Consider the following 56,978-nt stretch of genomic DNA (forward strand, 5'->3'; position numbering starts at 1 on the left):
GTCTCCAGCCCGTACCGGACGAGCAGGTAGAGAGCGGAGCTCTTCTCCAGGGCCGTGACAGCTCCCGAGGGGCCCACGAGGCGCGCCGCCACCTGCGCGTCGGCGGCCAGGCCCAGCGTGCAGTCCAGGACGCGCTCTCCCTCGCGGAGCCCGCTGACACGCAGGAGCATGTCCTCGTGCACTCCGGCATCCAGCTGCTTCACCCGCAGGTGCGCCAGCCCAGGAGAGAACCGCAGCGAGCCCTCCGCATCCACCAGGGAGACCGCTTCGGCCTCCATGACGATGAGCGCATCGGCCGTGTCCGCCAGCATGGACGCAAGCGGCCGTTTGTGGGTGCGCTCCACATAGGGCGCCCCCACCTCGGAAGCAGCCTGCTGGGCGCGCAGCACGAGCTCCGGCGCATGACGGTCGGAGGTTGTCACGGCCAGGGGCCATCGGAGGCCGGGGGGCTGCCCCGCTGGGGGAAGTGGCTGCGCCATCGCGGGGCGGACCTCAGTCTTCCGACTGGACGTCCTGAGCGGTGACACCCCAGTCCTGCAGCACCTGGGCCTCGTCCTGCTCGCTCCGCGTCTTCTTGAACCGGGCTCCTGGCACGCCCTTCACCCTGCGCTCGCACGCGGCCCAGGTGGCGTGGCGCTTCACGGAACGCCCTACCTGGCTCAGGTAGGAATAGGCCTTGCTCGAGCCCTCGCGCTGCCTTGGCTTCTCCTCGGGGAGGGACATGTCCTCGGGCACCTCGAGCACGTTGACGCCGTACCCCTGCAAGGGCCCCACGTAGAGCTGCACGTGCCGGCCCTTGGAGAAGCCGACGGCGATGACGTCCACCCGCTCATTGCCCGGAACGCCCGCATGCCCGCGGACGTAGCGCCACTCCACGGTGGAGGACTCGGCCGGGAACGCCTGCTTGCGCTGGGCCAGGAGCGCCATCAGCCGCTTCCAGTACGCGGCGTTGGCTACCTCCCCACCCTCGGCGGTCTTCCAGCCGCGTCGGCTCCATCCGAAGGCCCAGCGGGTGATGCCCTGGATGACGTAGGTGGAGTCCGTGTGGATGTGCACAGGCCCGGGGGTCTGCTCCAGATGGCGCAGCGCCTTGCCCACGGCGGTCATCTCCATCCGGTTGTTGGTGGTCTCCGACTCGTGGCCCCCCAGCTCCGTCACCTGACCGTCGGGTGTGACGATGATGACGCCCCAGCCTCCCGGACCGGGATTGCCGGAGCATGCACCGTCAGTGAAGACCAGGATGGGGGGGTTCTCCATGGCCCCACGCTATGCGGCCACGGCCTCTCTCGCCATGGGGACGGGAGGGCCTACCTCCCGTGCACCGCGAGCTGAGCTCCATCCTTCTCGCCGCGCTGGCGGCGGAGCCCTACCGGACGCTCGCGCGCGCCAGGTCGCACTCCTCGCAGCCCCTGGACGGAGGGCAGAGGAAGATGAGCGGGTCCGCCGCCAGCTGCTCCACCGCGACGGTGACGACGTCACGCGCGTTGAACAGCCGCGCGTCGGCGTTTCCCACCTTCCCCATCCGCTGAAGGCCACGCGCGCCGAGCCACTCGTCCGCGATGCGGAAGCCAGTGCAGCAATGGTCCGTCTCCGCGATCAGCTCGGTACGAACGATCCCGTCGATCTCGACCACTGTCGGGTGTGAGACCGAGTACGGCACCCCCGCGATCGCCTCCGCCAGGTGCAGCGTCGTATCCTCGCTGTGGGTCACGCCCAGCAGCAGCACCTGACCATTGAGCTCATGCACCCGGCCCACCGGGCTATCGGGCCCGTGCGGAGGAGACAGCGGCTGAGGACGGCAGATCTCCTCGGCGAGTGGGCCTTCGGCGGCGAACGAGCCTCCTGGATGGCTACTCCTCACGACGCCCGGCTGTCGCCAGAAGAGCTCGGCTGTGATCCCCATGCCTTCGGTCGGTGTGGACCTGGGATCGAACACGCTCTCGCCATCGGTCATCGTGGGCATCACCAGCGTGCCCTGGGGGCCGATCGCCTTCCGCAGCGCGTCAATCAGCCCCAGGGGACCTCCAGCGACGGGGCGCACGGCCTTGAACGAGGTGTGGACGAGGAGGACTCCCCCCTGACGCACACCGAGCTCGTGCAACTGCTCCACCAACTGCGCCGTCGTCTTCTCAGCCATGGCCCGCTCCGTTGAGGGCGGTCAGGCTAAGTCATTCCGCAGAGGTTCTTGAAACCTTGGGGAGGCAGCCCCCCTGTGCTCGAACCGGCTGCCAACTGGTATGACAAGCAGACCAGTACGGAAAGACCGCGCCCGCCCCCCTCATCCCCTTTCAAGCGGCGCAGCATTTTACGAAAACCGTGAAACGGCTTCTTCGGACCGACCTGGTCGATCTACCTGCCCTGGGGGCCCAGGAACCGTCCCTCCAGCCGCTTCACCTCTCCGGAGGCCGGATCGCCAACCTCCACGGTGAACTCGAACGGAAGCACCAGGGCCCCCTGCTCCACCGTCATGAAGAGGGGAACCCGGAAGCTCTCCAGCGAACCGAGCCGCACCTCCCGCTGGGGCAGCACCACGCGCACCGCCTCGGGAGCCTTCACCTCGAGGCGGAAGGTGGCCTCGCCCGGGTTCTTGTTCACCAGGTGCAGCTCGAACTGATTGCGGACGCTGCCCTCCTCCAGGAGATACGGCGCGCCCTGCATCCGCAGCAGGTTCGCCTCGAAGGGCGTGCGCCGAGCCAGGCTCACCCCGAGCGCCGTCACGGAGGCCAGCAGCAGGACGCCGTACGCCACCAGCCGAGGCCGGAGGACGCGCCGCGCCTTGCCCGCGAAGCCATTGAGCGAGTCGTACCGGATGAGGCCCCGTGGCCGATCGATCTTCTCCATCACCTCGTCGCACGCGTCCACGCACTGCGCGCAGGCGAGACACTCCATCTGGAGCCCGTTGCGGATGTCGATGCCCGTGGGGCACACGGCGATGCACCGGCGGCAGTCCACGCAGTCCCCACGCGGAGCCGGCGCGGCCGCCTTGCCCTTCAGGAGCGGCCCCCGAGGCTCACCCCGGCCCATGTCATAGCCGATGATGAGCGAGTCCCGATCGTGCATCGCGGACTGGAGCCGCCCGTAGGGGCAGAGCACGATGCAGAGCTGCTCGCGGAACCACGCGTAGTTGAAGTACAGCGCCCCGGTCACCACCATGGACCACGAGAAGGCGGTGCCGTGGCCCACGGGTCCCTCGCGCACCATGGCGGCCAGCTCGCGCGCGGAGACGAAGAGGCTGAGCGCCACGTGCGACAGCGCCAGCGACACGGCCAGGTACGCGCCATGCTTCGCCACCGCGCGAGCCACCCTCGCCGCCGTCCACGGCTCCGAGGCCACCCTCAAGCGCCGCTCGCGCGGGCCATCGATCCAGCGCTCGATGGGCCGGTACACGCCCTCGAGGAACACCGTCTGCGGACAGGCCCACCCGCACCACGCCCGCCCGAGCGCCGCCGTGGCGAACAGCAGCGAGAACCCCATCGTGGTGAGCACGAAGAGGACGAGCCAGAAGTCCTGCGCGTTGAAGGTGTTGCCGAACAGGTAGAAGCGGCGCGCCGCCACATCCAGGTGGACCGCCGGGTGTCCCCCCACCTGCACGAGCGGCAACGCCACATAGATGGCGATCAGCACCGCGAAGACGATCCGCCGCCGCGTGATGAAGCGTCCCCTCACGTCCGCCGGGTGGATGGCCAGCCGTGAGCCATCCGCCTTCATGGACGAGAGCTGATCGACCCGAGGTCCCTCGGTGCGCGCCATGGCCATCTTCTCCTACTGCTCGGGCTCGCCCTGCGGCGGCTTGCCGGGCACGTTCCGGCCCTTGATTGTCAGCACGTACGCGGTGACGGCGCGCACGCGCTCCGCGCCCAGGGTCCGCTCCCAGGCGGGCATTCCCTTGGCGACCGAGCCCTGGGAGATCGTCTTGTGGATGTCCACGGGCTTGCCGCCACGGAGCCAGGCGTTGTCCGTCAGGTTGGGGCCGATGAGCCCCTGGCCCTCGGCGCCGTGACAGGCCGCGCAGTTCTGCAGGTACAGCTGCTTGCCGCTGCCTGTCGCCTGCCCGTCCTTCGTCAGCGCCAGCAGCGTCTCGTCCGAGAGCGGCCCATTGGCCGCGGCCCGCCGGGCGAGCTCGGCCGCCTCCTGCTGATACTCGCCAATCAGCCCCGGCTCGATCTCCGCCACGTGGTAGTAGAACCAGTAGCCGAAGCCGAAGACGATGGTCGCCCAGAGGATGCCCAGCCACCAGTTGGGCAGCCGGTTGTCGTGCTCCTCGATGCCGTCATACACGTGATGGACGGCTGACTTGTCACTCATGATTGGTGCCTCCGGTGGCCTGCCGCGACTCGCCCTGCTCGGCCAGCGGGAGCAGCGCGAGCGTCTCGAAGTCCTGGCTCCGCCGCGCGATGAAGAGGTGCGCGACGACCCCCAGGAACACGCCCAGGAAGAGCAGGAGCGAGAAGAGCGGCAGGTGGGTGAGATTCATCCCCGAGTAGAATTGCTGGTACATCAGCGCGCTCCTTCCGTGATGGCGGCGGTCTTCGGCTCACCGGGAATGGCCGCGGGCAGATCCTGGGGCCCTCGTCCCAGCCGCTGCAGGTAGGAGATGAGGGCCACCAGCTCCGAGTCCCACGCCACCTGCACCCCCTGAGAGGCCAGATCCGCGGTGATGCCCTCGGCCTGCGCCTTCTGCCGCGCCAGGGCCCCCTCCACGTCCGCGTTGGTGTAGGGCACGCCCAGCTTCTGCATCAGCGCCAGCTTCTTCGGCGCCGCCTTGACGTCGATGCGGCCCTCGGCCAGCCACGCGTAGGACGGCATGTTGGAGCCTGGGCTGGTGGCCCGAGGATCCAGCATGTGCGTGTAGTGCCAGAGGTTCGGGTACTTGCCGCCCAGGCGGTGCAGGTCCGGCCCGGTGCGCTTGCTGCCCCACTGGAACGGGTGGTCGTAGATGAACTCCTCGGCGCGGGAGAGCTCGCCGTAGCGCTGCGTCTCCGACACCAGGGAGCGGATCATCTGCGAGTGGCACGTGTAGCAGCCCTCGCGCACGTAGAGATCCCTCCCCTGGAGCTCCAGCGGCGAATACGGGAGCTGGGCCTCGCCGTGCGCGGGCACGGCCTGCTTGATCATGATCGTCGGCAGCAGCTCCGCCACCCCGCCGATGAGGATGGCCATCAGCGTGAGGACGGTGAAGGCCAGCGGGCGGCCCTCGATGAGGGCGAACCACGAGGGCTTGCCCGCCTCGCGATCCCTCCGGGTGACGATCCAGGCGAACTCGCCCAGCGTCACGATGGCGCCGATGAGCACCAGCGCGCGCACCGGCTTCGCCCAGCCCAGGAAGAGGGAGACTCCGAGGATGGCCACCGCGAACACCAGCGGCCGGCCGGTGACGACCTGCACCCAGCTGGGCGCCGGAACACCCACGGGAGCGGGCTTCGGCTCCTCCACCACCACCAGCGCCTCGCCATCCACCGCCTTGCCGGCGCGAGCCGTCTTCCACAGGTTCCACGCCATGACGATGAAGCCAGCCAGGTAGAGCGAGCCGCCCAGGAAGCGGACGATGTACATGGGCCGGATGGCGATCAGCGTCTCCACGAAGCTCGGGTAGAGCAGCGTCCCGTCCGGCTGGGTGGCGCGCCACATGAGGCCCTGGCCAATGCCGGAGATCCACATGGAGACGACGTAGAGGAGGATGCCCACCGTGCCGACCCAGAAGTGCAGATCCGCCGCCTTGGTGGAGTGCAGCTTCGTGCCGAACAGCCTGGGCACCAGCCAGTAGAACATGCCGGCGGCCATGAAGCCGTTCCAGCCCAGGGCGCCGCTGTGCACGTGGCCGACGATCCAGTCGGTGTAGTGCCCCAGGGCGCTCACGGACTTGATGGAGAGCAGCGGCCCCTCGAAGGTGGCCATGCCGTAGAAGGTGACGCCGGCGATGAGGAACTTGAGGACGGGATCCTCGCGCAGCTTGTGCCAGGCGCCCTTGAGCGTGAGCAGGCCGTTGAGCATGCCGCCCCAGGAGGGCGCCCACAGCATGACGCTGAACACCATGCCGAGCGACTGCGCCCAGTCCGGCAGCGCCGTGTAGAGCAGGTGGTGCGGGCCGGCCCAGATGTAGATGAAGACCAGCGCCCAGAAGTGCACGATGGACAGCCGGTACGAGTACACCGGCCGCTCCGCCGCCTTGGGCAGGAAGTAGTACATGATGCCCAGGATGGGCGTGGTGAGGAAGAAGGCGACGGCGTTGTGGCCGTACCACCACTGCACCAGCGCGTCCTGCACGCCCGCGAAGACGGAGTAGCTCTTCAGCGGGGTGAGCGGCAGCGCCAGGCTGTTGACGATGTGGAGCACCGCCACCGTGACGATGGTGGCGATGTAGAACCACAGCGCCACGTAGAGGTTCTTCTCGTTGCGCCGGGCCAGCGTCCAGAAGAAGTTGATCGCGAAGGCCACCCACACCACGGCGATGGCCACGTCGATGGGCCACTCCAGCTCCGCGTACTCCTTGGAGGTGGTGTACCCCAGCGGCAGGCTGACGGCGGCCGCGACGATGATGGCCTGCCAGCCCCAGAAGTGGAACTTCGACAGGAAGTCGGACGCCATGCGCGCCTTCACCAGGCGCTGGGTGGAGTAGTAGATGCCCGCGAACATCATGTTGCCCACGAAGGCGAAGATGACCGCGTTCGTGTGCAGCGGGCGCAGGCGCGAGAACGTGGTGTAGGGCAGCCCCAGGTTCGCCTGCCACCACGCGAGCTGGGCGGCGACGAGCGCCCCCACCCCCATGCCGACGATCCCGAAGAGCACCGCGGCGAAGATGAAGCGCCTTACCGTGGTGTCGTCATAGATGATTCGCTGCTGTTGCACGGCATTCACCTCGCGGAGTCGTGCTGCGGTTCGGAGTCCGTCCGCGCCGGGCGGGCGCTGTCGTCCTCGAGTGGGAAGAGCGAGAGCCGGTCTGCGTGCTCGTGATCGCCGAAGCGGATGCTGACCAGGAAGAGCAGCACCGAACCGGCCACGAGCATCAGGCTCACGAAGACCTGGAGAAGGATGACGTTCATGTAGGGACCTCCCGGAGCGCCCGGGCCCGGGCCCGCGCCGGGCGGCGCGGGGGCGACAGGCTGTAGATGGAGAAGAGCAGCAGCGACAGCGAGCTGAGCGGCATGACCACCGTGGCGCGCAGCGGCGTCATCCAGCCCGCGAGGCACGCGGCCACCGCCACCACGTTGTAGGCCAGGGCGATGGCCAGCACGCGGTGGACCACCTGGCGGAGCTGGCGCGACAGCTGGAGCGCCTCGCGGATGGGGCCAATCCCCTCCCCCAGCAGGAAGAAGTCCGACTTGCCGGGCAGGACGGGCCGGTCGATGGCGGGAGTCCCCGCGCACAGCGCGCGCTCGAAGGCGAGGCTGTCGTTCACCCCGTCGCCCAGGTACAGCGTGTCCGCCTGGTCCAGCGACGCCACCACCGCCGACTTGTCCTGGGGCCGCATGCCACCGAGCGCGTGCAGCCGCGGAATGCCGAGCCGGTGCGCCATCTCCTGGACGCGGCTGGGGGCGTCTCCGGAGATGAGCCACACGTCGGTGCCCTCCTCGCGCAGCGCCGCGATCTCCCGCTGCGCGTCCGGGCGGACGCAGTCCCGCATGGGGAAGCTCGCCACGAGCTGGCCGTCTCGCGCCAGCACCGTGCCCTGCGCCTCGGTGGCTGCCGGAGCGGCCCACGACGCCGCGCCCAGCCGCCAGCGCGAGCCGTCGCGCCTCAGCTCCAACCCCTGTCCGGGGGACTCCACCACCTGGAGGCCAGCAGTGAAGCGCGCGCCAGCGCGGGAGAGCTCGGCGGCCAGGCACCGGCTCACCGGGTGGTTGCTGCGCGAGGCCATGTCGAAGGTGATGTCCCGGAGCCCGGGCTCCAGCGCGGCCACGGCCTGACGGTCCACCAGCTCCAGCCGCCCGAGCGTGAGCGTCCCCGTCTTGTCGAAGAGCACCTTGCGCACGCGCGGCAGCCGATCCAGCAGATCCGTGGCGCGGATGAAGAAGCCGCCGCGGCGCAGCCGGGCCTGGGCCAGCTCGTAGGCCATGGGCACGGCGATGCCGATGGCGCACGGGCACGTCACCACCAGCAGGGCCACCGCCACCTGCAGCGCCTTGTCCGGCCCCGCCGGCCACCACAGCGCCAGCCCCACGGCGGAGACGACCAGCACCGACAGCACCCACCGGCGCGACACCCGGCTCCAGAAGCGGGCATGCGTGGGCAGCCGCTCCTGCGTGGCGGGCGCCTGGCGCAGCAGCGACACCAGCGGCGAGTCCTGGAAGTCCGTCCGGGCCCGCACGTGCGCGGCGGTGCGCGAGGCGTTGAACGCGCCGGCCGGAACCTCTCCGCCCTGCCGCAGGGAGCGCTGCTCCGCCTCACCGGTGATCCAGTCGGTGGAGAAGGAGGCCTGGGCGTCCAGGAGCACCGCGTCCACGGGGACGAGATCGCCCGGCGCGATCACCAGCACGTCCCCCGCGCGCAGCTCGGGGGCGCGGACGGTGTCGAGCCGCTCCCCCTCCTGGCGGCGCACGAGGATTCCATCCGCGCCATCGTCCTCGAGGAGGAACCGGCGGTTGCGGTCCAGCACGCGCTGCTGGAGCCAGCGGCCCACCAGCATCAGCGTCATGAAGGTGTTGAGCGACTCGAAGTAGGCCAGGTCGCCCCGGCCGCTCCGGGCCTGCACCAGCGAGGTGCCATACACGAGGAGGATGCCCAAGGCGATGGGCAGATCCAGGTGGAGCACCCCGCTGCGCAGCCCCTGCCACGCCGAGCGGAAGAAGGGCCAGCCACCCACCAGCACCGCCACGGTGGACAGCGCCAGGCTCAGCCGGGTGAAGAGCGTGAAGATCTCCCCCTCCGCCGGAGCGAGCCCCACGTAGAAGCTCCACGAGAAGATCATCACGTTCATCGTGATGGAGGCGCAGATGCCCAGGCGGACCGGCAGATCCCGCGAGGCCTCCTCGGGGCGCTTGCGGCTGGGCCCGAAGAGGTACCCGAAGGACTCCACCTGGCGCAGGAAGCCGGCCACATCGAAGAGGCCGCGCTTCCACCGCAGGAGCACCTTGCCCAGGGCCGGGTTGATGGTGATGCCCGCGCCGCCCGGCTGGCGGCGGAACAGCTCGTTCATCAGCCAGACGCATGCGGCGCAGTGGATTCCCTGCACGTCCAGCTCGAGCGAGCACAGCTCTCCACCCGCCGCCTCGCCGCGAGCCACCAGCGGCTCGAGCCAGGCATGGCTCCGGTCCGCCTTCGGCTCGGGAGCCGGCGTCACCTGGCCCTGCGCCAGCGCGTAGTACCGCGTGAGCCCCTGCCCCACGAGGAGCTCATGCACGGCCTCGCACCCCGCGCAACAGAACTGCCCGGAGGAACCTGATGGAACGGGGCTCCCACAGTGGAGGCAGGAGGCCGAGCGCTCTTTTTGCGCGATGTCAGACATGCACAGGGGCTCATTGCGAACGGCATGCCCGTTGCGAGAAGCCGGGGCATGACCCTCCTCGAAGCCCCAGCGCTGCTGCTCGGACAGATGCCCCCCCCTTCACCGGCAGTGCTTGCCGGCTCGCTCGGGGCGTTCACCGTGGGCCTCACCGGCAGCGTCCACTGCCTGCTGATGTGCGGCCCCCTGGCGTGCGCGGGCCTCCCCCTGGCGCCAGGCCCCGAGAGGCGCCGGGCGGTGCTCGCGTACCAGGGCGGGCGCGTGGCGGCCTATATGGTGGTGGGAGGTACGCTGGGGGCGCTCGGCAGTGGCGTCGCGCGGACGCTGGACGTCTCCCTGCGCCCCGCGTTGCCCTGGCTGATGGCCGCGGCGCTCACCGCCTCCGCGCTGGAGGTGGGCAAGCGGCTCCGGCCCCTGCCCGGGTTGTCCCGGCTCGTGGGTGCCGTCTCCCGGCTCGGCGCAAAACTTTCGTTCGTGGGGAGAGCCGGCGCAATGGGTGCGGTGACGCCGCTGCTGCCCTGTGGCCTGCTGTATGGAGTCTTCGCGGCGGCGCTGGCGAGCGGCTCCTTCTCGGGGGGGGCGCTGGTGCTCGGCGCCTTCGCCCTGGGGGGCCTGCCCGCGTTGTTGGGGGCCCAGCTCCAGACGGGGCTGTGGCGGCACCGGCCGCGCATCGCCACGTTCCTGCTCCAGCGGGCGCTGCCCCTGGCCGCGGCGGCGGTGCTCGTCTACCGGGCGCTGGGAACTCCTGAAAAGCCGAGCTGCCACTGACCAGGCGGCTCGAAGGGGCCGTCTGATCGGGCAGCTCGAGGGCTACGGTCTCGGGGAGCTCACGTGTGGTGGTGCACGCTCTCCACGAGGTACGGGTCTCCCTGCGGAACCAGGGGCGCCGACTGCACCGCGCGCGTCACCGCCAGCACGAACAGCCCGCCCAGGCCCACGAAGCCGGCCAGCTCGTACAGGCCCACCCCGAGGCGCTCGGGCATGTTGGCCGGAGCCACCATCAGGTACACGTCCAGCCAACGGCCCAGCAGGAGGATCCCCGCCACGCGCAGCAGGTGCGACTCGCTGCGCTTGGCCGTGCGCGGCAGCAGCAGCAGGAACGGCAGCGCCCAGTTGATCACCAGGTTCGCGTAGAAGGGCACCGTCCACCCGCCGTGCGTCCGGGCCACGAAGTAGACGGTCTCCTCCGGCAGGTTCGAGTACCAGATGAGCAGGAACTGCGAGAACCAGAGGTAGGCCCACAGCGTGGCGAACCCGAACATCAGCTTGCCCAGGTCATGCAGGTGGCTGGTGTTGACCGACGGCATCGCCCCGGAGCGGCGCAGCAGGATGACCGCCACCGTCAGCGCGCACACGCTCGAGGAGAGCAGCCCGGCGATGTTGTAGAGCCCGTAGATGGTGCTGAACCAGTGCGGCTCCAGGCTCATCAGCCAGTCGAACGCCGCCAGGCAGAACGTGATGCCGAACAGGACCAGGAAGAGCGCCGAGACCGTGACGTTGCGCCGCGTCCCCTCCTCCGTCCGCTCCGTGTCCTGCCGCAGCGAGTTGCGCCGCAGCGCCCACGCGAACACGCACCACAGCCCGAGGATGACCACCATCCGCACCGCGAAGAACGGCACGTTGAGGAACGCCGCCTTCGTGTGGAGCAGATGGTCCTGCTCCATCACTCCCGGGCGGGCCCAGAGGTAGAGCGCGGAGGCGCCCGGCACCACCGCCAGCATCGTCACGGCGCCCACGGGGACGTAGGAGGCGAACGCCTCGGGGACGCGCTTGAACACCGTGGCCCAGCCAGCGTTCGCCACGTACATCAAGGCGAGGAACACCAGCCCGCCCAGCCCCAGGCACAGGAAGTAGAACCCGCTGGTGAGCAGGCTGGTGAGCGCGCGCGTGGGCTCCAGCGCGAGGCCCGCGCCCAGGCCCGCGAGCCCCAGCGCGGCGGCACCCCACGCGCCTTTGCGAACCATCGGACTGACGACGAATCCCGGGGAGCTCATGGCGCCTCCTGCCGTGCGGTCTGCTGCGGGTTCTGGAGCGAGCGGATGAAGTGGACGATCTTCCACCGATCCTCCGGCATCACCTGCGAGCCGTGGGCGGGCATCAGCCCCTGGCCATGGGTGACGATGTGGAAGAGCTGCCCATCCGGCAGCCCTCGGGCGTGATCCGCCAGGAGCGACGGAGGGCTGGGGAAGCGCGCCGTGACGAGCCCGTCGCCCAGCCCCCCGCTGCCATGGCACGGCGAGCAGTAGCGCGCGAAGGCCATCTTCCCGCGCGCCAGCACCTCGGGAGAGGCCGGGTAGGGATTCTTCAGCTCGCGTCCGGCGCGGGCGGCCTCCTCGGGCCCGGCCTTGAAGTGGTGGGGCATCTGGCTGCGCGCCAGGCTTCCCGGAGCGGGCAGCATCAGCGTCCGCCCGTCCTTCGTGACGGGGTTGGGAGAGAAGCTCTCGTAGGCCACGGCACCCACCATGTCCGGCGAGTACTCGTAGTTGGGCTTCGACACGTCCTGCTCGCAGCTGGTGGCCAGCAGCGCCACCGCGGCGCATCCCAGGGCCCGCTTCATGACGGCATCTCCTTCCAGGACAGCTCCACCGCCCCATGCCTGCGCAACATGTCCTCCACGGCATGGTGCGCCTGCTCCCCCTGACGGGCGCCGAGCACCAGCGCGAAGCGGTCATCCGTCACTCGGGGCAGCGTCAGCCGGCGGCTGCCGGGGAACAGCCGGCTGCGCGCCAGGAAGGCCGCCACGGTGATGAGGCCCGCGAACAGCACCGTCAGCTCGAACGTCACGGGGATGAACGCGGGCAGCGAGTTGAAGGGCTTGCCACCCACGTTGAGCGGCCAGCTCACCACGGACGTGTAGAGCTGCAGCGCCAGCGCCAGCGAGCCGCCCAGCAGCCCCGCCGCGAAGCACACGTAGGTGAGTCGCGAGGGCCGCAGGCCCATGGCCTCGTCCATGCCGTGCACCGCGTAGGGCGTGTACACGTCATGCACCGGGTAGCCCGCCTGGTGCGCCGCCCGGGTCGCGTCGAGGATCTTGTCCTCGTTGTCGAAGTAGCCGATGAGAACGGAGGAGCTCATACCGCCACATCCTTTCGAGTCGCCAGCCCCACGAGCACCGGCGAGGGCACCTCCGCCGCAATGGGCTCGGGCGTGTCGTGCCGCCGCGGCTCACCGTGGGTGGAGGGCTCATGCGCGGGGCTGTGGCCTCGGGCGAAGCCGAGCACGCTCTTCACCTCGCCGATGGAGATGATGGGCAGCACCCGCGTGAAGAGCAGGAACAGGGTGAAGAACAGGCCGAAGGTGCCGATGAAGGTGCCCACCTCGATGACCGTGGGCGTGTACATGGACCAGCTCGACGGCAGGAAGTCGCGGTGCAGCGACGTGACGATGATGACGAAGCGCTCGAACCACATGCCCACGTTGATCACCAGCGACAGGACGAAGATGGCGGCGGGCGAGGTGCGCACCTTCTTGAACCAGAACAGGTGCGGCGACACCACGTTGCACGTCACCATCGTCCAGTAGGCCCACGCGTACGGGCCGAAGGCGCGGTTGAGGAAGGTGAAGCGCTCGTACTCGTTGCCCGAGTACCAGGCGATGAACACCTCCGTGCCGTAGGCCAGGGACACGATGCCGCCGGTGACGATGATGACCTTCGTCATGTTCTCCAGGTGGCGCACGGTGATGAGGTGCTCGTAGCCCAGCACCTTGCGGGTGATGATCATCAGCGTCAGCACCATGGCGAAGCCGGAGAACACCGCGCCCGCCACGAAGTACGGCGGGAAGATGGTGGTGTGCCACCCGGGGATGATGGAGGTGGCGAAGTCCATGGACACGATGGTGTGCACCGACAGCACCAGCGGCGTGGCCAGGCCCGCCAGCAGCAGGTACACCGTCTCGTAGCGGGACCACGTCCGGTGCGAGCCCGTCCACCCCAGCGAGAGCACCCGGAAGAGCTTCTGCCGCAGCCCCTTGGCCCGATCCCTCACCGTGGCCAGGTCCGGGATGAGGCCCACGTACCAGAACACCAGCGAGATGGTGAAGTACGTGCTGATGGCGAACACGTCCCACAGCAGCGGCGAGCGGAAGTTCACCCACAGGCTGCCGCGCTCGTTCGGGTACGGGAACACCCAGAAGAAGAGCCAGGGCCGGCCCATGTGGATGACGGGGAAGACGGCGGCGCACATGACGGCGAACAGCGTCATCGCCTCGGCGGCGCGGTTGATGCTCGTGCGCCACTTCTGCCGGAAGAGGAAGAGGATGGCGGAGATGAGCGTGCCCGCGTGGCCGATGCCCACCCAGAACACGAAGTTGGTGATGTCGAACGCCCAGCCCACCGTCTTGTTCAGGCCCCAGACACCGATGCCGGTGGAGACCTCGTAGGCCACCATGCCCACGCCGATGGCGAGCAGCGCGAAGGCGATGGCGAAGGCCACCCACCACGCCCGGGTGGGACGACGCTCCATGGGAGCGCAGATCTCCTCCGTGAGCTGCCCGAGGCTGCGCTCCTCGGAGACGAGCGGGACGCGGAGGGGAGAGAGGTGCGAGTTGCTCATGAGCCGCTCCCGGATCCGGTGTTCCGGATCTTCGTGAGGTAGGTGACGACAGGACCGATGTTCAGCTCCTCCAGGAGCCGGAAGGCACGCCCATCCCTGGCGAGCCGCGCCACCTCGCTCTCCGGGTCATTCAGGTCCCCGAAGTGGATGGCCTGCGCGGGGCAGCTCTGCTGGCACGCGGTGCGGATCTCTCCGTCCCGAGGCTCGCGGCCCTCGCGCCGGGCGGTGGCCTTGCCCTCCTGGATGCGCTGCACGCACAGGGAGCACTTCTCCATCACGCCGCGGCTGCGCACGACGACGTCCGGGTTGAGCACCATGCGCTCGAGCGGCTCGTCATGCTTGTAGTCGAACCAGTTGAAGCGGCGGACCTTGGTGGGGCAGTTGTTGGCGCAGTACCGCGTGCCGACGCAGCGGTTGTAGACCTGCTGGTTGAGCCCCTCGCTGGAGTGCACCGTGGCGAGCACCGGGCACACCGTCTCGCACGGCGCGTTCTCGCAGTGCTGGCACATCATCGGCTGGTGCACCACCTGGGGGTTGTCCGGCTCGCCGGCGTAGTACCGGTCGATGCGCATCCAGTGCATCTCGCGGCGGCGCAGCGCCTCGTCCTGGCCCACGATGGGGATGTTGTTCTCCGCCTGGCAGGACACCACGCACGCCGAGCAGCCCGTGCACGCGCTCAGGTCCACCGCCAGGCCCCAGCGGTGGCCCTTGTACTCGTGGCCGGACCACAGCGAGAGCGAGTGCTTGCCGCCGTGTCCCCCGTGCGCCTCGTTGCCCGCGCGCGGGTTGGCGAGGAAGGCCGCCAGCTCCGCCTCGCGCACGTGCGAGCGCCCCTCGAGCGTGTGGTGCGTCTGCGTGAGCGCCAGCGGCCGCCGGTCCGTGGTCACCGTGAGCTTCGCCCCACCCACCGTGCGCCGCACCCGCCCATCCACCACCGCCGCGAGGGTGAAGGCGTTGGAGCCCACCCCGTCCGCCACCTTGCCGGCCTTCGTGCGGCCATACCCCACCGCGATCCCCAGCACATCCGGGTGCGTGCCGGCCTGGACGAGCGCTGGCGCCTCCAGCATCCGCTCCCCCACCCTCACCTGCACCACCATCCCGTCCTGGATGCCGAGCTTCTCCGCGCGGGACGGCGCGATGCAGACGTAGTTGCCCCAGGTGACCTTGCTGATGGGATCCGGCATCTCCTGGAGCCAGCCGTTGTTGGCCAGCGTGCCGTCGCGCAGCGCCACCTTCGGGTAGAGCACCAGCTCCAGCTCCCCACCCGGCGGGGAGACGCGGGCCAGGGCCTGCGCCAGCCCTTCCGTCCGGAAGCCGGGCGAGAGGGCCTGTGCCTTCGCGGCGTACGTCACCACGCCCCGGCGCACTGCATCGTCCCAGAAGGCCTGGAAGGACTGCCCCGCGGAAGCGGCGCTCGGGAAGACCTCGGCCTCCCAGCGGGCCCGCAGCAGCTCGTAGTACCCCTGCGGCGTCCCCGCCCACGCGAGCAGCGACTCCACCGCGCTGCGCGTCTCGAACAGCGGAGCCACCACCGGCTGGCGCAGGCTCAGCACGCCCCGCCGGGGCTCGGCATCGCCCCAGGACTCCAGCGGATCGTGGTCCGGCGCGTGGTGGCTCGCCAGCGAGGCCGTCTCGTCGAGCCGGTCGCCCATCGCCACCGTCACCGCCACGCCCTTGAGCAGCTCCGCCAGCTCCTTTCCTCGCGGATGGCTGTAGGCCGGGTTGACGCGGTGGAAGAGCACCGCGCCCACCGTGCCTGCCTTCAGCTCGTCCAGCAGCGCGCCAAAGCCCTGCGTCCCCTCCTCCAGCGCCACGCTCTCCGCCAGGGAGACGGTGGAGCCCTCGTTGCCGAGCAGCGCGTTGGCCACGCTGGCGAGCACCTGCGCGGCGACGTCATCTCCTCCGCAGACCACCAGGCCCCGCTCGCGAGCCGTCCAGAGCGCCTCGGCGAGCTCGTCCAGCTTCGCCGCGTCGATCTTCGGCGCGGGCAGTCCGTCAATCCCCGGGAGCGTCTGTCCGGCCTTCGCGGCCAGCCTCCGCACCAGCCCTCCGAGGGCCGGGACGAACTCCGACGGGGCCAGCGGCACGCGCCGGTCCGCGCTGGCGCCGGTGAGCGACATCAGCGGCTCGAATTGCCAGTGCCGCGCCATCTCGCGCCGGCCCGCCGCATCCCGGGCCTCCGTGTACTGGCGCGTGAAGGCCACCGGAGACACCCACGTCCCCAGGAAGTCCGCGCCGAAGCTGGCGATGACGGTTGCCCGGTCGAAGCGGAAGTCGGGCACGGCGCGGACGCCGTGGGTGATCTCCTGGGCCTCCGCGAGGGCCTCCAGCTCCCCGAGCGCCTCGTAGCGCACCACGCGCGCCGTGGGGTACGCGGCCAGGAAGCGCTTCACCGCGGCCTCCTCGGTGGGCCCCAGCCTCCAGGGCAGCACCAGCCGGATGGCCTTGCCCTCCTCGGCCACCTTCCGAAGCGCGCCCGTCACGGCGGTGTCCAGGGCCTTCCAGCTCGTCCCCGCGCCGCCCGTCGACGGCCCCCGGGCGCGGCTGGCGTCGTAGAGCGACAGTACCGAGGCCTGGCCGGTGGCGCAGACGCCCCCGCGCGAGAGCGGGTGCTCCTCGTTGCCCTCGATCTTGATGGGGCGACCGTCGCGGGCCTTGACCAGCACTCCGCAGCCAGCGCTGCACCCGGCGCACGTGGACGCGTACCAGAGCGAGAGCCCCGGGCTCTGCTCCTCCGGCGGCGCGACGAAGGGGATGACCTTCTGCACCGGAGCGCGCTGGCACGCCGTCATCGCGGCCGCGGCGCTCAGGCCCATCACCTTGAAGAAATCCCGGCGGCTGCTCTTGTCGGGAGGCACGGCGGCCACTCCCACGGGCAGCGTCTCGGGGAACTCATCGCGAGCCTTCTCGAGGACGGCGGCCTCACCGGCGCGCTGCTCGAGGCTCAGCCAGTACTGCTTGCTCTCGTCGGACATGGTGGGTGTTCCTCAGCGGTGGCAGGCGGAGCAGTCGGTCGGCGGCTGGAGGATGCGGGTCGGCGTCGCGGGCGCGGGGTGCGCGTCCGGCGCGGGCGGCGCCCTGCTCACGGCGAGCAACTCCCCCGAGCGAGGGGCCAGGGCGGGCGCCACGGACACCTGCGACTCGAGCGTCTTCCGGTGGCAGTCGAGGCACCAGCCCATCGTCATCGGCTCCGCCTGCTCCACGCGGACCATCTGCTCCACGGGGCCGTGACAGGTCTGACACTTCAGGCCAGCGGTGACGTGGTTGGCGTGACTGAACCAGGCGTGGTCCGGCAGCCGGTGCACGCGCACCCACTCGATGGGCCGCCCTTCCTTCACGGCGGTGGCCACCTTCTGGATCTCCGGCGAGTCCGTCTTCACGTGCGTGTGGCAGTTCATGCACACGGTGCTCGGCGGAACGCCGGCGTGCCGGCTGCGCTCCGCTCCCGCGTGGCAGTACTGGCAGTCCACCTCGTAGTGCCCGGCGTGGACGGCGTGGGAGAAGGCCACCGGCTGCTCGGGCATGTAGCCCTGCTGGTTGTTCACCGGCCCGCTGCACCCGGCGCACAGCGCGAGCGCGGACAGCGGGAGGAGAGTGCGAAGATCGATCATGGTCATGACTCCGCTCGAGTGGCGGTCTCCTGCTTGCGGGAAGCAAGGAGCGGCTCCTCGGGGGTGGTCGCCGCCACCGGCTCGGAGGCGCGCCGCGCCTGGATGAAGGGGGCCACGGCGAGCAGCGCGAAGCCCAGCAGGAGGTGCAGGCGCAGCACCGCGGGCGCCTGGAGGATGAGCGTCGCATCCGGCTTCAGGAACAGCAGGGAGCGCAGGTACGGCGTCACCACATCCAGCGACCACAGCGCGCCCCACCGCACGCCCACGGCCATCACCAGGCCGCACACGCACTGCAGGAGCAGCAGCGCATACACCGTCCGCAGGCCCCACGAGGCCTGCCCCTCGCGCATCCGCCGCACGAGCACCTGCACCAGGCCCCACGTCAGCAGCATGCCGCCGATGAGGCTCACCGCCTCGAAGGCGAAGAGGCGCGGGGGCGAGGAGTGGAACGCCCGCATCGCTCCCGGCAGCACCCAGCCCGCCACGTGGTTCAGGGCGACGATGCCCGCGCCCACCACCAGGGCCAGCGTGCCCGGCGCCCAGGGCCGAGGCTCGGCCTTCCGCGCGCGCGCTCCCGCCGTCTGGAGCCGACGCGTCACTCCCACCGCGCACGCGAGCAGCGCCGCGTAGGGGAGATAGACATAGAGGAAGGTCGCGCTCACGTGTCACCTCGAGGTTTGCCGGCGGCGGGAGGCGCGTCTGCATGCCCACCCCGGACGATCCCGATGAAGCCCAGCGCGGCGAGCAGCCCCACCACGCCCAGGTAGAAGAAGTCGCGGTCCGCGCGCGGCGGCGTCCCATCGCGCGAGACGTGGGCCAGGAAGGCCTTGAGCTCGTACTGCTCCTGCTCGGTGAGGGGCGCCTGCGCGTACAGCCCCTGCATCACGCCTTGCTCCAGCTTCTCGAGCACGGGGCTCATGCCCCGATCGCCCAGGCGCGCGAAGGAGAACGTCAGGTCCCTGGCCAGCGTCCCGCCGCCCGCCACCCCGAGGCCGCGCACGTCGTGGCAGCCGATGCATGCGGCTCCGCCCCTGGCCAGCGGCTCACCTCCCTCGAAGAGACGCCGGCCCCGGTCGATCTCCTCGGGCGTCGCGTCGCTGGCCATCCGCTCCGCGGCGGAGGGCTTGCAGCCCCCCTTCTTCGTGCATTCCCGGAAGTACGCGAAGAGCTGCTGGCGCTGCTCGTCGGACAGCTGCATGTCCGGCATCCGCACGCCGTTGAACTTCTGGAGCAGCGACACGGCCGTGGCATCGCCGCTGTCGATCATCGCCCCCGGGCTCGCCAGGAAGCGCGTGAGCCACGCCTCCTCCCGGCGCTCCATCACGCCCAGGAGCTCGGGACCGACCTTGTCTCCCTCACCCAGCGTGTGACAGCTCCGACAACGCTGGGTGAAGAGCGCCGCGGCCGGAGAGGGCCCCTCCGCGAGCGCGGGAGGCGCCAGCAACAGCACCCCGCCCAGCACCCCGGTCATGAGGCGGGCAACACCTGGCCACCACTCGCCTGGAACTCTTGTGTGCATCGCAGCGTGCCCCTCCTCGGCGGGGAGCCCGGGTAGAGCACCCGGTGCACGTGCTCCTGCTGCAACCAAAGGGCCATTGCTTCATCGCCTGGGAAACAGACGTGCGCGCCGCCGTTTCCGGGGGCCGAGCGCGCACGATTTGCGCTCTCCCGCCCGAAAACCGCAGCCTTTGCCGCGCTGCGAAAGCCCTCCTCTACTCTGTCTAATGAGAGCTCTCTGCGCGCCTTCAGGACTGCAACGCCCGTGACAGCGCGTGGCGCACCGCCGCGCGGACCGGGGCGGGCACCTCATCGCCCGGGATGGCCCGGCACAGGGACACCGTGCGCTTGAGCGACTCGCACGCCTGAGCGCAGCGGGGGCAGCGCGACAGATGGTCCTCGAGGCGCACACAGGTGGCCTGATCCACCTCCTGCGCGGCGAACGCCGAGAGCTCCTGCGCCAGCTCCGGGCACCCCTGGGCCTGATCCTCGGATTTCTCTCCCAGGAGGGTGGAGAGATGCTCGCGCAGTTGGAGGCGCGCGCGGTGCAGTCGGCTCTTGAGCGCCGCGACCTCGATCCCAAGGACCTGGGCGGCCTCCTCCGCCGTGAGCCCCTCCACGTCCCGGAGGAGGAGCACCTCGCGCTGAGCCTCCGGCAGCGCGAGGATGGCCGCCTGCAGCACCTCGCCCACCTGCCGCGCGTGGGAGACCATGTCGGGAGGCTCTTGCTCGGCGGCGACGCGGGCGGCCGAGGCGGAATCAAGCGGCTGGAACTCCTCGGGTGCTCCGACGTGGCGGCGGCGCAGGCGGATGCAGTGCGTGCGGGCCACCTGATACAGCCAGGTGGACAGCGCCGCTTCGCCCCGGAACGTGTGGAGGCCCCGGAACGCCGCGAGCAGCGTCTCCTGGAGGACCTCCTTGGCATCCTCCTCGGAGCCGCACATGCGCAGGCCAAAGCGATAGACCTGCTTCTCGTGGCGAGCGAGGAGCTCCTCCACGGCCTTGTCGTCACCCGAGCGAGCGGCCTCCAGCAACTGCCCATCGGTTCGCTTCGACATCACCGCCTCCTCGCGTGCCTGCCACGTCCCCATCAGATCGATAGGGAAGTTAACCTCTTTCAGGGAAGTCCGGTCGGACGCAAGCCTGGGTGGGGCTGCGGCACGCGTTGTCAGAGACCTCTGCTTGGATGGAGGAGGCGTGCGACGAGGAGGGCGGCGAGGATGGAGCACAAAGGGCTGGTGTCGAGAGTGGCGGAGCAGCTGGAGCGAACGATTGCCCTGGGGCAGTGGCCCAAGGGCAGGCTCCCTTCCGAGCGGCAGATGGCCCAGCGCTATGGGGTGTCGCGCACCACCATCCGAGGAGCCCTCCAGGGGCTGGCCGCCAGAGGACTCATCGTCCAACACCCCGGGCGACAGAGTCGCACGGTGCCACTGGGCGAAGCTCTGTCGCTGGAGAGCCTGAAGCTGCTGCTGCCCGAAGGCCGTAAAGACATGGACCGCCGGCCGCTGCTGGAAGGGTACTTCGCTCTCAAGCGCGAGGTGACAGTGGAGTTGCTGGCCGCCTGCTGCGAGCACGCCAGCCAGCAAGACGTGGAGCTGCTGCTCAATGCCAGCTTCGCGTTGAGAGATGAGGCCCGCTGGCAGGAGAAGCGCATCCGGTGGGTGGAGCGAGAGTTCGACCTGCTGAGGCTGGCGGCCCAAGGCGCGGACCGTCCCGGCCACCTGCTGCTCCTGATGTCGTTGGAGAAGGCCTTCCGAGGCTTGGCGGACGCGCTGCTCCCCGCGCTGCAACCCGCGGCCCTCCAGCAGTGGGCCCAGTGCGTGTTCAACGCCCTGGCCGACCGTGACGCCCAGGCCCTGCGCCAACAGCTGCCGGCGCTGTTGAAGGCCGCTGACGAGCCGTTGCTCGACCGTCTGGCCCCGGTGCGCGACACACACACCGCGCCCAAGGCCCCACCGCCTGCCGGGGAGGTGCCCGTGTCGGGCGAAAACGCCAGCAACTGGTCTGCTTGTCATACCAGTTCGCAACAAGTCCGGCCGACAGGCAGGGGCCCGGCCCACGAGGAGGGGGGCACCAACGCGTGTCCCCCTTCGAACCGGAACTCTCCCCCTCCCCCGCCCGCTCCGCTCTCCGCTGGCGAGTTCCAGGCGGCCTCCTGCAGCCCTGCATCCATTCCAGCCCCACCCACCCCTCGCTCCTCCAGCAGGAATGTCCGAGACAGCCTCTGTTCCGCGCCCACCCTGCTTCTTGCATGGGCGCCTCCGTTCTCCTCGGAAGCCCCGGCAGCAGACGAAGCAGGCCCACCTCCCCCCTCCCTTGAAGCCTCAGCGGCCGGGGACAGGGAGCCTGTCCTCAGTGAGAGCCAGACCGCTCTGCCAATGGACGCGCGGGAGGCCGGCGCCTCGGAGCCCGACGGCGCGGGAGGAGTGGAACGCACAGGCGGGGGTCTCTGGGCCGAGGCGACGGACCCCTCCTGTCCACGACAACACCGGCATGCCCGCTGGCTCACACCCTCTTTGGAGTCTGCCTTCGCTGCCCACTCGCTGACCAACTTCCCTGAAAAGGGCTAGCGAACTCCGTCTCTCGGCGCCGCGCGGGCCTGGCCGACTGGGCTACGGATGAGGCGTCACCCCCAGGCTCGCAGACCGGGCGCTCGCGCCCGACCGAGCCTGCACCACCTGGGCCACGTACATGCCGGCGAACATGGCGGGCACGAAGACGAGCAGCTGCGAGGCGCCGGTGGCGAGCGACGTGAGCGCGGGCCCGGGGCAGTAGCCACCGAGCCCCCACCCCACCCCGAAGAGGGCCGAACCCACGAGGAGCTTCGAGTCCACCGCGGTGACGGAGAAGGTGGGGAACTTCGGGGCGTACAGGGGCCGCTCGCGCCTGTGGATGAGGGGCCGCAGCGCCGCATGCACGGCGATGGCGCCGACCATCACGAAGGCGAGGCGGAAGTCCCAGTCGCCAGCGATGTCGAGAAACCCGAGGACGTTGGCCGGGTCCGTCATGCCGCTGAGCCCCAGGCCCAGGGCGAAGAGGAGACCGCTGAGAAAAGCGCTGATCAAGGGACGCATGGGGAACTCCGTCTAGAAGACGTGGCGGGCCAGGAAGACGGTGAGGGCTCCCGTGGCCATGAACGTGAGAGTGGCGACGATGGAGCGGACGGATCCCCGGCTGATGCCGCAGATGCCATGCCCACTGGTGCAGCCGTTGCCCAACCGCGAGCCGAAGCCCACCAGCAGCCCGGCCGCCGCCAGCAGCGCGATCCCGCTCGAGCCCAGAGACGCCGGGGCACCGAAGGCTCCGGGGCGCAGCCACACCAGCAGCAGGCCGCCGGTGAGCAGTCCTCCGAAGAAGACCAGGCGCCAGGCGACGTCGCCGCGGATGGGCGCCAGCACCGAGCCCACGATGCCGCTGATGCCGGCCACCCGGCCGTTGGCCCACAGCAGGAGGGAAGCGCTCAGGCCGATGAGCGCCCCGCCCAGGAGAGGAAGGAGGATGGAATTCGTCATGCTTTCTGAGAGCCAGAATCCCCCAAAAAGGATTCACGGTCCTCTCCCGCGGGATGGCCACGGTGCCGGAGCCACCCCGCGACGGGCGGCCGGCTGCCTGCTCCCCCAACTGCGAAAGGAGAAGCCTGAACCCTTTTTCCCGCCCCTGGCTCTCACGAACAGGAGGCATCGAACATGATTTTCCGACAGCTCTTTGATTCCGAGTCTTCGACCTCTTGAGGAGACCTGACCATGACCGCTCATTGCTATCAGGACATCACTCCGTCGCAGCTGGACACGCTCGGCCCCGAGGTGCGGCGCATCGACGTGCGCGAACCGGACGAGTACACCGGTCCCCTGGGCCACCTGCCTGAAGCGGAGCTCGTCCCGCTGGGGACGCTGGAGGCCGCTTCCGCCTCCTGGCCACGGGAGCAGCCGCTGCTGCTGATCTGCCGCTCTGGCGGACGCTCCGCGAAGGCGGCGCGAGCGCTCGCCCAGCGTGGCTTCACCCACCTCTACAACCTGGCGGGCGGGATGCTCGCGGTGCGCGAGGCGCCCGCCGCTCGCCCCCAGGGCTGAGCGCGCACCCGCTCGAGGACGAACGCCATGCCACTGCTCGGACTCTCCCTCGCGGCACTCATTGGTCTGTCACTCGGCCTCCTCGGTGGTGGGGGCTCCATCCTCACCGTGCCCATCCTGGTGTACGTCCTGGGCTTCGGGGCCAAGGAGTCCATCGCCATGGGACTGGCGGTGGTGGGCGTCACCAGCCTCTTCGGTGCCATGGGGCACTGGCGCAAGGGGAACCTCCAGCTCCGAGCCGCCCTGACGTTCGGGGCCGTGGCGATGGCGGGCACGTACGCCGGGGCGCGCCTGTCCGTCTGGGTCTCCGGCGCCGCGCAGCTCCTGCTCTTCGCCGCGGTGATGCTGGTGGCTGCCTTCTTCATGTACCGCAACGGCCGCAAGGAGGCGGCCCTGGCGGCGTGCAAGGCATGCCCACCTCCTCCCGAGCCCCACCAGTCCCCCTTCCCGGTGATGGCGGCGGCCGCGCTGGGTGTGGGTGGCCTCACGGGACTGGTCGGAGTGGGAGGAGGCTTTCTCATCGTCCCAGCGTTGGTGCTCCTCGTGGGCCTGCCCATGAAGCAGGCGGTGGGCACCAGCCTGCTCGTCATCGCCCTCAACTCCTTCGTGGGCTTCGCCGGCTACCTCGGCCACGTCGTGGTGCCCTGGGGCTACCTCGCGCTCTTCACGGCCATCGCGGTGGTCGGGATTCTGGCGGGCACCTGGGTGTCCCGCTTCGTGTCGCAGGCGGCCCTCAAGAGGGCCTTCTCCGCCTTCCTCGTCTTGATGGGGCTCTTCATCCTCTTCAAGAACTGGAACGCGCTGGGGCTGCCTGGGTCGATCCTCTCCTGGGGCTAACGCGCCAGGCTGCTCCCCGCGCTCGAGACAAGCTCCACCGTGGCGCCATCCTCGGCCACGTCCGCCTTCCAGCCGAGCTGCTCACGGATCGCCACCGCCAGGGCCTGAGCCGGTCCTGGCTCCCCATGCACGACATAGGTCTGCCTCGGAGGCCGGGTGAAGCCCCGCATCCAGCGGAGCAGCGCCGACTGATCCGCGTGCGCCGACAGCCCATCCACCGTCTCGACATGTGCCCGAACGGGAATGTCCTCCCCATGAATGCGAAGGGACCGCGCACCTTCCTGCAGGGAGCGCCCTCGAGTTCCCTCGGCCTGGTACCCCACGAGGAGGACGGTGTTGCGATGATCGGGCAGCCGCCACTTCAAGTGGTGCAGCACCCTCCCGCCCGTCGCCATGCCGCTGCCCGCGATGATGACCATGGGCCCCCGCTTGTCATGGAGGCTCTTCGACTCCTGCGCGGTCCGGACCAGGTGGTACTCCCTGCAGCACAGGGGGCAGCGCTTCGCATCCGTGAGCAGCCGCATGTGCACATCATGGTCCTCCGGGTGCTCGCAGTAGATGCGCGTCACATCGATGCCCATCGGGGTATCGATGAAGACGGAGATGAGCGGCAGCCGGCCTTCGTCCTCGAGCTTCCGGATCGTCCAGATGAGCTCCTGCGTCCTCCCGATCGCGAACGACGGCACGATGACGGCGCCGCCCCGATGCGCCGTCTCCGTGATGACTCGAACGAGCGTCTCCTCGCTCCCGTTGGCGTGCACCCGGTCTCCGTAGGTGGACTCCACGAGCAACACGTCGGCCTCGGGAACGAACTCCGGATCTCGAATGATGGGCCGGTCCCAGCGTCCCAGGTCTCCCGAGAAGACGAGCCGGGAGGGCTGAGTGCCCCCCAGGTCCAGTTCCACCGTCGCTGAGCCGAGGATGTGTCCCGCGCGACGCAGGAGCACCGTGGAGCCCTCCCCCAGCTCGAAGCGCTCGCCATAGCCATGAGCGCGCACCAGGGACAGGGTCTGCTGCGCATCCTCCAACGTATAGAGCGGAAGCGCGGGCCTGTGCTTGGAGTAGCCGTACTTGTTCGCTCGCCTCGCGTCCTCCTCCTGCAGCCGGGCGGAGTCGAGCAGGAGCACCTTCAGCAAGTCCTGGGTCCCTCGCGTGCAGTGGATGGGGCCTCGGAAGCCATGCTTCACGAGCACCGGCAGATAGCCCGAGTGATCCAGGTGGCCGTGGCTGAGGATGACCCCGTCCAGCGCCTTCGGCTCGAAGGGCGGCGGCTCCCAGTTCCGCAAGCGGAGGCGCTTCAGGCCCTGGAACAGGCCACAGTCCAGCAGGAAGCGCCCTCGCTCGGCCTCCACGAGATACTTCGAGCCGGTCACCGTCCCAGCGCCGCCAAAGAAGGTCAGTCTCGGGCCCATCCCCTGTCCTCGAGCGCGTGAGCCGCGCTACCTGCCATGGGGCCCATTAGTGCACAGGCGCTCCCGCCGCACCATCGGGCGAGGAGCGCCTGGGTCCGCGGCGGGCTCGAGTCTCGAGCGAGCCCGCCGCGCGGGTGCTTACGTCAGAGGGTCTGCAGGAACTTGATGAGGGCCGCCCTGTCGGCGCTGGACAGGTTGGCGAAGGCATTCCTGGATGCCTGGGCCTCACCGCCGTGCCAGAGAATGGCCTCCGTCAGGTTCCGCGCCCGGCCATCATGCAGGTAGGCCTCGCCCCCGCTGACGCCAGCCGTCAGGCCGATGCCCCACAGCGGCGGGGTGCGCCACTCCGCCCCCGAGGCATTGCCCTCCGGCAGGTTGTCGGCCAGGCCCGAGCCCATGTCATGCAGCAGCAGATCCGTATACGGGTGGATCGTCTGGCTGCGCAGCTCCGCATGGGGGTGATACGCGCTGGTGGTCAGGGTCTGCTTGTGGCAGCTGGCGCAGCCGATGTTCTGGAAGAGCGTCTCTCCCCGGAGCGCCTGGGAGTTGGTCAGCTCCCGGCGCGCGGGAACTCCCAGCAGGGCGATGTACCGGACGATCTTGTCGAGGTCCGCATCGCTCAGCTCCGTGCTGGTCCCCGAGCACCCCTGCTGCGACGAGCCACAATCCAGGGACCTGTAGATGGAAGAAGTGACTCCCAGGTCCCCGTTGAAGGCGTCGGCCACCTGGTGGCGCAGGCGAGCCAGGCCCGCCTTCCAGCCGAAGCGACCCAGGCGCGTCTCGCCCGTCTGCGGATCCGTCACCGTCCGCATACGTCCGGAGATGCCGTCCCCGTTGCTGTCATTCGGATCGGCCAGGGAGGAGACGGCGCTCTCCGGCACGGCCTCCAGCAGGCCCATGCCGACCAGCTGCGGCGAGATGCGCGCCGAGTGGGCGGTGGGAATGACGTTCAGGAAGGAGTAGTTCGGCTTGCGCAGCTGGTAGGTGGTGCCATCGGCGAACTGGCCATTGGTCACCGTCCACGAGGAGATGCGGACGTCCGCCTCGGGAGTGCCGCTGGTGCTGCGCGGCTGCAGCTTGGAGCCCAGCTGGGGATCGGGGGTCGCGGTCGTGCCACTGACCCGGCCCACCTTGACCACCATGTTGGTCAGAGTGGTGTTGGTGGTGGCGGGAGGCAGGCCTCGGCCGTTGTTCACGTGGCAGGCGACACAGGAGCGCGCCACGTAGCCAGGCCCCAGCTTGTTCTGCTGCGTGGTGAAGACCGGGTTGCCCGGCTCGGAGTGGCTCCCATCCCCGAAGTCGGTGTGGTGGATGCGCCGCCCCTCGACGAACGGCTGCGTGTTCACCGGCGCCAGGTTCAACGCCATCTGCATGAAGCGCCACGTGGGCTCGTTCGAGTACGGCGCGTTCAGCGTGGTCCGGCCACCGCTCCAGCCGGCCTCCGGCATCGGGAAGGAGTCCAGGATCGTCCCCACGCCCTCGAACGGCACGATGCCGCCGCTGCCGACGATGTAGAGCCAGGCCCCCGAGTAGTAGTTGAAGCGCCCCTCCACCGGCTGCTTGAGGAAGACTCCGACCTCGATCTCCATGCGATCACCGACGCGGATCGCCCTGCCCTCCTTGGCGTTGTAGTTGACGCTGGCGGTGTAGAGGTTGTCATTCACCCGGGTGAACGTCCCGTTGTGGAAGTACTCCGCCACCGTGTTGAGGCCTCGGAAGAACGCCCGGAAGTTCGTGCCGTCATGCGGATAGACGGTGTGGAGGTTGACCGTGATCTGGCTGCCGCCCTTGGCCACCTCGTCGATGATGTCGACGTAGAAGGTCCGGTTCGCGAAGTACAGCGGCAGGAAGTGATCGTACGCCCGGAACTCGGCCTCCCGAGCGTGACGATCGCGCACGCGCTCACCCACGTGGGTGATCAGGGCCTGGGCCGTGTTCTCGACCAGCGCGGGCTCCAGCGGCGTCGAGCCGTTGAACAGCGGCACCACGGCGCCGGTGCCAGTGCCCGCATCGGGAGTCCCCGCATCGGGCGTGCCCGCATCACCGCTCCCCGCGTCTGGCGTCCCCGCGTCCGTCGAGCCGCCGCCACCATGGGTATACCGGGCGGAGGGAGTGTCACGGGCGCAGTTACAGGACACATCCCAGTAGGTGAAGTTGTAGTTGATGACATCACCGGCCACCAGGTTGCTCACCGTGTATTGGTTTCGACCGTTCGTCACGGTCATCCGCACGTTGAGCTGGCCTCCATTGTTGAGGGTGTAGTGGATGTCCGCCCAGGAAGTGGTGTCGACGTAGAAGATGGCGGAGGAACCTGAGCCCTGGGCGCCGTAGGTGGCGGCGAAGCCATCACCGGCCCAGAGGACTGCCGCCAACATGGCGGCGACGACTCCAGTTGATCGGGAATACATGGCAGTGCAATGCCCTTTCTCTCGAGGCTTCAACACATGCCTCGAGCTGACTTCGAGTGAGGAACTCCCCTTCACGACGGCTACTTCGTGAAGGAGAGAGGACCGCTGGACAGGGTGCTGTTGCCCGCGCCATCCACCGCGCGGACGCGCCACGTGTGCGTGCCGGAGCCGAGCCCGCTGAGCGTGGCCTGCTGCGTGCCCACGCCGTACACCTCGAACTCCCACAGCGAGTAGCCGAAGGTGGTGGCGCGCTGGACGCCGCGCATCCGCACGTAGCGGCCCACACCGCTCAGGCTGCCGATGTCGTCGATGCCGCCATTGCCGGCGTTCTCCGTGTAGAGCGCCTTCCAGGTGGTGCCATCCAGCGACGTCTCGAGCACGTACCTGGCGCCATAGGCGGCCTCCCAGTTGAGGACGATGCGCTTGATGGAGAAGACGGAGCCCAGGTCCACGGTGATGGACTCGGTGTCCGTGGACAGGCTGGACCAGCGCGTGGCGGGGTTGCCATCCACCGCGTCGCCGGCGCTGCCGAACTCGTTGGACGAGGCGCTGACGTTGCGGCCACGCGCCGAGTTGGTGGTGGGGCCCACGTAGGTGCTGGCCGAGATGGTGGGCGTGCGGTCCGTGCCATCCACGTTGAGGATGTACTCGGAGACACCGGCGCCAACGTCCGTCGTCTGCTCCCAGATGAACTGCGTGGGGTTGGCGGAGGCCGTGGAGCCCGCGGCCGGGATGAGCGCGGCGAAGGCCGCCGGGGGCGCGGTGTCATTGAGCGTGAAGGTGAACGTGGCCGAGGTGGTGACACCGTTCGCCCAGTTGAAGGCCTTCACGTACCAGGAGTGCGTGCCGTTGGTGAGCTTCACCCCACTGAGCGCGGAGGACGTCGTCTTGGTGGTCGCCACCGGGTAGGGAGCGCCATCCAGGAACACCTCGTAGCGCTGGATGCCCGTCTGCGCATCCGAGCTCGCCGTCCACGCGAAGGTGGGTCGCGTGGTGAGCGTGGCGCCGTTGGCGGGCGTCTGCAGGGTGAAGGCGGCCGGAGGCGTGGAGTCCGTCAGCCCGAAGCCCTGGATGCCGGCGCCGTACTGGAAGAGCGGGTTGCCATAGATGGGCTGGATGGGCTGGCCCGCGGCGATCCGCTGACGGATGGTGGTGCGCTCGGCCTCGGTCGCCCCCACGTCGAACGGCAGGTCCCACTTCTCCAGCTGGTTGTTCGGCACGTCGGTGCCAATCTGGCTCATGGAGCGCGGCAGCTGCCACGGCAGCTGACCGCGAGGCAGCACGTCGCCGAACAGCACGTCCGCCACCGCGTAGCCGCCCATGTCACCGGGGCGGTAGGCCACCAGCAGCGCGTTCGTCTGGTTCACCAGGTTGGTCAGGATGTAGGGGCGCGGCATGATGAGCACCGTCGTCGTGGGGATGCCCTGCGCCTTGAAGCCCGCGATGATGTTGTACTGATCGCTCCACTTCGGGTCGTGCGCGGGGCCAATCGGATCGCCCGGCAGGTAGGGCTTCTCCTTGTCCCACTCGGTGCCGTGCGTGTAGTAGCTCTCGCCCACCACCACGATGGCGGCGTTCGGCGTCACGCCCGCGGGAGCCGCGTCCTTGTAGACGGTGTAGCCGGCCGCCTCGGCGCGCGCCTTGACGGCCGCGTAGATGGTCGGGTCACCGAACTCGGTGCCGTGGAAGTCCGAGCGCCAGGTCACCATGCAGGACTGATCATCGGCGCGAGGGCCGGCGATGACGATCCGCGAGCCCGCGGGCAGGCGCAGCGGCAGCGCCCCTTCGTTCTTGAGCAGCGTCATCGACTCCTGCGAGGCGCGACGAGCCAGGAACTTGTTGTCGGCCGTGTGCCAGGCGGCGGTGCCCGAAGGCCCACTCTTGTAGGGGTCCTCGAACAGGCCCAGCCGGAACTTCAGATCGAGGATGCGGCGGACGGCCTGATCGATCTTGGCCGCACTGACCTCCGTCTCGAAGGCGCCCATCTGGCCGGGGTTGGCGCCACCCATCACGTCCGAGCCCGCGTTGGCCGAGCGAGACCAGGCCCCCGACGGCAGCCAGTCCGAGCAGATGACGCCGTTGTAGCCCATGTTGGTGCGCAGGTAGTTGATGATGCTGGGGTTGTCACCGGCGCCATAGCCCTCGGGGCCGAGCAGCGGAGTGCCCGCGTAGCCGGGCATGATGCCGCTGGTGCCGGCCTCGATGGCCGCGTGCCACGGACGCATGTGGTAGTGGATGGTGGTGCCGTCGTAGACGATGCCGCCCTCTCCGCCAGCGCCCTGCCCCGGCCAGTGCTTGGTGGTGACCCAGATGGAGCTCGGGTTGACCTCGGGGCCGCCCTGCAGGCCGGCGATCAGGGCGCGAGTGATGCCTGCGGCCAGATCGGCATCCTCACCGCTGCCCTCCTGGATGCGCGGATAGAGCACCTTGGTGCCCACCTCGGCCAGCGGCGACAGGGTGCCACGGCTGCCCACGGCGAGCTGCTCACGCCGCTGCATGTCTCCCATCTCCCAGGCGTTCTGCAGGTTGCGCGAGGCCGCCAGGCCGGGCTGCGTCGGCCAGCTCGTCTTGAAGCCGTGGATGGAGTCTCCCGCGTCGATCATCGGAATGCCCAGCCGCGTCTTGGCGCAGGCCGACTGGTAGCTGGCGATCTCCTGGGGAGACAGGGGGCCCATGGTGAAGCCCGCCTCGGGGTAGACCTTGGCCTCGTAGAACATCTGCATGGCCTTCTCGTGCAGCGTCATCCGGCTCATCAGATCGTTCACGCGGGTGGTGACGGGGTTGTGCCAGTCCTCGTACGGCTCGATGGTCCCGTTCTTGTTGAGGTCGCGAATGCCGTTGATGAGCGCCACGCCATCCGCCGCCGTCTCCACCGTGGGCAGGTAGAGGCTGAAGGTGCGCATGTCCGAGCGGCTGGTGCTCCCGCTGGAGAGCTGGGCGACGACGTACCACTTATAGGTCCAGCGATCGGGCAGGTCCTCCGTCAGGGTGAAGGAGGTGCCGGTGGTGGAGGCCACCTGGGTGAAGCGATCGAGCAGGCTGCCCGGGGCCATCCAGTCGTAGTCGTTGCGCGTGACGTTGACGAAGAGCCTGTAGCTGGTGGCACCCGTGACGGCGGCCCAGCTGAAGGTGGGGCGGCGGGTGTTGGTGATCATCGCGTTGTTGGCCGGAGCGGTCACCGCGAACGCGCCCGCCGTGGGGGGCGGAGCCGGCGCCACATACGGGTCCGGGATGATGGGGCCACCCTGCGGCGGGTTGGTGGAGCCCGTGGAGTAGATCTCCACCTGCCACTCCGCATCCTGCACGGCGAGGGCCGTCACGGACTGCGCGCGCTGGGTACCAGAGGACGTGGTGACGACCAGACGGATGTCGGTGTTGGGCTCGGTGGGAGAGAACTGGTTCTTCGACATCGTCACCGTGGTGTTGGGCGGGAACGTGAGCAGGTAGGTGAAGGGCCCGGGCGGGTTGCGCACGGACGGCGTCGCGGCGCCCTCCTCCGGCGTGGGCGTGATGGAGATCGGCGTCGGAGAGACGTTGATCTTCGCGTACGCCAGCTCGGGGAACATCAGCTTGATGGTCTGGTTGGTCGTCTGCGTCGGAGGCGTCGTGGTGCCGCCGGTCCTGTAGACCTCGAACGACCAGAGCGAGTAGCCGTAGCCCGTGCCACGCTCGGTGCCGCGCATGCGCACATAGCGCGCGGTCCCCGAGACGGGGATCTCCTTGCGGCCCACCGCGCCATCGGTGACGGTAGCCAGGGTCGTCCAGTTGGCGTCATCGTTGGAGCCATCGATGGTGTACGTCTTGCCGTAGGCCCCCTCCCACACGAGCACCACCTGGCCGATCTGCTGGGACGAGCCCAGGTCCACCCGGATCCACTGGGGATCGGCGGCGGCAGAGGACCAGCGGGTGCCGGCGTTCCCGTCGAACGCATAGGTGGCCGCCAGATTGGGATCGTTGTTCTCGATGGTCGAGGCCGTCGCGGGCCGGCCCCGGGCGAGATCCGTCGCGGTGTCCGTGCCGCCGTAGATCTCGAGCTCCCAGAGCGAGTACCCGTAGCCGATGGCGCGCTGCACGCCGAGCATGCGGACATAGCGGCCGCTGCCGGACACGGTCAGGTCATCGACTCCGCCGTCCCCGTTGGTCACCGTGGCCACATCCGTCCAGCTCGTGGCGTTGGCGGACACCTGGATCTTGTAGCTCTTGCCGTAGGCCGTCTCCCAGCTGAGCCTCACGCGGTTGAAGCTCGTCGTGGCCCCGAGGTCGACGTAGATCCACTCGTTGTCGGTGAAGCCGCTGCTCCACCGGGTCCCGGCATCGCCGTCCACGGCGGAGGAGCCGACGAAGACACCATCGGTCGAGGACACCGTGACGGGCTTGCCACGGGCGAGGTTGGTCTGAGCCTCCGCGGCCAGCGGCGAGACCGCCACCAGGGCCATGAGGCACGCACACGTCCAGCGGAGCCAGGCGCTTCTCGCGCCCTGGAGGAGAGAATGAATGGGCATATGGGGAATGGAGAGGAGAGGAGTTGAAGACAGTCGGCGTCCGCGCATCGCCGACAACCACGACAACGGGGGGCGCCGCGCGGACAGGCCCCCTCCGGCACACAGCCTCGGAGAGGGCCTGCTCGAGCCCGACGGCCTACTTCAGATCCAGGTAGTCCACCGAGTAGATCCACCCGTTGGGGTGTGTCACGCCCACCAGGCAGAGGGTTCCGGTGCCAGTGGCGGAGATGGCGGTGGAGATGTTGGCCAGGCTGGGGCTGCTCCAGCCACCCGTCGCCGTGCTCAGCTTCAGTGTGCCGATGGTGGTGTTGTTGAACCTCAGCTGCGCCTCGCCATTGGGATAGGGAGCGCCCACGCGAGCGGTGGCGCTGGTGAAGCCCGTCAGGCTCACGTTGCTCCAGCAGATGGAGTCGCCGCCCTCGAAGGCCACGACCTTGCCGCCGCTGTCGCCACCGGCCTCGGCGAAGCAGCCCGTCAGCGTGGCGCTCTCCGCCTCCTTGCGCACGGAGGTGGGAGGCGTCGAGGTGCACTGGCCCGAGCTGTTGCAGGTGCTGCCCGAGGCGCACGTGCCGCAGGTGCCACCGCACCCATCGCTGCCACACGTCTTGCCCGAGCAGCTCGGGGTGCAGGTGCTCGTCGACGCGGTGCAGTGCCCCCAGCTCGCGCAGCTCGTCCCCGAGCGGCACGTGCCGCAGGAGCCGCCGCACCCATCGCTGCCACACGTCTTGCCCGTGCACTCGGGCTGGCACGTATTGGCCGTGGTGCCCAGGTACATGTCATCCACGTACAACTGGAGGTTGTTGTTGGCGCTGCCGCCCGCGTCGATCTCGAACTTGTAGGTGCCCGTGGCGGTGGGGGTGAAGTTGGGACCGGTGCACGTGGTCCAGCCGGTACCCACGTTGCAGTTGAAGCTGGCGACGGTGCCCCAGGGATCCTGCGCCTGGGCGATCTTGATGGGGAGCGTGCGCGCCGCGCTCGACTTCACGTCCACCTTCCACTTGTAGGTGGTGCCGGCGGTGAGCTGGAAGCCCTCCTGGCGGATCTGCACGCTGTAGGGCTGCCAGCCGCCATTGTCGATGCGCACCCACTGGACGAAGCCTCGGGTACCGCCCTCGTTGATGATGTCGGTGAGGCCCTGGCCTCCATCGAAGAAGAGATCGCTGCGGTGGTAGGTGTAGTCCTCGTTGAAGCCGCAGTTGCGGATGATGTTGTCACTCGTGCCGTCGCCATTGCTGTCCTGGCACGCCGCGCGAGAGGCCTGGGGGTAGCCCGAGTTGCGGTGGTACCAGCGCACATAGTCCACCTCCAGCTTGGCCTTGTCGCCGTGGGCGGCCCAGTCGATGTTGATGCACGAGCTGGGCGTCTCCTGGCACTTGCCGCCCGAGCACGCCGCGCCATTGGCGCACTGCGCGCTGGAGGTGCACGACCGGCCGGACCAGCCCAGGCAGCCCAGCTCACCGCCCACCGCGTTGTTGAGGATGAGGTACATCGGCTGGCGGAACTCGGTCGCGTTGTCCCCGGTGGTGAAGGTCGCCACGGGCGCGCCGCCGTTCTGCGGCAGGTTGTCGATGTAGATCTTGAAGCCGTTCTCGTCCCAGAGGAAGCCCCAGGTGTGCCACTGGTGGTAGTCGATCGTCTTGCCCGGCCACTGCACGCGCGAGCCGCCCACGTCTCCGTCGCACTTGGCGTCACCGTGGTTGGGCCAGTCGCTGCACGCGTTGGCCTGCCAGCCACCCGGCGCCGCCGCCATCTCTCCGGCCTCGGGGTACTCGCGCCACAGCGCGTTGAAGCCCATGGCCTCGTTCGTGGGGAACAGGGCGCTGTTCTCACGGATCTGCGTGTACTCCATGATGTCGATCTCGCCCGTCATGGGCCAGCCGGCGCTGTCATCGCGGCCACCATTGGAGATGGCGCCGTTGGCCCCGAGCAGCCAGATGGCCGGCCACATGCCGCTGGGCGGCGTGGCCCCGGCGGGCAGCTCCGCGAAGGGCATGCGCGCGCGGAACTCGATGTAGCCGTAGCGGTACTCGACCTTCTCGTCGGTCTTGATGCGGCCCGAGGAGTACTGCATGCCATTGGCCGGCGCGTTGGCCAGGCCATTGAAGGGCGCGCACTCCTCGTGGTCATACACGCCGTTGCGGTTCTGGTCGTAGACGCAGTAGCCGGTGGCCGCGCAGGTGCCGTTGGTTCCACACTGGCTGCTGGCGGTACATTGCTGCCAGACGACACAGTCCAGCGGCTCCTTGCGAGCCAGCAGCGTCAGCTTGCCGTTCTCGACACAGTAGTTCCAGTTGTTGGGATGGGTGACACACTCCCGGTTGGTATAGGCCTGCTGCTCGTAGTTGACGCCCAGGTTCTCCTTGGTCCAGTTGGCGGTGTTGAGCAGGGACCTGGGCTGGCCCGCATTCAGGTTGCCACCAAAGTCATCCTCCCAGGTCAGCGTGAAGGGCTGCCCCGAGATGTTGAGCGTCCGGGAGCCCGTGGACTCCAGCGGCACCTCGCTCTCGACGGACGCGGAAGCTTCCGGCTCCTCCACCGCGACACAGCCTCCACCCACCAGAGCCAGGGCAAAGACACCGCAGCCCAAGACGGCCTTCTTCCAGGCCGCACTGCTGTTCCGTCTCATCTCAGCGCACCACCTTCTGCTCATTTCCATCTCCTCCCAGCTCCGTGAGAACGAAAAGGGCGCACGCATCTCGTCAGTGCCAGGGAGGCCTGGAACCGCTGTGTTTGATTTGGCTCGATGATGTTTCGCGTTGCGTCAGAGGTCCCCAGCACTGCTCGGAGACTACCGGGCATCCTCAAACACAGTTGTAGACCCGATTACTCGGATAGTAAAGGGCTCTTTTGAAACCGCCACCAAAATTCCGGCCCTGCCTTCACTGAGAGCACAGAAGTTCACAAACCCGGCGTCCGCGCTCGGAGCACCGAGCCACATTTCCATGGCTGATTGCGTCAAAACAGACGCAAAACCATGGCCCCACGCGTCAAGATTCACATGAATTCGTGGCTGCATGCGTCAAAAACAGGCGCGATCGCGGCAAAACAGGCCCTTGGGCGTGAATGCGCTTTCATCCCCGCACTCGCAAGCTCCCTTGAATTCTGCTAATTCCCATCTCATGAACGTCGGCCATCGACAGCCCACGCCTGGCCCCGGTGATGGCTCAGCCATCGGGCCTGGCAATGCATGACGCCTCGCGTTGTAAGAACGGCCCTCCTCACCAGGAGGTGAATAGCGTATACGGTGCGCCTCCCGCTGAAAGCGCTACCAAAAACAGGAGCGATCCATGTCACGCCGGCTGTTGATGATGTGCATGTCCCTGCTGTCGCTGGGGGGCCTCGTTCACTGCTCGAAGAGCCCGCCGGAGGGTGCACAGCCCGCTCCCGCGACGGCCCCCGCCGCGGTGGCCGCGCCGAAGGTCACGGCACTCACGGTCATCCAGGAGCAGCAGGCCTCGTGGGTCCGGAACTTCAATCCCCTGCTGGCGCCGGGCAACGCGCGCTGGCCGACCCGCGCCGGCATCTACGAGCCGTTGATGATCTACAACACGCTCAAGGGTGAGTTCGTGCCCTGGCTGGCCGTGAAGCACGAATGGAGCGCGGACAACAAGAAGCTCACCCTGTCCGTGCGCCCCGGCGTGAAGTGGTCGGATGGCCAGCCCTTCACCGCCAGGGACGTGGCGTTCACCTTCGAGCTCCTCAAGAAGCACAAGGCCCTGGACTTCTCGGCGGTGTGGGCGTTCCTGGACGGCGTCCAGGTCAAGGATGACGCGACGGTCGAGTTCAGCCTGGTGCGCCCCTACGTCCCCGGCCTCGTCTACATCCTTCATCAGCCGATCGTGCCCGAGCACAAGTGGAAGGACGTGGCGGACCCCGTCACGTTCACGAACGAGACGCCCGTGGCCACGGGCCCCTTCACCGAGGTGAAGGTCTTCCAGAACCAGATCTTCGAGCTCGGACGCAACCCGCACTACTGGCAGCCGGGCAAGCCCGCCGTCCAGAGCCTGCGCTTCCCGGCGTACCCCGGCAACGATCAGGCCAACATGGCGCTGCTCACCGGCGAGCTGGACTGGGCGGGCAGCTTCGTGCCCGACATCGAGCGCGTCTACGTGGCCAAGGACAAGGAGAACAACCACTACTGGTTCCCCCTGGTCGGCAACACGACGACGCTCTACGTGAACACCGCCAAGAAGCCCTTCGACGACGTCCGCGTGCGCAAGGCGATCAGCATGGCGATCGACCGCGATCAGATCGTCAAGGTGGCGATGTATGGCTACACGCGGCCCGCTGACGCCACGGCCCTGAGCGACGCGCACAAGAACTGGCACAACCCCAAGGCCCTGGAGTCCGGCGACTGGACGAAGCTCGACGTGGCCAAGGCGAACGCCCTGCTCGACGAGGCCGGCTACAAGCGAGGCGAGGACGGCGTGCGGATGACGCCGGACAAGCAGCCCATGCGCTACGAGATCAACGTCGTCACGGGCTGGTCGGACTGGGTGCGCGCCTCGCAGCTCATCGGCCAGCACCTCAAGCAGCTCGGCATCGACGCCACCTTGAAGACCTACGACTTCAGCCCCTACTTCGAGCGGCTCCAGAAGGGCGAGTTCGACATGAGCATGGGGTGGACGTCCGAGGAGCCGACCCCCTATCACTTCTACCGGGGGCTCATGGGCAGCGAGACGCTGAGGCCCATCGGCGAGATCGCCGCCCACAACTGGAACCGCTTCGCCAGCAAGGAGGCCGACGAGCTGCTGCGGGCGTTCGAGGGCACCAACGATGCCGCGGAGCAGAAGAAGCTGGCGGGACAGATGCAGGAGCTCTTCGTCCAGAACGCGCCGGCCATCCCCCTGTTCCCCGGCCCGTCCTGGGGTGAGTACAACACGCGTCGGTTCACCAACTTCCCGAGCGCGTCCAATCCGTACGCCAAGCTCACGCCGAACAGCTCTCCCGAGAACCTCTTCCTCATGGTCGAAGTGAAGCCCAAGTAGCGTCAGCGCCTCGGAAAAGAGCCCCACGCCGTGCGACACCTCCTGCGAAACCTGGCCTTGTACGCGGTCGCCGCGTGGGCCTCGCTGACGCTGAACTTCCTGATCCCGCGCCTCATGCCGGGCGATCCCGCCTCGACCATGTTCGCGCGCTTCAGGGGGCAGCTGCAGCCCGAGGCCATCGACGCATTGCGAGTGGCGTTCGGCTTCACGAACGAGCCGCTCTACAAGCAGTACTTCACCTACGTCGTCCACCTGTTCCAGGGCGATCTCGGCCTCTCCGTCGCGTACTTCCCCGCGAAGGTGACGGACGTGATCGCCACGGGGCTCGGCTGGACGCTGCTGCTCGCGGGTGCCGCGGTGATCATCAGCTTCGCGCTCGGCACGACGCTGGGCGTGGTCGCCACGTGGAGGCGTGGCGGCTGGCTGGACTCGGTGCTGCCGCCGGTGCTGGTCTTCCTGGGAGCCTTCCCCTACTTCTGGCTCGCCATGGTGCTGCTCTACGTGCTCGGGTTCAACCTGGGCGCCTTCCCCCTCCGGCACGCCTACGACGACGCGCTTGCTCCCGCCTTCAGCGGCGAGTTCATCCTCAGCGTCGTCCAGCACATGATGCTCCCGGCATCGGCGATCGTGATCGCGACGCTCGGGGGGTGGATGCTCAGCATGCGCAGCACCATGGTGGGGGTGCTCTCCGAGGACTACATCACCATGGCGAACGCCAAGGGCCTGTCCCAGGGGCGGATCATGTTCCACTACGCCGCTCGCAACGCGCTGCTGCCCAACGTCACGGGCTTCGGCATGGCGCTGGGCTTCGTCCTCTCGGGCTCGCTGCTGACGGAGATCGTCTTCTCGTACCCCGGCCAGGGCTACCTGCTCATCCAGGCGGTGCGCAACCAGGACTACCCGCTCATGCAGGGTATCTTCCTGACCATCACGCTTGCCGTGCTGGGCGCGAACCTGCTCGTCGACATCCTCTACGTGTGGCTCGACCCCCGGACGCGGACTCGCTGACGGGTAGAAAGGAGGAAGCCTGGAATGTCATCCGCGAAACCAGCCGGGAGGCAGCGCTCGGGGTTCATCTGGCAGCTGCTCGAGAATCGCAAGGCGGCCGTCGGGGCGGCGATCATCCTCTTCTTCGTGCTGCTCGGGCTGTTCGGGCCCCTGCTGGTGAAGGTCGACCCCTCCGCCTTCGTGGGCCCGCCGCACCAGCCACCCTCCTCCGAGTATCTCTTCGGAACCAACGGCCAGGGGCAGGACGTGCTCGCGCAGACGATCGCGGGGGCGCGCACCTCGCTCGCGGTGGGGTTCCTCACGGGCTTCGCCGTCATGGCGATTGGCGCGCTCGTGGGGATGACCGCCGGGTTCTTCGGCGGCTGGCTCGACAGTGTCCTGTCCTTCGTCACCAACGTGTTCCTGCTCATCCCCGGCCTGCCCATGGCCGTGGTCATCGCGGCGTACCTGAAGCCCGGGCCCGTCACCATCGGCCTGGTGCTGATCATCACGGGGTGGGCCTGGAACGCACGCATGCTGCGCGCGCAGATCCTCTCGCTGCGGGAGAAGGACTTCGTCATGGCCGCCATCGTGAGCGGCGAGGGGCGCCTTCGGATCATCTTCCGGGAGATCCTCCCCAACATGACGTCGCTGCTGATGAGCGGCTTCATCTCCGCGACGGTCTACGCGATTGGCGCGCAGGTGGGGCTCGAGTTCCTGGGGATCGGGGACGTGAGCGTGGTCACCTGGGGCACCAACCTGTACTGGGCCGCCAACAACGCGGCCCTGCTGACCGGGGCGTGGTGGACCGTGGTCCCCACCGGCATGTGCGTCGCGCTCATCGGGTTCGCGCTCGTGCTCGTCAACTTCGCGATCGACGAGCTCACCAACCCGCGACTGCGGGCGGAGCGCACATGGACTCGGCTCCTCGAGAGCCATGATCTGGAAGAGGGGCTCTCGACCCCCGTGGTGAGGAGCCATGGAAACTAAGGCCTCGACGTTGCTGTCGGTGCGGGACCTCCGCGTCGAATACCTGACGCCCGTGGGCTCCGTGTGCGCTGTCGACGGCGTCTCGTTCGACATCGGGCGCGGCGAGGTGCTGGGGCTCGCCGGCGAGTCGGGCAGCGGCAAGTCCACCGTGGCGCAGGCCCTGCTGCGGATCCTCCGGCCCCCCGCCGTCATCACGGGCGGTCAGGTGATGTTCGAGGGAGAGGACATCCTGGGCATGAGCGAGGCGCGGCTCCGGGAGCTGCGCTGGCGCAAGGTGTCGCTCGTCTTCCAGAGCGCGATGAACTCGCTCAACCCCATCCTCACGATTGGTGAGCAGATCGTGGACGCGATCGAGGCCCACCGGCGGGTGAAGCGCTCCGAGGCCGTCGACAGGGCCGTCTCGCTGCTGAAGCTCGTGGGCATCGACAGCTCCAGGCTCACGAGCTATCCGCACCAGCTCTCGGGCGGCATGCGGCAGCGCGTGGTGATCGCCATCGCGCTGGCGCTCGAGCCGCCGCTGATGATCATGGACGAGCCGACGACGGCGCTCGACGTGGTGGTGCAGAAGGAGATCCTGCACCAGGTCTCGGAGCTCAAGGACAAGCTCGGGTTCTCCATCCTGTTCATCACGCATGATCTCTCGCTGATCCTCGAGTTCTCCACGCGCATCGCGGTCCTCTACGCGGGCAGGATGATGGAGATGGCCCCCTCTCGGGAGCTCTTCCTCTCCCCCAGGCACCCGTACACCCGGGGGCTGCTGGGCTCGGTCCCCTCGGTCCGAGGGCCGCGCAGGAAGCTCGTGGGCATCCCGGGCTCGCCTCCGGACATGCGCAAGCTCCCCGACGGGTGCCGCTTCCACCCGCGTTGCCCCTCGGCGACGGACCGCTGCAAGGTCGACGTGCCCCAGCTCCGCCCGCTGGGACCTGACCACATCGAGGCCTGCCACCTGGACGCGCCATGACGACCATCGACCTGGAGAGCCAGCCGATCCTCGAGGCGAAAGGCCTCGGCAAATACTTCCAGGTGGGCAGTGGCTTCCGGCCGAAACGGCTGCGAGCCCTCCACGAGATCTCCTTCGCCCTGGGGAAGAGGCAGGTCGTCGCGCTCGTGGGAGAGTCGGGCAGCGGCAAGAGCACGATCGCCCGACTGCTGGTGCGGCTGATGGAGCCTTCGGCCGGGAAGATCCTCTTCCGTGGCCGAGACATCCTCCAGGAGGAGCCGCGCCAGGCCTCGCTCGACTACCGGGCACAGGTGCAGATGATCTTCCAGGATCCCTTCGGGTCGTTGAACCCGGTCCACACCATCGGGGCGCACCTCGAGCGCCCTCTCCTGCTCCACGGAAAGGCCAAGGGAGCCGCGGAGCTCAGGGATCGCGTGCATGAGCTGCTCGAGACCGTCGACCTGAAGCCGGCGGCCGAGCTCGCGACGCGGTATCCACATCAGCTCTCGGGGGGCCAGCGGCAGCGAGTGGCCATCGCGCGAGCGCTGGCTCCGGGTCCCTCCGTCATCCTGGCGGATGAGCCGATCTCCATGCTCGACGTGTCGATCCGCGTCGGCGTCTTGAACCTGATGGAGCGCCTCAAGGAGGAGCGCGCAATCTCGTATCTGTACATCACGCATGACATCGCGAGTGCGCGCTACTTCGCGGACCGGACGATGGTGATGTACGCGGGGCACATCGTGGAGGGCGCGCCGAGCGAGGAGCTCATGCAGCAGCCCGCGCATCCCTACACGCAGCTCCTGCTGTCCGCGGTGCCGGACCCGAACGGCTCCATGAAGAGCGAGCTGAAGGCGAAGTCGGGCGCGCCCAAGCTGATCGATCCGCCGCCCGGCTGTCCCTTCGCCGACCGGTGCCCGAGCGCCATGGCGGTGTGTCGCCGGGAGATGCCGGAGACGACCCAGCTCGATGATTCGCGCTGGGTGCGCTGCCACCTGTTCGGACGAGGCGCCGCGTCTGGAACCGCCGGCCCGCAGGGGCTGAGTGCCGTTGCCAGAAGCGCGCTCTAGACGAGCGCGGCCTCTCGATGAGTCCCACTGAATCCGGTTCCCACGCGCATGAGCACTCTTCGCTTTCCCAATGAATTCGCCTGGGGGGTCGCCACCTCCTCCTACCAGATCGAAGGCGCCGCGACGGAGGACGGGCGCGGTGAGTCGATCTGGGATCGCTTCTCCAAGACGGCCGGCAAGGTGGAGGACGGGACGAACGGCGATGTCGCCTGCGACCACTACCACCGCTTCCGCGAAGACGTCGCGCTGATGAAGAGCCTGGGCATCAAGCACTACCGCTTCTCCATCGCCTGGCCGCGCATCTTCCCCACGGGCCGTGGAAGGCTGAATCAGCCCGGCCTGGACTTCTATGGCCGCCTGGTGGACGCGCTGCTCGAGGCGGGGATCGAGCCCTTCGCGACGCTGTACCACTGGGATCTGCCGCAGGTGCTCCAGGATGAAGGAGGCTGGACGCGGCGGTCGACCGCCGAGGCGTTCGTCGAGTACTCGCGCGTCGTTGCTCGCAGCCTGGGTGATCGGGTGAAGAAGTGGATCACCCATAACGAGCCGTGGTGCACGAGCATGCTCGGCTACATGGAGGGGCGCCACGCACCGGGCTTGAAGGACTACCGGGCGGCGCTCGCCGCGAGCCACCACGTGCTCCTGTCCCACGGACTCGCGGTCCCCGTCATCCGCTCCGAGAGCCCCGGGGCCGAGGTCGGAATCACCCTGAACCTGGTCCCCGCCGAGCCCGCCTCACCGAGCGCGGCGGACCACGACGCCACCCGGCACTTCGACGGCTTCTTCAACCGCTGGTTCCTCGACCCTGTCTTCGGGCGCCACTACCCCGCCGACATGGTCGCCGACTACATCGCCGCCGGGCACCTTCCGCCCGAGGGGCTCACGGTCGTGCAACCTGGAGACCTCCAGACGATCGCGGTGAAGTGCGACTTTCTGGGCATCAACTACTACAACCGCGCGGTCCTTCGGAGCACCGCGGTGCCGGAGGCGCGGAACGAGCCTCGCAAGGTGTTCGTCGCTCCTGAGAAGGATTGGACCGAGATGGGCTGGGAGGTGTACCCCGATGGCCTCCGGGAGCTCCTGCTGCGTGTCCACCTGGAGTACCGGCCGCGCAAGCTCTACGTGACGGAGAACGGGGCGAGCTACTCGACGCCTCCTGGCGCGGATGGGCGGGTGAAGGACGAGAAGCGGATTGCCTTCCTGCGAGACCACTTCATCGCGGCCCGGCGCGCGATGGAGGGAGGCGTGCCGCTCGCTGGGTATTTCGTGTGGTCGCTCCTGGACAACTTCGAGTGGGACCGCGGCTACTCACAGCGCTTCGGCATCGTCTGGGTGGATTACGCGAGCCAACAGCGCATCCCCAAGGACAGCGCGCTCTGGTACCGGAGCGTCATCTCGGAGAACGCGGTACCCACAGTTTGAAACCAGTCGTGTCTCTCGACGAGGACCCAGATATGTCCGACCCATTCACATACTACAAGGCACGAGCACGGGAGCTGGTGCTCCAGATGACGCTGGAGGAGAAGGCCCTGCTCTTGTCTGGCAATGGCTCCTGGACGACTCACAAGGTCGAGCGGCTGGGCATTCCTTCCATCTACATGACGGATGGCCCGCATGGGCTCAGGAAGGCGCTGGGGCCGAGCATGGCGGACAGTGTCCCCGCGACCTGCTTCCCCACCGCTTCCGCCCTGGGCTCCACCTGGAACACGCAGCTCATGGAGCAGGTGGGCGCCGCCCTGGCTCGGGAGTGCCAGGCCAACGATGTCCAGCTGCTGCTGGGCCCCGGCATCAACATGAAGCGCTCTCCCCTGGGCGGGCGCAACTTCGAATACTTCTCCGAGGATCCTGTCCTCACCGGACACCTGGCGGCGGCCTACATCCAGGGTGTCCAGGGCGAGGGCGTGGGCACTTCGTTGAAGCACTTCGCGGTGAACAACCAGGAGTTCGAGCGGATGGTGAGCAACTCGAACCTGGACGAGCGAACGCTCCGCGAGATCTACCTGCCCGCGTTCGAGCTCGCGATCACCCAGGCCCAGCCGTGGTCGGTGATGTGCGCGTACAACAAGGTGAACGGTGTCTACGCCTCCGAGAACCCCTTGCTGCTCGAGCAGATCCTCCGGGAGGAGTGGGGCTTCGAGGGGTTCGTGGTGTCGGACTGGGGCGCCGTCCACGATCGCGTGAGGGGCGTGCTGGCCGGGCTGAACCTGGAGATGCCCGGCAGCGGTGAAGTGAATCGCAAGAAGATCATCGAGGCCGTCAACGCGGGGCGGCTGCCCATGAGTCGCCTGGATGAGGTGGTAGCCTCGCTGCTCGCCGTGGTGCTCAAGGCCGCGGAGAGCCGCAAGCCCCAAGCTCGGGTCGACCTCGATCAGCACCACGCCCTGGCCCGGCAGGTGGCGGGTGAGAGCATCATCCTGCTCAAGAACGAGGACCACCTCCTGCCGCTGGACGTGGGGGCGAAGAAGAAGCTCGCCCTGATTGGCGCCTTCGCCAAGGAGCCGCGTTACCAGGGCGCTGGGAGCTCGCAGGTGAATCCGAGCCGCATCTCCAACGCGCATGACGAGCTGCTGGAGCTCTTGGGAGGAAGCGAGCGCATCGGCTACGCGAGCGGCTACGACACGGAGGGGGTCACCACTCCCTCGCTGCTCGAGGAAGCGCAGCGGCTGGCCAGGGACTCGGACGTGGCCATCGTCTTCGCGGGACTGCCTGACAGCCACGAGTCCGAAGGGTTCGATCGCTCCTCCCTGGACATCCCCGAGGGGCATCACCGGCTGATCGACACGGTCACCCAGGCCCAGCCCAACACGGTGGTGGTGTTGATGAACGGCTCCGCCATCACCATGCCCTGGGTGGGGCGAGTGAAGGCCCTCCTCGAAGGCTGGCTGACGGGACAGGCGGGCGGAGGCGCCATCGCCGACATCCTGACCGGACGGGTCAACCCCTCGGCGAAGCTGGCCGAGACCTTCCCGCAGCGGCTGGAAGACACGCCCACCGCCACCGAGTTCCCCGGCTTGAACCAGGAGACCTACTACGGCGAGGGGGTCTTCATCGGCTACCGGTACTACGACAAGAAAGACATCACCCCGCTGTTCCCGTTTGGCTTTGGGCTGAGCTACACGACCTTCGCCTATTCGGAGCTGAGCCTCGGCTCGCCGTCCATCAAGGACACCGATGGGCTGACCGTGCGGGTGAAGGTCAAGAACACGGGGAAGGTCGCTGGAAAGGAGATCGTCCAGCTCTACGTCCGTGAGGACAGGCCCGTCGTCAGCCGTCCGGAGAAGGAGCTCAAGGCCTTCACCAAGGTGGCGCTCGATCCTGGCGAGGAGAAGACGGTGAGCTTCACGTTGAAGCCTCGTGACTTCGCCTACTACGACACCGCCCGCCGCCGGTGGTCCGTCACCCCCGGGCGGTTCGACATCCTGGTCGGTGGCTCCTCCCGGGAGCTGCCTCTGCGGCAGCACGTCCAGGTGGAGACAGCCGAGGTGGCCGTCCCCGCGCTGACGCGCCACTCCATGGTGAAGGAGTTCAAGAACCACCCCAAGGGGAAGGCCTTCTACTCGCGCCTGACCCACATCATCACGGGAGATGCCTTCACGAAGCAGAACCCGGTGAAGCTCACGCCTCAGGAGGAGCGCGCCAGGAAGAAGGCGGAGATGTCGACGATGGTGTTCGTCAACGACATGCCCGTCTACAAGCTGGTCGCCTTCTCCGAAGGCAAGTTCACCGACCAGATGCTGGACGACATCCTGGCGCAGGTTCAGTAGGCAGGAAGGGCCCGCCCATCCCGCACGGGCCCGAGGGGCTGCTCACCGCCGGAACTCAGGCGGAGGGCGGCCGATCTCCCTCCGAGCTCGGGGTCCCCCCTGGAACCTCGGTGCCGCGCCCGAACTTGTCCTTGAGCTCGTCCGGATGCGTCTCGGGCGCCAGGGGGGCGCCCACGAGGTACCCCGCCCGGGCCAGCATGTGGGCCGCCACGGGCGCGGTCAGGAACAAGAAGGCGATCACCAGGCCTGCATTGGTCACCACCTGCAGCTCGCCGAAGAACAGCGCCGTGCCGAAGAGGATGCAGCCCGCGCCAGCCGTCCCTGTCTTCGTGGCCGCCTGCATCCGGGTGAAGAGATCCGGCATGCGTACCACTCCCAGCGCGGCGATGGCCATGAACGCCGCACCTGTGAGCATCCACGCGATTGCGAACCAGCGCATCACCGGGGCTCCTTCCTTTCCAGGTACCTTGCAACCGCCACCGTCCCCAGAAAGGAGATCAGCGCCAGGCCCGTGGCGACTCGTAGCAGGTGCCGCTCCCCCGTGAGGGCGGTATAGACGGCGATCACGCCCACGGAGACGCCGGCAATCAAGTCCAATGCCACGATGCGATCAGGTGCACTGGGCCCGCGCACCACGCGCCAGAGGGCGAGCAACATCGTGAGCGCCAGGAGGGCCAGCGTTCCCAGCAGCACGTTTCGAAGCGCGGGAGGAAGATCAATCATCGCAGCAACTCCAGGATCCGGCGCTCGAAGCCCTGCTTGATCTCGCGCCGGGTGGCTTCAGGATCCGACACATACATCGCGTGGATGTAGAGGGTCTTCCGGTCGCTCGAGATATCCAGGGCCAGTGTGCCAGGCGTGAGTGTGACCACGATGGCGAGCATGGCGATCTCCGCGTCTGTCTCCGCGTCGAGGGGGATGCCAAGGACCGAAGGCTTCATGTACGGAGTGGGAGTCAGCACGTCATGAGCCACGCGGGCCGTGGCGATCGCCAACTCGCGGAGGAAGAACCCCGTGAAGCGCAGCCCCTGGCCCACCCGCCGGAAGTAATTGCTCCGATGAGCCAGCCCCGGAGAGAACCAGAGGACGAAGTAGCCGAGCGCGAAGCCGATAATCAGCTGCGTCGCGGACAGCTCGGTCATCGCCATCCAGATGCCCGCGAGGGCGAGGTTCCGCGTCAGCATGCTCAAGGAGAGGCCCTCCGGACGGCGGCGACGTACCCCTCGATCGAGAGCAACTCCTCCGCCACGCGTGTGCTCAAGACCATCCCCTGCTCGGCGAACAGGCCCAGCATGCAGGTGAGCAGGGCCAGGATGGAGGAAGGGACGGCCATTCCCAGCGGGAGCGATCTGGAGGCAGTCGGAAGCTCGTGGGGCGGCTCCTTCCAGAAGGCCTCGGCCCACACCTTCGTCATCGAGAACAGCGTGAGCACGCTCACCACCGCAGCGGTCCCGACGACGAGATACTGCTCCTGCTCGAGCCCCGCGCGCAGCAGGACCAGCTTGGCGAAGAAGCCAGACAGGGGCGGCATGCCCGCCAGCGCGAAGGCGGGGACCAGGAAGAGCAGCGCCAGCGCTGGCCGCGATCGGTACAGCCCCCCCAGCGCCTTCAGCTCGTAGGTGCCAGTGAGCCGGGCCGCCAGCCCCGCAACCAGGAAGAGGTTGGTCTTCACCAGGATGTGATGAACCACATAGAAGACCGAGCCGGCCAGCCCTGTCGCCGTGAACAAGCCCAGGCCCATCAGCATGTAGCCAATCTGGCTGATGATGTGGAAGGCGAGGATGCGCCTGAACTCCATCTGTGACGCCGCGCCGAGCACACCGGTGATCATGGTCAACCCGGCCATCGCCAGCAGCACGCCATGGGTGAAGCCAACGTCCTGGACGAAGAGCAGCGTGAAGACGCGGATCAACGCATAGACGCCTACCTTGGTGAGCAGCCCCGCGAACACCGCGGAAACGGCGATGTGCGGGGTGTGGTAGGCGGGGGGCAGCCAGAAGAAGAGCGGGAAGGCCGCGGCCTTGATGCCAAATGCTCCCAACAGCAGCGTGGCCACGGTCAGTAGCAGCCCGGGCTGAGGCGCCTGCCGGAGCTTCACCGCCAGGTCCGCGAGGTTCAACGTGCCGACCATGCCGTAGAGCAGCCCGGCCGCCGCCAGGAACAACAGCGAGGAGAGCAGGTTGAGCGCCACATACTTCACCGCGCCCTCGAGTTGCGGCCGCTCGCTGCCGAGCGACAGCAGCACGAAGGACGAGATCAGCAGCACCTCGAACCAGACATAGAGGTTGAACAGGTCGCCAGCGAGGAAGGCCCCACACACCCCCATCAGGAGCGCGTGCAGGAGCGGGTAGAAGCCGTGCGCCTTCCTCTCCGAGTCAACCGACTGCACCGAGTAGATGAAGGTCGCCAGGCCAATCAGCCCGGTGACGAGGAGCATGAGCGCGGACAGCAGATCGGCGACCAGGGTGATGCCGAAAGGGGCTGGCCACCCGCCGAGCTGAACGGCCTGGGTGCCCTCCCCCAGCACCCGCAGGAAGAGCAGCAGCGTGGAGCCGAGCAACGCGAAGGCCCCCGCGAGCATGAGCGCCTGGTGCACCCACCGCTGACGTACGACCAGCCCGAGCGCCGCGGTGGTCAGGGGAATGACGATGGGGCTGAGGAGGAGCAGGCTCATCGCTCGGTGTTCCTCAGTTCGTCGAGTTCCGAGAAGCGAATGGATTGGTGCGCGCGATAGAGCAGCACGACCATGAAGACCAGCAGGCCGAAGCTGATCACGATGGCGGTGAGCACCAGCGCCTGCGCCAGGGGATCAGCCACGCCGGGGGCGGTCGTCTCGGCCCCCTCGGGGACAAGGGGCGCCCGGCCGCGGGTCAGCCCCACGCTGGTGAAGACGAGCAGGTTGGTGGCATGCGCGAGCAGCGCCAGGCCGATGACCAGCTTGACGATGTTCCGCCGGAGGATCATGTAGAGCCCCGTCGCGTACAGCCCACCGATGACCAACGCGAGCAGGGACTCCATCGTCACTTCTCCGCCAGAGAGAGGATGAAGGTGAGCGTCACTCCCAGCACCACCAGGTACACCCCCAGATCGAAGAGCAGCGGCGTGCCCAGCTCCAGGCTGCCGAGCCCGCCCGCGCCGACCTTCAGCCACACGCTGGTGAGGAAGGTCTTGCCCGTCACCGTCCCCACCAGCCCACTGGCGATGCCGCAGAGCAGCCCCACCCCGATCAGCTTCGTCAGGGGAATGTGAAGGGCCCGCCTCGCCGAGGCGGGATCATTGGCGGCCGCGTGCAGCGCGAAGGCAGAGGCCGCCACGAGGCCTCCCGTGAAGCCACCGCCCGGCTCATGGTGCCCACTCAGGAGCAGCAAGACGGAGAACAACAGCAGCAGCGGCTGAAGCGCCCGGACCACCGCATTGAAGATGAGTGAAGTCATCGTCCCGCCTCCCTCCCGTGCCCCAGCTTGAGCAGCGCGGCCACCCCGAGCGCCGAGATCGCCAGGACGGTGATCTCTCCGAGCGTGTCCAGGGCCCGGAAGTCGACCAGGATCACGTTCACCACGTTGCGGCCGTGGGCCGCGGGGACGCTGTTCTCGAGAAAGTAGTCCGAGATGGGCGGGTAGAGCTGGTTCTGGGTCACCATCAGCACGAGCCCGGTCATCACCGCCCCGAAGGCCAGCGAGATCAACAGATCCCGGGCGCGGGTCGAACGGCTCGACAGCTCCTGATAGTGAGGCAGGTTGAAGAGCGCCAGCAAGAACACCACCACCGTGAGCGCCTCCACGATGGATTGCGTGAGCGCCAGATCCGGTGCTCCGAAGAAGAGGAAGACCAACGCGACCCCGAAGCCCACCACGCCCATGGCCGCCACCGAGGCCAGGCGGGAGCGGGAGTTCGCCGCGGCCAGAGCGGCCAGCACCATCAAGCCCCCCAGCACGGCCTCGTGAACCTCGACATCCGAGAGCTCCAGCCGTAGCCGCACCCCGCTGCGTGCCACCAGGGCATACGCGGTGAGACCGCCGATCGTGAGGATCGTCACCAGGAGGTACCTGCGCAGGTAGCCGCTCTGCAGGAGCCGGGTCTGGAAGCCCGCGACCTGGAGCATGGCCCCGAGCCCCCAGGTGTAGGCCCTCTCCGGGCCCCAGCGCCCGAGCCGCAGCCTCGCGAGGAAGGCGCGGATCCGATCGCGCAGCAGGAAGAGCCCCACGCCACCCGCAAGGCTCAGCACGCTCAGCCCCAGCGCCGGTGTCAACCCGTGCCAGAGCTTCAGGGGGGCAAGCTCGGAGGGCTCGAGCCCCGGTGAGGCTCGCGCGAGCAGGCCCCCCACCAGCGCGGGTTGCGCCCCCAGCACGAGCCCTAGCGCGGAGAGGACGAGCGGCCCCAGCCACATGCCCGCTGGAGCCTCATGAGGAGCATGAGGCAGCTCACGCGAAGGCCCGAGAAAGGGCTGGAGCGCGAGCATGGCCGCGACGGCCACCAGGGGCATGAAGGTGAGCGCGCTGGCCACCGTGGCAAGCCAGGTCGCTGGTCCCTCCTGGAGCGCGGCCTCGTAGACCAGCTCCTTCGCGATGAACCCGAAGGCCGGCGTCAGCCCCGCCATGGAGAGCGCGGACAGGCCCACCGCCGTGGCGGTCACGGGCATGGCGCGGCGAAGCCCTCCCAGCAGGGAGAGATCCCGCGTGCCGGTAGCGTGATCGATTGAGCCCGCGGAGAGAAACAGCGCGCCCTTGTAGAGCGCATGGGCCAGCAGGAAGACCCCGGCGGCGTGGAGCGCGGCGGGAGTGCCCATCCCCAGGAGGAACGTCAACGTGCCGAGGACGCATACGGTGGCATAGGCCAGCACCCGCTTGAGATCGCGCTCTCCGAGCGCCAGTAAGGCGCCCAGGAGCATGGTGATGGCCCCCACCAGGCTCAACGACGTCCCCCACAGCGCCGTTCCTCCCAGGACAGGCGAGAGGCGAGCCAGCAGGTACACTCCCGCCTTCACCATGGTGGCCGAGTGCAGATAGGCGCTCACCGGCGTGGGCGCGGCCATCGCCCCGGGAAGCCAGAAGTGGAATGGGAACTGCGCCGACTTGGTGAAGGCCCCCGCCAGGACGAGCAGGAGCATCCCGGGATAGAGCGGGTGCTCCCGCGCGGACAGGCCCGACAGCTGGGAGATCTCGAACGTCCCCGTCGCGGCCCCGAGCAGCAAGAAGCCGAGGAGCAGCGCCTGCCCTCCCCCCACGGTGACGAGCAGCCCCTGCAGCGCCGCTGCCCGTGAAGTCTCACGGGTATGGTCAAAGCCAATCAGCAGGTACGAGCTGAGGCTGGTGAGCTCCCAGAAGATGAAGAGCGCGAGCAGGTTGTCGGACAACACCAACCCGAGCATCGAGGCCATGAAGGTGAAGAAGAAGAGGAAGAACCTGCCCAGATGCGGGTGGCCCTCGAGGTATCTGCCGGCGTACAGCGTCACCAGCGCGCCAATCCCGGTGATGAGCAGCACGAACAGGAGGCTCAGCCCATCCACTCGGAGAGAGAGCTGGAGCATCAACCGGGGGGACCAGGCGTGCTGCTCGGAGAGCGTTGCGCCAGCGGTGACGGGCCCGAGCAGGGACATGAAATAGACAAACAGCGCGGCCGGGACGACGGCGAGGACCGCACCGGTCCACCGGCGCGCGACGAGATGAATGCCGGGCGCAAGGGTCGCCGTCGCGAACCCCACCAAGAGCGCCACCGTCATGCCCATGCCCTGCTCCTCATGCCAGCCGCTAGCTCTATGAGGAGGCCGGCGTTGCGCGCGCTCGGTATCGGCGACAATTCGCCTTGCGGTTCGATGGATGACGGCAGCCCCCGAAGCTCCGTCCGCCAAGAGACATCGATGGCCCAGGCCGGTCACGGCCCGGCTTGTTCACTTTCGAGCTTCCCTCGGGGTGCCGAAGGCGGTGTAGCCTCTGGACTCCTTTGAACACAAAGGGAGCCCATCTCCGATGCACTTCGAGCAGGCCTTCATTCTGCTGTTCGCCATCGCCACGGCGGTCGCCATCGCCGCGCGCTACTTCCGAATCCCCTACACGGTGGCGCTGGTGGTAGCTGGGCTCATCCTCGGGGTGGCGCACGCCTTCGAGCCACCGCACCTCACCAAGGAGCTGCTCTTCGCCATCATCCTGCCCGGGCTCGTCTTCGAAGCGGCCTTCCACCTGGAGTTCCGCCAGTTCTGGAAGAACAAGGTGGCCATCCACTCGCTGGCCATCCCGGGCGTGGTGGCCTCCATCTGGCTGACCGCCGCCATCCTCACCCCTGTGGTGGACGGGCTGCACTTCGTGCAGGGCTTCTCCTTCATCCACGCGCTCGTCTTCGCCTCCATCATCGTCGCCACGGACCCCATCGCCGTGGTGAGCCTCTTCAAGAGCCTGGGCGCGCCCAAACGGCTGGCGGTGCTGGTGGAGGGTGAGAGTCTGCTCAACGACGGCACCGGCGTGGTGTTGTTCACGCTCGTGCTGGGCGTGGCGACGGGTGGCAGCTTCACCCTCTCTGGCGCGGCATTGGAGTTCGTGAAGGTGGCGGGCATGGGCGCGCTCATCGGAGGGGTGATGGGCTACACCATCTCCCAGCTCATCCGCCGCATTGACGACGCCACGGTGGAGATCACCCTCACCGTCATCGCCGCCTACGGTTCGTTCGTGGCGGCCGAGCACTTCCACTACTCGGGCGTCATCGCCACGGTGGTGGCCGGCATGGTGTGCGGCAACTGGGCGGCGCACGTCGGCATGAGCCCCACCACGCGCGTGGCGGTGGAGAGCTTCTGGGAGTACCTGGCCTTCGCGCTCAACTCGGTGGTGTTCCTGCTCATCGGCCTGGAGGTGCAGCTGTCCTCGCTGCTGGCCTCGTGGAAGCCCATCCTCGTGGGCTTCATGGCGGTGGTGACCGGGCGGGCGCTGGTCGTGTACGCCGTCTCCGCGCTGCTGCGCCCCACCGCCGAGCGCGTGCCCTGGTCCTGGAGCGCGGTGCTCACCTGGAGCGGGCTGCGAGGGGCCATCTCCATGGTGCTCGCCCTCAGCCTGCCCGCGAACTTTCCCTACCGCGAGCTGCTCATCAACATGACGTTCGGCGTGGTGGTGCTCTCCATCATCGTCCAGGGGTTGAGCATGGCGCCGGTGCTGCGCCGGCTGGGCGTCACCGGCATGGTGGATGCCTACCAGGGACAGTACGAGCTGGCGCGAGGCCGGCTGTCCTCCGCGGTGGCGGCACTCTCGGCGCTCCAGGGCCTGCGCAGCGAGCGCACCATGGTGGGCGCCGTGCTGGAGGACCTGGAGCGGGACTACCAGAAGAAGATCTCCGAAGCCGAGGCGGAGCTACGCGCCCTGCAACAGCAGAGTTCGCGCTTCCGGGAGGAGGAGCATCAGGAAGCCATCCGGCGCACACTCATCGTCGAGAAGGAGGCGCTCATCAAGGACTTCCAGAAGGGCGCCATCGGCAAGGAGACCTTCGAGCACCTCATGGCGGAGGTGGACGCACGCATGGAGAAGGCGAAGCTCGAGGAGGCGCCCCCGCCGCAGACGCCACAGTCTCCCGAGCAGGCGTCCGCACCCGACAAGGCTTGATCGAAGCCCCTGGCCTTCAGCGGACCGCGTGGAGATACAGCATCCCTATCCCCATGAGATAGGCCACGAGGACGAGGTCGTCTCCGCCGCGAAGGTGGCGCACGACGGCGGGGGCTGGAGGCGCTGGAGCTCACCTCCGCGCTCCACTCCAGTGCTCCCTTCGTCGAGCTCATCCGCAATGGGTTATCGCCGCGGCTGCCTGCGACGTCCTCGTCGCCCGCCCCAACTCATTCACCTTCGCGCTTCCCTGGCTCGAGTGGAGCCTCTGGACTCCTTTGCCCCCATGGAGTCCCTCTCCGAGGCCAAGCCGCGCGGACCCTATTGCCCGGTAAGTAGACCCTTAACATAATCCAGCAACTCGCATTCCCATCGGGGAATCGAGGCGCGCGGCAACGCCCGCCAACAGGCTGAAGACACGGAGGACGGAAGATGAGCGAGCGAGAGTTCCTGGCGGAGCACGCGCAGTCTGGCCCCCCCGAGGCGACGCCGGCACATGAAGCCCTGCTGGAGCAGTACCTGCACCTGCTCCAGGCGGACCCCTCCCTTCTCGCAGCCGCCGCTCAGTCAGGGCGCGAGCAGACCCTGCAATGGGCCGCTGACGAGCTGAAGCACACGGCGGCCACGCTGGGCGATCTGCCTCTGGAGGATGCCCAGTACGAGCTGGAGCGCGTGCTTCGGGAGCTCAGGGAGCGCCTGGAAGTGCCGGAAGATCGAGCCTGGCCCCACGCTGACCGCGATCGAGATCCTTCGCTTCACGAGGAGCAACTCCCGTCTTGACCGAACTCGTCATCATCCTCCTGCTCGTCCTCGCCAACGGCATCTTCGCGGGTGCGGAGATCGCCCTCCTCTCCGTCCGAAAGACGCGGCTGCAAGAGCTGATCGAGGCGGGCAGCAGCTCCGCTCGGGCGGTGCTGGCACTCCGGGACAACCCGGAGCGCTTCCTGGCCACGGTGCAGATCGGCATCACCGTGGTGGGTGCCACGGCGGCAGCCTTCGGCGGTGCGTCTCTCGCCCAACCTCTCGCGGGTGTGCTCGAAGGCCTGGGAGTGAGCGCGGCCTCGGCCGAGGAGCTGGCGTTCGCGCTGGTCGTCGGGCTCGTCTCCTACCTCTCGCTGGTGGTGGGCGAGCTGGTACCGAAGTCGCTCGCGCTCCGGTATGCGGAGCGGTACGCGCTGCTCATCAGCCGTCCCCTGCGTGGCATCTCGCGGCTGATGAAGCCGGTGGTGTGGCTGCTCACCTTCAGCTCCAACCTCGTGCTGCGCCTCTTCGGGGATAAGACCTCCTTCACTGAGTCGCGCCTGTCCGCCGAGGAGCTCCAGCAACTCGTGGAGGAGGCCGCCAAGGCCGGCTCGGTGCATCCAGGCACGGGCGACATCGCCTCGCGGGCCTTCGAGATGGCGGAGCTGACAGCCGCCGAGGTGATGGTTCCGCGTCCTCGTGTTGTCTCGTTGCGCCGACATGCCTCGCCCGAGGAGATCAAGCGCGTGCTGCTCGAGGAGGGACACTCGCGGATGCCCGTGTACGAGGACACGCCCGATCACATCGTCGGGTACGTCATCGCCAAGGATCTCCTAGGAGTGGCGCTGGAGAAGGACCTCATCGTCATGGAGGATGTCCTGCGCCCGGCCTTCTTCGTGCCGGAGACCACCCGCGCCATGGACCTGCTCCGGCAGATGCAGGAGCGCCGCACCCCCATGGCCATCGTCGTTGACGAGCAGGGCGGAATGTCCGGCCTCGTCACCATGGAAGACCTTCTGGAAGAGCTGGTGGGCGAGATCTTCAGCGAGCACGAGGAGCCGCCCGAATCCTTCAGGCGAGAGCCGGACGGCGCGATCCTCGTGGAGGCGGAGGCGAGCATCCGGGACACCAACCGCGCCCTGGGCCTGGAGCTGCCGGAGGGCGAGAGCTTCTCCACCGTGGGTGGACTCTGCCTGTCCCTGGCGGGCGCGATTCCTGCTCCCCAAACGCGGCTGACGCTCCCGGATGGCACCGTGCTGGAGGTGGTGGAGGCCTCTCCTCGGCGAGTGAAGCGCGTCCGTATCCGTCCCGCTCCGCCCCCTGCCCAGCTCGACAAGCAGGAGTGAGCACCGGCGACCGTCAGGCTGACATCGCCTCCGATCTTGCCGTGCTTCAGAAGGTAGGCCAGCTCCGTCGGCAGCAGCGCCTTGACGGTGACGAGCCGTACCTTCTCGGGGGTGGCGTTCGGCCTCTGGGTGGTCTTCTCCAGCTTGGGCGTGCTGCTGGGGGCAGCAGTGGGTGGCGCGATAGCTGACTCGAGCGCGCACCGGCGTCTGCCCGCCTGAGCGCTTCGACTCATGCGCTCAACCACCACCTACTGGCTTTGAAGCAGCTCCAGCACGAGGGGTGTAATCGAGAGCTGCGAGGGCTCTGGGCCCAGCAACCCATCCACGCGCTCCCTGAGCTGGCGGCCTTCCTCGTTTCGCTTCGCGATGATGAGTGGGATTCGGCTGTCCTGGGCGGTGGGGCTGCCATGCCAGGAGCGATAGCGGTTGGCGAAGTAGAAGCGGTCCTCGATGGGGCGCTCCAAGCCCGAGCGTGCCAGCAGCAGGACATCCCCTGCTCGCTCGCCCCAGGGCCCCACTGAAAGCCAGTCCATGCGCTCCCGCAGGCGAAGCAGATCCGGCCGGGGATGGGCCTGAAGGTACTCGGAGATAGACACCAGACGGGAGCCGTCGAACACCTGAAAGGGAAGATCCTCCTCCTCGACCGGACGGGGCTCCCGCGCGAACACCAGGTCCAGCGAGCCCTTCATCGCCGCGATGGCCTCGCCCTGCTCGCTCGCGAGGGAGAAGGCCCGGGCCACGGGGAGCACGTCCTCTTCCAACCGGGGGGGGGCGGCTCCAGTCACAGCGTTGTCCGGGACGTGAGCAGGTGGAGCGGTCCGCGAGGCGTCCATGCCGCTACCGTCGTGGACGGGAGGATACTCAGCGCCCGAGCAGGACGATGACTCCCCCTGCCGCCCACCAGCCTGAATGTTTGCGCGAAGGCATGCGTGTGGGATTTCGCTACCACGGCTCTCGGTCAATGAGGTGCCGGAGGCTCTGACACGGCACCTTGTGACTCTCGGCCATCGGTTGCCACAGGAGGCTGAGGCACGAAGGAGCCCGGTCCCCCTATCCACCGGCTCTGGCGCCGGGCCAGCGCATCCTGGAGAAACACCTGGAGGGCGCCCGCCACGGGCAGCGCGAGCAGCGCTCCGAGCACGCCCGCAAGCGAGGTGCCCAGCAGCATCACCATCGTGATGATGAGCGGGTTCATCTTCAGAGTGCGGCGCTGGATGAGCGGCTGAAGCAGCTCGTTCTCCACCTGCTGGTACACGAGGTAGACGACGGCGGTGATGACACCGGCCTTGACCCCGCTCGACGCGAACGCGGTACCCACCACCACCACCGCTCCCAGGGCGCTGCCAATGAAGGGGATGAGCCCCAACACCACCATCACGAGCCCCAAGGGCAGGAAGTAGGGCACGCCCAGCACCAGCAGCGTCACGGCGGTAACGACACCGCCCACGGTGGCAACCAGGAAGGAGCCAGCCACGTAGCCTCCCACCGAGCGGTGCATCTGGACCGCCAGGTGGACGTAGCGCTCGCGCTCCTCTGGCCGCACCCACTCCAGCGCCTTGCGGAAGACCTCCTCGCCAAACAGCAGGAAGAACACGGTGAGGGCCACGATGGTCACCGTTGCCGCCAGCCCACGTGCCGCGCCGGTGGCCACACTCAGCGCAGGCGCAGCGGCTTGCGCGGCATTCTCACGCAGCTCCGTCTGGATCCGGTCCATCACGTCGAAGCGCTTGTCCGCCCATTTCATCGCACGGCTCTCTTCGATGCGCTCCAGCAGGTCCGGTGCCGCGTTCACCAGGGCCTTGCCCTGTTCCACCAGCATGGGCACGAAGCTCGCCACCAGGAGCGCCACCAGCCCACCCAGCACCAGGAACACCGCGAGGACCGCCAGGCCCCGGCGCAGGCCCTTGCGCGTCAACCATCGGACCGCGGGGTGAATGGCCAATGCCAGCAGAAGCGCCACCAGCATCCAGGAGATGACCGTGCGGCTGTCGTGGAGCACGAGGACCACCACCACGAGGAGCAGGGCATTGAGCCCCACCGTCCATACTGTCCGAGGGCTCACCTGAGAGGGGCGGTGTTGCGTGGCAGGCATGCGGCTTCACTTGGCCCTGCCCGCCCGCCGTGGCAACGCCCGCCCATGGCCCGTCCTCCGTGGGAGGCTACAATTGGACTGGCACGCGGGGCCCCCCGTTGGCCAGGAGACGGTCCCTGGCGGCCCTCAGAAGAGGAGCGGAACCAGTGTCAGCAAG

At 68.4% G+C, this 56,978-nt stretch carries 48 protein-coding genes (2 of these 48 only partly in view); 14 read left to right on the top strand and 34 right to left on the bottom strand.

All coding sequences use genetic code 11. The features are described 5' to 3' along the window. The 9 genes from KY572_RS12405 to KY572_RS12445 all read right to left on the bottom strand — a co-directional run. Positions 1–422, bottom strand: the 5' portion of a protein-coding gene (locus KY572_RS12405; RefSeq protein ID WP_224242786.1) for a class I SAM-dependent methyltransferase. The gene continues 370 nt to the left of window position 1, outside the view; the window shows 422 of its 792 coding nt (coding positions 1–422); its start codon is at positions 420–422; its stop codon lies off the left edge, out of view. Between the two features lie 70 nt (positions 423–492). After that, positions 493–1,257, bottom strand: a complete 765-nt coding sequence (locus KY572_RS12410) for a ribonuclease H1 domain-containing protein (RefSeq protein ID WP_224242787.1) — start codon at positions 1,255–1,257, stop codon at positions 493–495. A gap of 109 nt (positions 1,258–1,366) precedes the next feature. Next, positions 1,367–2,137, bottom strand: a complete 771-nt coding sequence (locus KY572_RS12415; protein ID WP_224242788.1) for an AAC(3) family N-acetyltransferase — start codon at positions 2,135–2,137, stop codon at positions 1,367–1,369. A 212-nt stretch (positions 2,138–2,349) separates the two neighbouring features. Beyond that, the gene (gene ccoG, locus KY572_RS12420; protein ID WP_224242789.1) at positions 2,350–3,750 is read right to left on the bottom strand and encodes a cytochrome c oxidase accessory protein CcoG; all 1,401 of its coding nucleotides are present in this window, start codon (positions 3,748–3,750) and stop codon (positions 2,350–2,352) included. Between the two features lie 12 nt (positions 3,751–3,762). Then, the gene (locus tag KY572_RS12425) at positions 3,763–4,305 is read right to left on the bottom strand and encodes a cbb3-type cytochrome c oxidase N-terminal domain-containing protein (RefSeq protein ID WP_224242790.1); all 543 of its coding nucleotides are present in this window, start codon (positions 4,303–4,305) and stop codon (positions 3,763–3,765) included. Then, positions 4,298–4,498 carry a CcoQ/FixQ family Cbb3-type cytochrome c oxidase assembly chaperone gene (locus KY572_RS12430; RefSeq protein ID WP_224242791.1) on the bottom strand — a complete coding sequence of 67 codons (201 nt, stop codon included), beginning with the start codon at positions 4,496–4,498 and terminating at the stop codon, positions 4,298–4,300. Before KY572_RS12430 ends, KY572_RS12425 begins: the two co-directional genes overlap by 8 nt. After that, entirely contained in the window at positions 4,498–6,846 is a 2,349-nt protein-coding gene (gene ccoN, locus KY572_RS12435) for a cytochrome-c oxidase, cbb3-type subunit I (RefSeq protein WP_224242792.1), read from the bottom strand. The genes KY572_RS12430 and ccoN overlap by 1 nt, the downstream gene beginning before the upstream one ends. Positions 6,847–6,851: 5 nt before the next feature. Beyond that, entirely contained in the window at positions 6,852–7,040 is a 189-nt protein-coding gene (locus tag KY572_RS12440) for a cytochrome oxidase (RefSeq protein ID WP_224242793.1), read from the bottom strand. Beyond that, entirely contained in the window at positions 7,037–9,442 is a 2,406-nt protein-coding gene (locus tag KY572_RS12445; RefSeq protein WP_224242794.1) for a heavy metal translocating P-type ATPase, read from the bottom strand. The genes KY572_RS12440 and KY572_RS12445 overlap by 4 nt, the downstream gene beginning before the upstream one ends. A gap of 48 nt (positions 9,443–9,490) precedes the next feature. On the opposite strand from KY572_RS12445, the gene KY572_RS12450 reads away from it, so the two are divergent. After that, positions 9,491–10,207 carry a sulfite exporter TauE/SafE family protein gene (locus tag KY572_RS12450; protein WP_224242795.1) on the top strand — a complete coding sequence of 239 codons (717 nt, stop codon included), beginning with the start codon at positions 9,491–9,493 and terminating at the stop codon, positions 10,205–10,207. 59 nt (positions 10,208–10,266) lie between these two features. Here KY572_RS12450 and KY572_RS12455 read toward each other — a convergent pair whose 3' ends face one another. From KY572_RS12455 to KY572_RS12495, 9 genes are all read right to left on the bottom strand, one after another. Then, positions 10,267–11,433, bottom strand: a complete 1,167-nt coding sequence (locus KY572_RS12455; protein WP_224242796.1) for a hypothetical protein — start codon at positions 11,431–11,433, stop codon at positions 10,267–10,269. Continuing rightward, a complete protein-coding gene (locus KY572_RS12460) occupies positions 11,430–11,996 on the bottom strand; it encodes a c-type cytochrome (protein WP_224242797.1) in 567 nt (188 codons plus the stop codon). The genes KY572_RS12455 and KY572_RS12460 overlap by 4 nt, the downstream gene beginning before the upstream one ends. Next, positions 11,993–12,514 carry a DUF3341 domain-containing protein gene (locus KY572_RS12465; protein WP_224242798.1) on the bottom strand — a complete coding sequence of 174 codons (522 nt, stop codon included), beginning with the start codon at positions 12,512–12,514 and terminating at the stop codon, positions 11,993–11,995. The genes KY572_RS12460 and KY572_RS12465 overlap by 4 nt, the downstream gene beginning before the upstream one ends. Then, positions 12,511–13,992, bottom strand: a complete 1,482-nt coding sequence (nrfD, locus tag KY572_RS12470; protein ID WP_224242799.1) for an NrfD/PsrC family molybdoenzyme membrane anchor subunit — start codon at positions 13,990–13,992, stop codon at positions 12,511–12,513. The genes KY572_RS12465 and nrfD overlap by 4 nt, the downstream gene beginning before the upstream one ends. Next, positions 13,989–16,967 (bottom strand): TAT-variant-translocated molybdopterin oxidoreductase, encoded by a 2,979-nt coding sequence (locus KY572_RS12475; protein ID WP_224242800.1) that lies wholly within the window; start codon positions 16,965–16,967, stop codon positions 13,989–13,991. The genes nrfD and KY572_RS12475 overlap by 4 nt, the downstream gene beginning before the upstream one ends. Positions 16,968–16,979: 12 nt before the next feature. After that, on the bottom strand, positions 16,980–17,603 hold the full coding sequence (locus KY572_RS12480) for a cytochrome c3 family protein (protein ID WP_224242801.1): 624 nt from the start codon (positions 17,601–17,603) through the stop codon (positions 16,980–16,982). Positions 17,604–17,605: 2 nt separating this feature from the next. Beyond that, the gene (locus KY572_RS12485) at positions 17,606–18,265 is read right to left on the bottom strand and encodes a respiratory nitrate reductase subunit gamma (protein ID WP_224242802.1); all 660 of its coding nucleotides are present in this window, start codon (positions 18,263–18,265) and stop codon (positions 17,606–17,608) included. Next, on the bottom strand, positions 18,262–19,074 hold the full coding sequence (locus KY572_RS12490; RefSeq protein ID WP_224242803.1) for a c-type cytochrome: 813 nt from the start codon (positions 19,072–19,074) through the stop codon (positions 18,262–18,264). The genes KY572_RS12485 and KY572_RS12490 overlap by 4 nt, the downstream gene beginning before the upstream one ends. Positions 19,075–19,348: 274 nt before the next feature. Then, positions 19,349–20,158, bottom strand: a complete 810-nt coding sequence (locus tag KY572_RS12495) for a sigma-70 family RNA polymerase sigma factor (RefSeq protein WP_224242804.1) — start codon at positions 20,156–20,158, stop codon at positions 19,349–19,351. Between the two features lie 162 nt (positions 20,159–20,320). Between KY572_RS12495 and KY572_RS12500 the strand changes: the two genes are divergently transcribed. Beyond that, positions 20,321–21,670, top strand: coding sequence for a FadR/GntR family transcriptional regulator (locus KY572_RS12500; protein WP_224242805.1), 1,350 nt, complete (start codon positions 20,321–20,323; stop codon positions 21,668–21,670). Between the two features lie 42 nt (positions 21,671–21,712). On the opposite strand, the gene KY572_RS12505 is transcribed toward KY572_RS12500, so the two are convergent. Together KY572_RS12505 and KY572_RS12510 are read right to left on the bottom strand one after the other, a co-directional pair. Further along, entirely contained in the window at positions 21,713–22,174 is a 462-nt protein-coding gene (locus KY572_RS12505) for a DUF6691 family protein (protein ID WP_224242806.1), read from the bottom strand. 12 nt (positions 22,175–22,186) lie between these two features. Continuing rightward, positions 22,187–22,612, bottom strand: a complete 426-nt coding sequence (locus tag KY572_RS12510; protein ID WP_224242807.1) for a YeeE/YedE family protein — start codon at positions 22,610–22,612, stop codon at positions 22,187–22,189. Positions 22,613–22,843: 231 nt separating this feature from the next. On the opposite strand from KY572_RS12510, the gene KY572_RS12515 reads away from it, so the two are divergent. Together KY572_RS12515 and KY572_RS12520 are read left to right on the top strand one after the other, a co-directional pair. Next, positions 22,844–23,170 (top strand): rhodanese-like domain-containing protein, encoded by a 327-nt coding sequence (locus tag KY572_RS12515; protein ID WP_224242808.1) that lies wholly within the window; start codon positions 22,844–22,846, stop codon positions 23,168–23,170. A gap of 27 nt (positions 23,171–23,197) precedes the next feature. Beyond that, positions 23,198–24,007, top strand: coding sequence for a sulfite exporter TauE/SafE family protein (locus KY572_RS12520; protein ID WP_224242809.1), 810 nt, complete (start codon positions 23,198–23,200; stop codon positions 24,005–24,007). Here KY572_RS12520 and KY572_RS12525 read toward each other — a convergent pair. The 4 genes from KY572_RS12525 to KY572_RS12540 form a co-directional block, all read right to left on the bottom strand. Continuing rightward, a complete protein-coding gene (locus KY572_RS12525; RefSeq protein ID WP_224242810.1) occupies positions 24,004–25,419 on the bottom strand; it encodes an MBL fold metallo-hydrolase RNA specificity domain-containing protein in 1,416 nt (471 codons plus the stop codon). The two genes, KY572_RS12520 and KY572_RS12525, sit on opposite strands and share 4 nt — an antisense overlap. A gap of 143 nt (positions 25,420–25,562) precedes the next feature. Next, positions 25,563–27,827: a di-heme oxidoreductase family protein gene (locus tag KY572_RS12530; protein ID WP_224242811.1), complete on the bottom strand. Its 2,265-nt coding sequence runs from the start codon at positions 27,825–27,827 to the stop codon at positions 25,563–25,565. 80 nt (positions 27,828–27,907) lie between these two features. Then, a complete protein-coding gene (locus tag KY572_RS12535; RefSeq protein ID WP_224242812.1) occupies positions 27,908–32,263 on the bottom strand; it encodes a galactose-binding domain-containing protein in 4,356 nt (1,451 codons plus the stop codon). A gap of 202 nt (positions 32,264–32,465) precedes the next feature. Further along, positions 32,466–34,955, bottom strand: coding sequence for a carbohydrate binding domain-containing protein (locus tag KY572_RS12540; RefSeq protein ID WP_224242813.1), 2,490 nt, complete (start codon positions 34,953–34,955; stop codon positions 32,466–32,468). Between the two features lie 661 nt (positions 34,956–35,616). On the opposite strand from KY572_RS12540, the gene KY572_RS12545 reads away from it, so the two are divergent. From KY572_RS12545 to KY572_RS12575, 7 genes are read left to right on the top strand one after another with little or no spacing between them, the layout of a single operon-like run. Then, positions 35,617–37,317 (top strand): ABC transporter substrate-binding protein, encoded by a 1,701-nt coding sequence (locus KY572_RS12545; RefSeq protein ID WP_224242814.1) that lies wholly within the window; start codon positions 35,617–35,619, stop codon positions 37,315–37,317. A 30-nt stretch (positions 37,318–37,347) separates the two neighbouring features. Beyond that, positions 37,348–38,325 (top strand): ABC transporter permease, encoded by a 978-nt coding sequence (locus KY572_RS12550; protein WP_224242815.1) that lies wholly within the window; start codon positions 37,348–37,350, stop codon positions 38,323–38,325. A gap of 24 nt (positions 38,326–38,349) precedes the next feature. Continuing rightward, complete coding sequence (locus tag KY572_RS12555; protein ID WP_224242816.1) at positions 38,350–39,294, top strand: ABC transporter permease; 945 nt, start codon at positions 38,350–38,352, stop codon at positions 39,292–39,294. Then, the gene (locus KY572_RS12560) at positions 39,284–40,255 is read left to right on the top strand and encodes an ABC transporter ATP-binding protein (protein WP_224242817.1); all 972 of its coding nucleotides are present in this window, start codon (positions 39,284–39,286) and stop codon (positions 40,253–40,255) included. Before KY572_RS12555 ends, KY572_RS12560 begins: the two co-directional genes overlap by 11 nt. Further along, positions 40,252–41,301, top strand: coding sequence for an ABC transporter ATP-binding protein (locus tag KY572_RS12565; RefSeq protein WP_224242818.1), 1,050 nt, complete (start codon positions 40,252–40,254; stop codon positions 41,299–41,301). Before KY572_RS12560 ends, KY572_RS12565 begins: the two co-directional genes overlap by 4 nt. Positions 41,302–41,349: 48 nt before the next feature. Beyond that, positions 41,350–42,723, top strand: coding sequence for a GH1 family beta-glucosidase (locus KY572_RS12570; RefSeq protein ID WP_224242819.1), 1,374 nt, complete (start codon positions 41,350–41,352; stop codon positions 42,721–42,723). A 32-nt stretch (positions 42,724–42,755) separates the two neighbouring features. Beyond that, entirely contained in the window at positions 42,756–45,065 is a 2,310-nt protein-coding gene (locus tag KY572_RS12575) for a glycoside hydrolase family 3 C-terminal domain-containing protein (RefSeq protein WP_224242820.1), read from the top strand. 55 nt (positions 45,066–45,120) lie between these two features. On the opposite strand, the gene mnhG is transcribed toward KY572_RS12575, so the two are convergent. Genes mnhG through KY572_RS12610 form a run of 7 tightly spaced genes read right to left on the bottom strand, consistent with a single transcriptional unit; the run spans position 45,121 to position 50,784 of the window. Further along, positions 45,121–45,504: a monovalent cation/H(+) antiporter subunit G gene (gene mnhG, locus KY572_RS12580; protein ID WP_224242821.1), complete on the bottom strand. Its 384-nt coding sequence runs from the start codon at positions 45,502–45,504 to the stop codon at positions 45,121–45,123. Continuing rightward, positions 45,504–45,788 (bottom strand): monovalent cation/H+ antiporter complex subunit F, encoded by a 285-nt coding sequence (locus tag KY572_RS12585; RefSeq protein ID WP_224242822.1) that lies wholly within the window; start codon positions 45,786–45,788, stop codon positions 45,504–45,506. Before KY572_RS12585 ends, mnhG begins: the two co-directional genes overlap by 1 nt. Continuing rightward, the gene (locus KY572_RS12590) at positions 45,785–46,249 is read right to left on the bottom strand and encodes a Na+/H+ antiporter subunit E (protein ID WP_224242823.1); all 465 of its coding nucleotides are present in this window, start codon (positions 46,247–46,249) and stop codon (positions 45,785–45,787) included. Before KY572_RS12590 ends, KY572_RS12585 begins: the two co-directional genes overlap by 4 nt. A 2-nt stretch (positions 46,250–46,251) precedes the next feature. Continuing rightward, a complete protein-coding gene (locus KY572_RS12595) occupies positions 46,252–47,739 on the bottom strand; it encodes a Na+/H+ antiporter subunit D (protein ID WP_224242824.1) in 1,488 nt (495 codons plus the stop codon). Continuing rightward, on the bottom strand, positions 47,736–48,083 hold the full coding sequence (locus KY572_RS12600) for a Na+/H+ antiporter subunit C (protein ID WP_224242825.1): 348 nt from the start codon (positions 48,081–48,083) through the stop codon (positions 47,736–47,738). The genes KY572_RS12595 and KY572_RS12600 overlap by 4 nt, the downstream gene beginning before the upstream one ends. Positions 48,084–48,085: 2 nt before the next feature. Next, positions 48,086–48,499: a Na+/H+ antiporter subunit B gene (locus KY572_RS12605; RefSeq protein ID WP_224242826.1), complete on the bottom strand. Its 414-nt coding sequence runs from the start codon at positions 48,497–48,499 to the stop codon at positions 48,086–48,088. Then, positions 48,496–50,784 carry a putative monovalent cation/H+ antiporter subunit A gene (locus KY572_RS12610; protein ID WP_224242827.1) on the bottom strand — a complete coding sequence of 763 codons (2,289 nt, stop codon included), beginning with the start codon at positions 50,782–50,784 and terminating at the stop codon, positions 48,496–48,498. Before KY572_RS12610 ends, KY572_RS12605 begins: the two co-directional genes overlap by 4 nt. Before the next feature lie 247 nt (positions 50,785–51,031). Here KY572_RS12610 and KY572_RS12615 point away from each other — a divergent pair, with 247 nt between their 5' ends. From KY572_RS12615 to KY572_RS12625, 3 genes are all read left to right on the top strand, one after another. Beyond that, positions 51,032–52,645 (top strand): Na+/H+ antiporter, encoded by a 1,614-nt coding sequence (locus tag KY572_RS12615; protein ID WP_224242828.1) that lies wholly within the window; start codon positions 51,032–51,034, stop codon positions 52,643–52,645. Positions 52,646–53,074: 429 nt separating this feature from the next. Further along, positions 53,075–53,422: a hypothetical protein gene (locus KY572_RS12620; protein WP_224242829.1), complete on the top strand. Its 348-nt coding sequence runs from the start codon at positions 53,075–53,077 to the stop codon at positions 53,420–53,422. Between the two features lie 20 nt (positions 53,423–53,442). Then, positions 53,443–54,729: a hemolysin family protein gene (locus KY572_RS12625; RefSeq protein ID WP_224242905.1), complete on the top strand. Its 1,287-nt coding sequence runs from the start codon at positions 53,443–53,445 to the stop codon at positions 54,727–54,729. A 248-nt stretch (positions 54,730–54,977) separates the two neighbouring features. Here the strand turns inward: KY572_RS12625 and KY572_RS12630 are convergent, their stop codons facing one another. From KY572_RS12630 to KY572_RS12640, 3 genes are all read right to left on the bottom strand, one after another. Next, on the bottom strand, positions 54,978–55,478 hold the full coding sequence (locus KY572_RS12630; protein WP_224242830.1) for a hypothetical protein: 501 nt from the start codon (positions 55,476–55,478) through the stop codon (positions 54,978–54,980). 209 nt (positions 55,479–55,687) lie between these two features. Next, on the bottom strand, positions 55,688–56,821 hold the full coding sequence (locus KY572_RS12635) for an AI-2E family transporter (RefSeq protein ID WP_224242831.1): 1,134 nt from the start codon (positions 56,819–56,821) through the stop codon (positions 55,688–55,690). Between the two features lie 126 nt (positions 56,822–56,947). Continuing rightward, positions 56,948–56,978, bottom strand: partial view of a hypothetical protein gene (locus KY572_RS12640; RefSeq protein WP_224242832.1) — the 3' portion only. Its footprint extends 983 nt past the window's final position; only the last 31 of its 1,014 coding nucleotides appear in the window; its start codon lies off the right edge, out of view; the stop codon is at positions 56,948–56,950.

It is taken from the genome of Hyalangium gracile (genome assembly GCF_020103725.1).
GTDB classification, from domain to species: domain Bacteria; phylum Myxococcota; class Myxococcia; order Myxococcales; family Myxococcaceae; genus Hyalangium; species Hyalangium gracile.

Bases quoted from the DNA above. Each gene is read 5' to 3' on its own strand.
- KY572_RS12410 (WP_224242787.1), bottom strand. From the start codon at position 1,257: ATGGAGAACCCCCCCATCCTGGTCTTCACTGACGGTGCATGCTCCGGC.
- KY572_RS12415 (WP_224242788.1), bottom strand. From the start codon at position 2,137: ATGGCTGAGAAGACGACGGCGCAGTTGGTGGAGCAGTTGCACGAGCTC.
- ccoG (WP_224242789.1), bottom strand. From the start codon at position 3,750: ATGGCGCGCACCGAGGGACCTCGGGTCGATCAGCTCTCGTCCATGAAG.
- KY572_RS12425 (WP_224242790.1), bottom strand. From the start codon at position 4,305: ATGAGTGACAAGTCAGCCGTCCATCACGTGTATGACGGCATCGAGGAG.
- KY572_RS12430 (WP_224242791.1), bottom strand. From the start codon at position 4,498: ATGTACCAGCAATTCTACTCGGGGATGAATCTCACCCACCTGCCGCTC.
- KY572_RS12440 (WP_224242793.1), bottom strand. From the start codon at position 7,040: ATGAACGTCATCCTTCTCCAGGTCTTCGTGAGCCTGATGCTCGTGGCC.
- KY572_RS12445 (WP_224242794.1), bottom strand. From the start codon at position 9,442: ATGTCTGACATCGCGCAAAAAGAGCGCTCGGCCTCCTGCCTCCACTGT.
- KY572_RS12450 (WP_224242795.1), top strand. From the start codon at position 9,491: ATGACCCTCCTCGAAGCCCCAGCGCTGCTGCTCGGACAGATGCCCCCC.
- KY572_RS12455 (WP_224242796.1), bottom strand. From the start codon at position 11,433: ATGAGCTCCCCGGGATTCGTCGTCAGTCCGATGGTTCGCAAAGGCGCG.
- KY572_RS12460 (WP_224242797.1), bottom strand. From the start codon at position 11,996: ATGAAGCGGGCCCTGGGATGCGCCGCGGTGGCGCTGCTGGCCACCAGC.
- KY572_RS12465 (WP_224242798.1), bottom strand. From the start codon at position 12,514: ATGAGCTCCTCCGTTCTCATCGGCTACTTCGACAACGAGGACAAGATC.
- nrfD (WP_224242799.1), bottom strand. From the start codon at position 13,992: ATGAGCAACTCGCACCTCTCTCCCCTCCGCGTCCCGCTCGTCTCCGAG.
- KY572_RS12475 (WP_224242800.1), bottom strand. From the start codon at position 16,967: ATGTCCGACGAGAGCAAGCAGTACTGGCTGAGCCTCGAGCAGCGCGCC.
- KY572_RS12480 (WP_224242801.1), bottom strand. From the start codon at position 17,603: ATGATCGATCTTCGCACTCTCCTCCCGCTGTCCGCGCTCGCGCTGTGC.
- KY572_RS12490 (WP_224242803.1), bottom strand. From the start codon at position 19,074: ATGACCGGGGTGCTGGGCGGGGTGCTGTTGCTGGCGCCTCCCGCGCTC.
- KY572_RS12495 (WP_224242804.1), bottom strand. From the start codon at position 20,158: ATGTCGAAGCGAACCGATGGGCAGTTGCTGGAGGCCGCTCGCTCGGGT.
- KY572_RS12500 (WP_224242805.1), top strand. From the start codon at position 20,321: ATGGAGCACAAAGGGCTGGTGTCGAGAGTGGCGGAGCAGCTGGAGCGA.
- KY572_RS12505 (WP_224242806.1), bottom strand. From the start codon at position 22,174: ATGCGTCCCTTGATCAGCGCTTTTCTCAGCGGTCTCCTCTTCGCCCTG.
- KY572_RS12510 (WP_224242807.1), bottom strand. From the start codon at position 22,612: ATGACGAATTCCATCCTCCTTCCTCTCCTGGGCGGGGCGCTCATCGGC.
- KY572_RS12515 (WP_224242808.1), top strand. From the start codon at position 22,844: ATGACCGCTCATTGCTATCAGGACATCACTCCGTCGCAGCTGGACACG.
- KY572_RS12520 (WP_224242809.1), top strand. From the start codon at position 23,198: ATGCCACTGCTCGGACTCTCCCTCGCGGCACTCATTGGTCTGTCACTC.
- KY572_RS12525 (WP_224242810.1), bottom strand. From the start codon at position 25,419: ATGGGCCCGAGACTGACCTTCTTTGGCGGCGCTGGGACGGTGACCGGC.
- KY572_RS12530 (WP_224242811.1), bottom strand. From the start codon at position 27,827: ATGTATTCCCGATCAACTGGAGTCGTCGCCGCCATGTTGGCGGCAGTC.
- KY572_RS12535 (WP_224242812.1), bottom strand. From the start codon at position 32,263: ATGGCCCTGGTGGCGGTCTCGCCGCTGGCCGCGGAGGCTCAGACCAAC.
- KY572_RS12540 (WP_224242813.1), bottom strand. From the start codon at position 34,955: ATGAGACGGAACAGCAGTGCGGCCTGGAAGAAGGCCGTCTTGGGCTGC.
- KY572_RS12545 (WP_224242814.1), top strand. From the start codon at position 35,617: ATGTCACGCCGGCTGTTGATGATGTGCATGTCCCTGCTGTCGCTGGGG.
- KY572_RS12555 (WP_224242816.1), top strand. From the start codon at position 38,350: ATGTCATCCGCGAAACCAGCCGGGAGGCAGCGCTCGGGGTTCATCTGG.
- KY572_RS12560 (WP_224242817.1), top strand. From the start codon at position 39,284: ATGGAAACTAAGGCCTCGACGTTGCTGTCGGTGCGGGACCTCCGCGTC.
- KY572_RS12565 (WP_224242818.1), top strand. From the start codon at position 40,252: ATGACGACCATCGACCTGGAGAGCCAGCCGATCCTCGAGGCGAAAGGC.
- KY572_RS12570 (WP_224242819.1), top strand. From the start codon at position 41,350: ATGAGCACTCTTCGCTTTCCCAATGAATTCGCCTGGGGGGTCGCCACC.
- KY572_RS12575 (WP_224242820.1), top strand. From the start codon at position 42,756: ATGTCCGACCCATTCACATACTACAAGGCACGAGCACGGGAGCTGGTG.
- mnhG (WP_224242821.1), bottom strand. From the start codon at position 45,504: ATGCGCTGGTTCGCAATCGCGTGGATGCTCACAGGTGCGGCGTTCATG.
- KY572_RS12585 (WP_224242822.1), bottom strand. From the start codon at position 45,788: ATGATTGATCTTCCTCCCGCGCTTCGAAACGTGCTGCTGGGAACGCTG.
- KY572_RS12590 (WP_224242823.1), bottom strand. From the start codon at position 46,249: ATGCTGACGCGGAACCTCGCCCTCGCGGGCATCTGGATGGCGATGACC.
- KY572_RS12595 (WP_224242824.1), bottom strand. From the start codon at position 47,739: ATGAGCCTGCTCCTCCTCAGCCCCATCGTCATTCCCCTGACCACCGCG.
- KY572_RS12600 (WP_224242825.1), bottom strand. From the start codon at position 48,083: ATGGAGTCCCTGCTCGCGTTGGTCATCGGTGGGCTGTACGCGACGGGG.
- KY572_RS12605 (WP_224242826.1), bottom strand. From the start codon at position 48,499: ATGACTTCACTCATCTTCAATGCGGTGGTCCGGGCGCTTCAGCCGCTG.
- KY572_RS12610 (WP_224242827.1), bottom strand. From the start codon at position 50,784: ATGACGGTGGCGCTCTTGGTGGGGTTCGCGACGGCGACCCTTGCGCCC.
- KY572_RS12615 (WP_224242828.1), top strand. From the start codon at position 51,032: ATGCACTTCGAGCAGGCCTTCATTCTGCTGTTCGCCATCGCCACGGCG.
- KY572_RS12620 (WP_224242829.1), top strand. From the start codon at position 53,075: ATGAGCGAGCGAGAGTTCCTGGCGGAGCACGCGCAGTCTGGCCCCCCC.
- KY572_RS12635 (WP_224242831.1), bottom strand. From the start codon at position 56,821: ATGCCTGCCACGCAACACCGCCCCTCTCAGGTGAGCCCTCGGACAGTA.